At 67.1% G+C, this 55,233-nt stretch carries 54 protein-coding genes and 3 tRNA genes (2 of these 57 only partly in view); 41 read left to right on the top strand and 16 right to left on the bottom strand.

Going from position 1 to position 55,233, the window contains the following annotated elements:
- The 3 genes in view from cobT to AC07OX_RS19820 are tightly spaced (each overlapping or abutting the next) and all read left to right on the top strand, a layout consistent with a single transcriptional unit that may run on beyond the window.
- On the top strand, window positions 1-14 hold the 3' end of the coding sequence (gene cobT, locus AC07OX_RS19830) for a nicotinate-nucleotide--dimethylbenzimidazole phosphoribosyltransferase (protein WP_495261630.1). The gene continues 1,030 nt to the left of window position 1, outside the view; only the last 14 of its 1,044 coding nucleotides appear in the window; the start codon falls outside the window, past its left edge; the stop codon is at window positions 12-14.
- Window positions 11-805, top strand: coding sequence for an adenosylcobinamide-GDP ribazoletransferase (locus AC07OX_RS19825; RefSeq protein WP_492741170.1), 795 nt, complete (start codon window positions 11-13; stop codon window positions 803-805). Before cobT ends, AC07OX_RS19825 begins: the two co-directional genes overlap by 4 nt.
- The gene (locus tag AC07OX_RS19820; RefSeq protein ID WP_492741169.1) at window positions 802-1,371 is read left to right on the top strand and encodes a histidine phosphatase family protein; all 570 of its coding nucleotides are present in this window, start codon (window positions 802-804) and stop codon (window positions 1,369-1,371) included. Before AC07OX_RS19825 ends, AC07OX_RS19820 begins: the two co-directional genes overlap by 4 nt.
- Before the next feature lie 10 nt (window positions 1,372-1,381).
- On the opposite strand, the gene AC07OX_RS19815 is transcribed toward AC07OX_RS19820, so the two are convergent.
- Window positions 1,382-2,239: an Ivy family c-type lysozyme inhibitor gene (locus AC07OX_RS19815; protein ID WP_495261629.1), complete on the bottom strand. Its 858-nt coding sequence runs from the start codon at window positions 2,237-2,239 to the stop codon at window positions 1,382-1,384.
- 21 nt (window positions 2,240-2,260) lie between these two features.
- Complete coding sequence (gene nth / locus AC07OX_RS19810; RefSeq protein WP_495261628.1) at window positions 2,261-2,908, bottom strand: endonuclease III; 648 nt, start codon at window positions 2,906-2,908, stop codon at window positions 2,261-2,263.
- A gap of 175 nt (window positions 2,909-3,083) precedes the next feature.
- Here nth and AC07OX_RS19805 point away from each other — a divergent pair, with 175 nt between their 5' ends.
- Window positions 3,084-4,271, top strand: a complete 1,188-nt coding sequence (locus tag AC07OX_RS19805) for an aminotransferase-like domain-containing protein (protein ID WP_495261627.1) — start codon at window positions 3,084-3,086, stop codon at window positions 4,269-4,271.
- A 9-nt stretch (window positions 4,272-4,280) separates the two neighbouring features.
- On the opposite strand, the gene AC07OX_RS19800 is transcribed toward AC07OX_RS19805, so the two are convergent.
- Window positions 4,281-4,508, bottom strand: a complete 228-nt coding sequence (locus AC07OX_RS19800) for a hypothetical protein (protein ID WP_013541760.1) — start codon at window positions 4,506-4,508, stop codon at window positions 4,281-4,283.
- A 57-nt stretch (window positions 4,509-4,565) separates the two neighbouring features.
- On the opposite strand from AC07OX_RS19800, the gene AC07OX_RS19795 reads away from it, so the two are divergent.
- Window positions 4,566-4,892 (top strand): DUF6172 family protein, encoded by a 327-nt coding sequence (locus tag AC07OX_RS19795; protein WP_495261626.1) that lies wholly within the window; start codon window positions 4,566-4,568, stop codon window positions 4,890-4,892.
- Between the two features lie 6 nt (window positions 4,893-4,898).
- Here the strand turns inward: AC07OX_RS19795 and AC07OX_RS19790 are convergent, their stop codons facing one another.
- The 3 genes from AC07OX_RS19790 to mfd are packed head-to-tail and all read right to left on the bottom strand — an operon-like array spanning window position 4,899 to window position 10,152.
- Window positions 4,899-5,963, bottom strand: coding sequence for an Ldh family oxidoreductase (locus AC07OX_RS19790; protein ID WP_495261625.1), 1,065 nt, complete (start codon window positions 5,961-5,963; stop codon window positions 4,899-4,901).
- Entirely contained in the window at window positions 5,960-6,673 is a 714-nt protein-coding gene (serB, locus tag AC07OX_RS19785; RefSeq protein WP_495261624.1) for a phosphoserine phosphatase SerB, read from the bottom strand. The genes AC07OX_RS19790 and serB overlap by 4 nt, the downstream gene beginning before the upstream one ends.
- Entirely contained in the window at window positions 6,670-10,152 is a 3,483-nt protein-coding gene (gene mfd, locus AC07OX_RS19780; protein WP_139704648.1) for a transcription-repair coupling factor, read from the bottom strand. The genes serB and mfd overlap by 4 nt, the downstream gene beginning before the upstream one ends.
- A 118-nt stretch (window positions 10,153-10,270) precedes the next feature.
- On the opposite strand from mfd, the gene ispD reads away from it, so the two are divergent.
- Window positions 10,271-10,984 carry a 2-C-methyl-D-erythritol 4-phosphate cytidylyltransferase gene (gene ispD, locus AC07OX_RS19775; RefSeq protein WP_495261623.1) on the top strand — a complete coding sequence of 238 codons (714 nt, stop codon included), beginning with the start codon at window positions 10,271-10,273 and terminating at the stop codon, window positions 10,982-10,984.
- Window positions 10,981-11,472, top strand: a complete 492-nt coding sequence (gene ispF, locus AC07OX_RS19770; RefSeq protein WP_070060518.1) for a 2-C-methyl-D-erythritol 2,4-cyclodiphosphate synthase — start codon at window positions 10,981-10,983, stop codon at window positions 11,470-11,472. Before ispD ends, ispF begins: the two co-directional genes overlap by 4 nt.
- A gap of 9 nt (window positions 11,473-11,481) precedes the next feature.
- On the opposite strand, the gene AC07OX_RS19765 is transcribed toward ispF, so the two are convergent.
- Entirely contained in the window at window positions 11,482-12,903 is a 1,422-nt protein-coding gene (locus AC07OX_RS19765) for a sensor histidine kinase family protein (protein WP_062480711.1), read from the bottom strand.
- Window positions 12,904-12,980: 77 nt separating this feature from the next.
- Window positions 12,981-13,712 (bottom strand): osmolarity response regulator transcription factor OmpR, encoded by a 732-nt coding sequence (gene ompR / locus AC07OX_RS19760; protein WP_007837017.1) that lies wholly within the window; start codon window positions 13,710-13,712, stop codon window positions 12,981-12,983.
- Window positions 13,713-13,807: 95 nt separating this feature from the next.
- On the opposite strand from ompR, the gene AC07OX_RS19755 reads away from it, so the two are divergent.
- Window positions 13,808-14,245 (top strand): hypothetical protein, encoded by a 438-nt coding sequence (locus tag AC07OX_RS19755; RefSeq protein ID WP_223301309.1) that lies wholly within the window; start codon window positions 13,808-13,810, stop codon window positions 14,243-14,245.
- A 54-nt stretch (window positions 14,246-14,299) separates the two neighbouring features.
- The gene (locus tag AC07OX_RS19750; RefSeq protein ID WP_062480709.1) at window positions 14,300-15,007 is read left to right on the top strand and encodes an SIMPL domain-containing protein; all 708 of its coding nucleotides are present in this window, start codon (window positions 14,300-14,302) and stop codon (window positions 15,005-15,007) included.
- 65 nt (window positions 15,008-15,072) lie between these two features.
- Here the strand turns inward: AC07OX_RS19750 and AC07OX_RS19745 are convergent, their stop codons facing one another.
- Window positions 15,073-15,843 (bottom strand): 3-hydroxybutyrate dehydrogenase, encoded by a 771-nt coding sequence (locus AC07OX_RS19745; protein ID WP_095947875.1) that lies wholly within the window; start codon window positions 15,841-15,843, stop codon window positions 15,073-15,075.
- A gap of 68 nt (window positions 15,844-15,911) precedes the next feature.
- Between AC07OX_RS19745 and AC07OX_RS19740 the strand changes: the two genes are divergently transcribed.
- The 6 genes from AC07OX_RS19740 (at window position 15,912) to rimO (ending at window position 21,939) form a co-directional block, all read left to right on the top strand.
- The gene (locus AC07OX_RS19740; protein ID WP_495261622.1) at window positions 15,912-16,865 is read left to right on the top strand and encodes an alpha/beta fold hydrolase; all 954 of its coding nucleotides are present in this window, start codon (window positions 15,912-15,914) and stop codon (window positions 16,863-16,865) included.
- A gap of 58 nt (window positions 16,866-16,923) precedes the next feature.
- A complete protein-coding gene (locus AC07OX_RS19735; protein ID WP_495261621.1) occupies window positions 16,924-19,113 on the top strand; it encodes a RelA/SpoT family protein in 2,190 nt (729 codons plus the stop codon).
- Window positions 19,114-19,151: 38 nt separating this feature from the next.
- Window positions 19,152-19,228, top strand: a tRNA-Val gene (locus AC07OX_RS19730).
- 267 nt (window positions 19,229-19,495) lie between these two features.
- Window positions 19,496-19,819 (top strand): hypothetical protein, encoded by a 324-nt coding sequence (locus tag AC07OX_RS19725; RefSeq protein WP_223301311.1) that lies wholly within the window; start codon window positions 19,496-19,498, stop codon window positions 19,817-19,819.
- Window positions 19,820-19,888: 69 nt separating this feature from the next.
- The gene (gene phaR, locus AC07OX_RS19720) at window positions 19,889-20,449 is read left to right on the top strand and encodes a polyhydroxyalkanoate synthesis repressor PhaR (RefSeq protein ID WP_062480702.1); all 561 of its coding nucleotides are present in this window, start codon (window positions 19,889-19,891) and stop codon (window positions 20,447-20,449) included.
- Window positions 20,450-20,532: 83 nt separating this feature from the next.
- Window positions 20,533-21,939, top strand: a complete 1,407-nt coding sequence (rimO, locus tag AC07OX_RS19715; RefSeq protein WP_495261620.1) for a 30S ribosomal protein S12 methylthiotransferase RimO — start codon at window positions 20,533-20,535, stop codon at window positions 21,937-21,939.
- Window positions 21,940-22,023: 84 nt separating this feature from the next.
- Here rimO and AC07OX_RS19710 read toward each other — a convergent pair.
- A tRNA-Leu gene (locus AC07OX_RS19710) sits at window positions 22,024-22,108 on the bottom strand.
- Between the two features lie 271 nt (window positions 22,109-22,379).
- Window positions 22,380-22,464 (bottom strand) — tRNA-Leu (locus AC07OX_RS19705).
- Between the two features lie 81 nt (window positions 22,465-22,545).
- On the opposite strand from AC07OX_RS19705, the gene rnr reads away from it, so the two are divergent.
- Together rnr and AC07OX_RS19695 are read left to right on the top strand one after the other, a co-directional pair.
- Window positions 22,546-24,816, top strand: coding sequence for a ribonuclease R (gene rnr / locus AC07OX_RS19700; RefSeq protein ID WP_070060522.1), 2,271 nt, complete (start codon window positions 22,546-22,548; stop codon window positions 24,814-24,816).
- 67 nt (window positions 24,817-24,883) lie between these two features.
- Window positions 24,884-25,648 carry an SDR family oxidoreductase gene (locus tag AC07OX_RS19695; RefSeq protein WP_062471631.1) on the top strand — a complete coding sequence of 255 codons (765 nt, stop codon included), beginning with the start codon at window positions 24,884-24,886 and terminating at the stop codon, window positions 25,646-25,648.
- A 9-nt stretch (window positions 25,649-25,657) separates the two neighbouring features.
- Here AC07OX_RS19695 and AC07OX_RS19690 read toward each other — a convergent pair whose 3' ends face one another.
- Window positions 25,658-27,121 (bottom strand): NAD(P)H-hydrate dehydratase, encoded by a 1,464-nt coding sequence (locus tag AC07OX_RS19690; protein ID WP_495261619.1) that lies wholly within the window; start codon window positions 27,119-27,121, stop codon window positions 25,658-25,660.
- A 43-nt stretch (window positions 27,122-27,164) separates the two neighbouring features.
- Here AC07OX_RS19690 and AC07OX_RS19685 point away from each other — a divergent pair, with 43 nt between their 5' ends.
- Window positions 27,165-27,584 (top strand): hypothetical protein, encoded by a 420-nt coding sequence (locus AC07OX_RS19685; RefSeq protein ID WP_495261618.1) that lies wholly within the window; start codon window positions 27,165-27,167, stop codon window positions 27,582-27,584.
- Here the strand turns inward: AC07OX_RS19685 and AC07OX_RS19680 are convergent.
- Both AC07OX_RS19680 and AC07OX_RS19675 read right to left on the bottom strand, forming a co-directional pair.
- Window positions 27,574-28,827, bottom strand: a complete 1,254-nt coding sequence (locus AC07OX_RS19680) for a D-amino acid dehydrogenase (protein WP_495261617.1) — start codon at window positions 28,825-28,827, stop codon at window positions 27,574-27,576. The genes AC07OX_RS19685 and AC07OX_RS19680 overlap by 11 nt on opposite strands.
- A 57-nt stretch (window positions 28,828-28,884) precedes the next feature.
- Window positions 28,885-30,207, bottom strand: coding sequence for an amidase (locus tag AC07OX_RS19675; RefSeq protein WP_495261616.1), 1,323 nt, complete (start codon window positions 30,205-30,207; stop codon window positions 28,885-28,887).
- Between the two features lie 205 nt (window positions 30,208-30,412).
- Between AC07OX_RS19675 and rpsB the strand changes: the two genes are divergently transcribed.
- From rpsB to AC07OX_RS19570, 21 genes are all read left to right on the top strand, one after another.
- Window positions 30,413-31,168, top strand: coding sequence for a 30S ribosomal protein S2 (gene rpsB / locus AC07OX_RS19670; protein WP_062471618.1), 756 nt, complete (start codon window positions 30,413-30,415; stop codon window positions 31,166-31,168).
- Between the two features lie 81 nt (window positions 31,169-31,249).
- Window positions 31,250-32,173 carry a translation elongation factor Ts gene (gene tsf / locus AC07OX_RS19665; RefSeq protein WP_369632686.1) on the top strand — a complete coding sequence of 308 codons (924 nt, stop codon included), beginning with the start codon at window positions 31,250-31,252 and terminating at the stop codon, window positions 32,171-32,173.
- Window positions 32,174-32,272: 99 nt separating this feature from the next.
- On the top strand, window positions 32,273-32,995 hold the full coding sequence (gene pyrH / locus AC07OX_RS19660) for a UMP kinase (protein WP_095947731.1): 723 nt from the start codon (window positions 32,273-32,275) through the stop codon (window positions 32,993-32,995).
- 11 nt (window positions 32,996-33,006) lie between these two features.
- Window positions 33,007-33,567 (top strand): ribosome recycling factor, encoded by a 561-nt coding sequence (gene frr, locus AC07OX_RS19655; RefSeq protein WP_119551364.1) that lies wholly within the window; start codon window positions 33,007-33,009, stop codon window positions 33,565-33,567.
- 8 nt (window positions 33,568-33,575) lie between these two features.
- Window positions 33,576-34,301: a polyprenyl diphosphate synthase gene (gene uppS, locus AC07OX_RS19650; protein WP_062471606.1), complete on the top strand. Its 726-nt coding sequence runs from the start codon at window positions 33,576-33,578 to the stop codon at window positions 34,299-34,301.
- A gap of 24 nt (window positions 34,302-34,325) precedes the next feature.
- The gene (locus tag AC07OX_RS19645) at window positions 34,326-35,171 is read left to right on the top strand and encodes a phosphatidate cytidylyltransferase (protein ID WP_070060528.1); all 846 of its coding nucleotides are present in this window, start codon (window positions 34,326-34,328) and stop codon (window positions 35,169-35,171) included.
- Window positions 35,168-36,355, top strand: coding sequence for a 1-deoxy-D-xylulose-5-phosphate reductoisomerase (gene ispC / locus AC07OX_RS19640; RefSeq protein WP_495261615.1), 1,188 nt, complete (start codon window positions 35,168-35,170; stop codon window positions 36,353-36,355). The genes AC07OX_RS19645 and ispC overlap by 4 nt, the downstream gene beginning before the upstream one ends.
- A 24-nt stretch (window positions 36,356-36,379) precedes the next feature.
- A complete protein-coding gene (gene rseP, locus AC07OX_RS19635) occupies window positions 36,380-37,753 on the top strand; it encodes an RIP metalloprotease RseP (RefSeq protein ID WP_495261614.1) in 1,374 nt (457 codons plus the stop codon).
- 38 nt (window positions 37,754-37,791) lie between these two features.
- On the top strand, window positions 37,792-40,224 hold the full coding sequence (gene bamA / locus AC07OX_RS19630; RefSeq protein WP_062471595.1) for an outer membrane protein assembly factor BamA: 2,433 nt from the start codon (window positions 37,792-37,794) through the stop codon (window positions 40,222-40,224).
- Entirely contained in the window at window positions 40,225-40,770 is a 546-nt protein-coding gene (locus AC07OX_RS19625) for an OmpH/Skp family outer membrane protein (protein ID WP_070060531.1), read from the top strand.
- A 14-nt stretch (window positions 40,771-40,784) separates the two neighbouring features.
- Entirely contained in the window at window positions 40,785-41,762 is a 978-nt protein-coding gene (lpxD, locus tag AC07OX_RS19620) for a UDP-3-O-(3-hydroxymyristoyl)glucosamine N-acyltransferase (protein ID WP_095947726.1), read from the top strand.
- Window positions 41,763-41,785: 23 nt separating this feature from the next.
- The gene (gene fabZ / locus AC07OX_RS19615) at window positions 41,786-42,241 is read left to right on the top strand and encodes a 3-hydroxyacyl-ACP dehydratase FabZ (RefSeq protein WP_056582588.1); all 456 of its coding nucleotides are present in this window, start codon (window positions 41,786-41,788) and stop codon (window positions 42,239-42,241) included.
- A gap of 25 nt (window positions 42,242-42,266) precedes the next feature.
- Complete coding sequence (gene lpxA, locus AC07OX_RS19610) at window positions 42,267-43,055, top strand: acyl-ACP--UDP-N-acetylglucosamine O-acyltransferase (RefSeq protein WP_095745191.1); 789 nt, start codon at window positions 42,267-42,269, stop codon at window positions 43,053-43,055.
- A 10-nt stretch (window positions 43,056-43,065) separates the two neighbouring features.
- A complete protein-coding gene (gene lpxB, locus AC07OX_RS19605) occupies window positions 43,066-44,214 on the top strand; it encodes a lipid-A-disaccharide synthase (RefSeq protein ID WP_082817996.1) in 1,149 nt (382 codons plus the stop codon).
- Window positions 44,186-44,917, top strand: coding sequence for a ribonuclease HII (rnhB, locus tag AC07OX_RS19600; RefSeq protein ID WP_495261613.1), 732 nt, complete (start codon window positions 44,186-44,188; stop codon window positions 44,915-44,917). Before lpxB ends, rnhB begins: the two co-directional genes overlap by 29 nt.
- Before the next feature lie 7 nt (window positions 44,918-44,924).
- Complete coding sequence (locus tag AC07OX_RS19595) at window positions 44,925-45,710, top strand: TrmH family RNA methyltransferase (RefSeq protein WP_495261612.1); 786 nt, start codon at window positions 44,925-44,927, stop codon at window positions 45,708-45,710.
- A 142-nt stretch (window positions 45,711-45,852) separates the two neighbouring features.
- A complete protein-coding gene (carA, locus tag AC07OX_RS19590; RefSeq protein WP_139704612.1) occupies window positions 45,853-47,037 on the top strand; it encodes a glutamine-hydrolyzing carbamoyl-phosphate synthase small subunit in 1,185 nt (394 codons plus the stop codon).
- Complete coding sequence (gene carB / locus AC07OX_RS19585; RefSeq protein ID WP_095745193.1) at window positions 47,030-50,278, top strand: carbamoyl-phosphate synthase large subunit; 3,249 nt, start codon at window positions 47,030-47,032, stop codon at window positions 50,276-50,278. Before carA ends, carB begins: the two co-directional genes overlap by 8 nt.
- Window positions 50,279-50,290: 12 nt before the next feature.
- Window positions 50,291-51,160 carry a Kdo hydroxylase KdoO gene (gene kdoO / locus AC07OX_RS19580; RefSeq protein ID WP_495261611.1) on the top strand — a complete coding sequence of 290 codons (870 nt, stop codon included), beginning with the start codon at window positions 50,291-50,293 and terminating at the stop codon, window positions 51,158-51,160.
- Window positions 51,161-51,226: 66 nt separating this feature from the next.
- Window positions 51,227-51,703 (top strand): transcription elongation factor GreA, encoded by a 477-nt coding sequence (gene greA / locus AC07OX_RS19575; protein WP_056518766.1) that lies wholly within the window; start codon window positions 51,227-51,229, stop codon window positions 51,701-51,703.
- Between the two features lie 5 nt (window positions 51,704-51,708).
- On the top strand, window positions 51,709-52,131 hold the full coding sequence (locus AC07OX_RS19570; RefSeq protein ID WP_139704608.1) for a DUF4149 domain-containing protein: 423 nt from the start codon (window positions 51,709-51,711) through the stop codon (window positions 52,129-52,131).
- 37 nt (window positions 52,132-52,168) lie between these two features.
- Here AC07OX_RS19570 and AC07OX_RS19565 read toward each other — a convergent pair whose 3' ends face one another.
- Together AC07OX_RS19565 and AC07OX_RS19560 are read right to left on the bottom strand one after the other, a co-directional pair.
- Window positions 52,169-52,888, bottom strand: a complete 720-nt coding sequence (locus AC07OX_RS19565; RefSeq protein WP_167395020.1) for a glycosyltransferase — start codon at window positions 52,886-52,888, stop codon at window positions 52,169-52,171.
- A gap of 41 nt (window positions 52,889-52,929) precedes the next feature.
- Window positions 52,930-53,409, bottom strand: a complete 480-nt coding sequence (locus AC07OX_RS19560) for a YhbY family RNA-binding protein (RefSeq protein ID WP_062471564.1) — start codon at window positions 53,407-53,409, stop codon at window positions 52,930-52,932.
- A 33-nt stretch (window positions 53,410-53,442) separates the two neighbouring features.
- On the opposite strand from AC07OX_RS19560, the gene AC07OX_RS19555 reads away from it, so the two are divergent.
- Both AC07OX_RS19555 and ftsH read left to right on the top strand, forming a co-directional pair.
- The gene (locus tag AC07OX_RS19555; RefSeq protein ID WP_095947720.1) at window positions 53,443-54,111 is read left to right on the top strand and encodes an RlmE family RNA methyltransferase; all 669 of its coding nucleotides are present in this window, start codon (window positions 53,443-53,445) and stop codon (window positions 54,109-54,111) included.
- Window positions 54,112-54,277: 166 nt separating this feature from the next.
- Window positions 54,278-55,233, top strand: partial view of an ATP-dependent zinc metalloprotease FtsH gene (gene ftsH / locus AC07OX_RS19550; protein ID WP_062471558.1) — the 5' end (the start) only. Its footprint extends 961 nt past the window's final position; 956 of the gene's 1,917 nt are visible here — the first part of the coding sequence; its start codon is at window positions 54,278-54,280; the stop codon falls past the right edge of the window.

The raw sequence follows: 55,233 nt of genomic DNA, 5'->3' as shown, positions 1-55,233 counted from the left end.
CGCGCCAGCAATGAACGGCGTGCGCCACTTCCTGCTGGCCGTCCAGTTCTTCACCCGCGTGCCGGTGACGGGAAAACTCGCCGACTGGGTCGGCTTCAGCCCGCAGATGCTGCGCGCCGCCGCGGCGCACCTGCCGGCCATCGGCTGGATCGTGGGTGGGGTGGCGGCGGCGGTGTTCGTCGCTGTGGGGGCGGGCCTGCCGGGCGTGGCAGGGGCGCTGGTCGCGGCCGTGCTGAGCACCGTCGCCACCGTGATGCTCACGGGCGCTTTTCACGAAGACGGCCTGGCCGACGTGGCCGACGGCCTCGGCGGTTCGGCCAGCCGCGAGCGCGCGCTGGAGATCATGAAGGACTCGCGCATCGGCGCTTTCGGCGCGGTCGCGCTGGTGCTGGCGCTGAGCCTGAAGTTCGGCCTGCTCGCCGCACTCGCCGCGCGCGGGCTGGACGTGGCGGCGGTGTCCATCGTCGGGGCGCACGTGCTGTCGCGGCTGGCGCCGCTGTTCCTGATCCGCTGGCTGCCCTATGTGGGCGACAGCAGCGGCAGCAAGGCCAAGCCGCTGGCCGACGCCATCAGCGGCGGTGCGCTGCTCGTCGCCGTGCTCTGGGCCGCGCCCGCCGTGGCGCTGCTGCTGTGCGCGCACGACGCGGTGCACGTGGGCGCGGCGCTCTTGGCGCTGGTGTTTGCCGGTGGCTGGATGGCGCGGCTTTTCGTGCGTCGGCTGCAGGGCTTCACGGGCGACGGGCTTGGTGCCACGCAGCAGGTGTGCGAACTGGCGATCTACCTCGTGCTGGCGTGGAAGGCATGAGCACCGCGACCGCCCAGCTCTGGCTGCAGCGCCACGCGCCGGTGGTCGCGCCGGCGGGCTTGTGCTACGGCGCGACCGACCTCGACGCCCACGCGGACGGCACGCAGGCCGCCGCTGCGCGCATCGCCGCGGTGCTGCCGGTCGGCATCGCGCTGTGGAGTTCGCCACTGCGGCGTTGCGCCATGCTGGCGGACGCCATCGTCGCGCTGCGGCCCGATCTGTCGGTGCGCCGCGATGCGCGGCTGGCCGAGATGAGTTTCGGCGCTTGGGAAGGGCGCCTGTGGTCGGCCGTGGCCCGCGAAGAGTTCGAGGCCTGGACGAATCGCTTTGCGGATGCCCCCGCAGGAGGCAATGGCGAGAGCGTGCGCGTCTTCATGCATCGCGTGGCCTCGGCGCACGCCGACTGGCTGGCGACCGGCGCCGACGCGCTGTGGGTCACGCATGCCGGCGTGCTGCGCGCGGTGCAGTTGCTGTCGCAAGGCGTGTCGTGCCCGGAGCGGGCCGATCAATGGCCCAACGACGCGGCGGCTTTCGGCGACTGGCGCGTGGTCGCCGCGCCGACCTGAGGGGAACTCGTCAGTTCTTGGCGCGCCACTGCTCGCGCCAGAGCCGGTCGAGCTGCCCCGCGAACTGCGGCGACGGGCCACCCAGGAGCTGGTTCTGCCCGTTGCGCTGCACCAGGCCATAGAGGCGGCCCGAGCCCTGGTCGTAGAGCGCGATGGCATTGTGGTCGTAGCAGTCGTGCGGCTTGCAGAAGGCGTGCAGCAGGTAGCGCGTGCCGTCCACCGTCACCCATTGCGGCTCGGGCGACGGGCCTTCGCGGCGCACCAGCCAGCGTTCAGCTTCCCGTGTGCCCAGCGCGGCGCGCCAGGCCTTGTCCATCGCGGGGCCCCGGGCGAGGGCGGCCGGGCTGCCCGTGGCGGGTGCCGGCGGCTTGGGGGCGGCGGTCGCGGGTTCGGCGGGCGGCGCCGCGGCGCGCGCCGGACCGTCGCAGCGCCAGTAGCGCGGCTTCATCAGCTCCGGCCCCAGCTGGCCCACGACCGGCTTGTCGGCCTTCAGCGTGATCGACTGGCCGCGCGCATCGCGAAAGACCAGGAAATTCATCATCGCGTTGTCGCCCTTGCCTACGCGGCTCATCAGCGCCACGTCGAAGTTCGGCGGTGGCGGCTGGTTGCCGAAGAAGCTGTGGGCCGTGTCCGGCTGACGGCCGACCACGCGGCGCTTGCCGCGCTCGGCGATCAGCATGTCCTCGCGCACCTGCAGCGTCGGTGCCGCTGCGTCGGCGCAGTTGGCGGACCAGCGCCCGCCGTAGAGCGCCATCGTCTCCGGCGGCAGCACGCCGTCACGCGACCAGGCGGCGCCCGCGCTGCACAGCGCTGCGAGAAAGAGGAGGGCGGTGGAAGGCGTCTTCTTGAAAATCGTTGTCGTCGTCATGTGCGATGTGTGTGATGCCGCTCACGCGGTCTTGGGGGCCGGCGTCTTGGGCTTGAACGAGCAGAAGGTGGAGACCGCGCATTCCCAGCAGCGCGGCTTGCGCGCCACGCAGACATAGCGCCCATGCAGGATCAGCCAATGATGCGCGTGCAGGCGGAATTCGGGTGGGATGCGCTTTTCGAGCTTGAGTTCCACGTCCAGCGGCGTCTTGCCGGGCGCAAGCCCGGTGCGATTGCCGATGCGAAAGATGTGCGTGTCGACCGCGATCGTCTCTTCGCCGAAGGCCACGTTGAGCACCACGTTGGCCGTCTTGCGCCCCACGCCCGGCAGCGCCTCGAGCTCGGCGCGCGTGCGCGGCACCTCGCCGCCATGTAGCTCGACCAGCATGCGGCAAGCCTCCATCAGGTGCTTGGCCTTGCTGCGGTACAGCCCGATCGTCTTGATGTACGACTCCAGCCCTTCCACCCCGAGGTCGAGGATCGCCTGCGGCGTGTTCGCCACCGGATACAGCCGGCGCGTCACCTTGTTCACGCCCACGTCGGTGGCCTGCGCCGACAGCAGCACGGCGGCCAGCAGCTCGAAGGGCGTGGTGTATTCGAGCTCCGTGCGCGGCTCGGGGTTGGCGGCCTGCAGGGTGGCGAAGAAGAGGGGGATGTCGGATTTTTTCATGGGTCGTGGGGGCCGCCGTTCATTGCAAGGGGCTCGCGGGGCGCATGCCGTGGAAGGCAGGGCGAGCACCGGCGTTTGCGGCGATGGATGCAATATATCGTCGAAAAGCCATGGCCCTACGCAGCTTTCCTGCCCGGGCTTTCGCGACAATGACGCCCAGAAAGTGAGACTGACCATGCAATTCGCCTCCCGCCTCGACAACGTCGAAACCTCCGCCATCCGCGAACTCTTCAAGCTGCTGGGCAAGCCCGGCATCATCAGTTTTGCGGGCGGCTTTCCCGACAGCGCCATGTTCGACGTCGAGGGCCTGAAGGAGGCGAGCCAGAAGGCGCTCACCGAAGAAGCCGGCGGGGCCCTGCAGTACGGCGCCACCGAAGGCTACGAGCCGCTGCGCAACCAGCTCTCGGCGTTCATGAAGACCAAGGGCGTCGACGTGGACCCGAGCGGCCTGATCGTCACCACCGGCAGCCAGCAGGCGCTGGACCTGCTGGGCAAGACCATGATCTCGCCCGGCGACAAGGTGATCGTCGAAGGCCCGACCTTCCTGGCCACGATCCAGTGCTTCCGCCTGTACGGCGCGCAGCTCATCAGCGCGCCCATCGACGCCAACGGCGTGAAGACCGACGAGCTCGAAAAGCTCATCGCGGAGCACAAGCCCAAGTTCGTTTACCTGATCCCCACCTTCGGCAACCCCAGCGGCGCGATGCTGACGCTGGAGCGTCGCAAGAAGGTGCTCGAGCTGGCCGTGAAGTACCAGACGCTGATCGTCGAGGACGATCCCTACGGTGACCTGTACTTCGGCGAGGCGCCGCCGCCGTCGATCATGTCGCTGAGCAAGGACGTACCCGGCAGCCGTGAGCTGCTGGCGCATTGCGGCAGCCTGAGCAAGGTGCTCAGCCCCGGCCTGCGCATCGGCTGGATGATCGCGCCGCCCGAGCTGCTGGCCAAGGCCACGATGTGCAAGCAGTTCAGCGATGCCCACACCAGCACCTTCGCGCAGGCGACGGCCGCGCAGTACCTCAAGAGCGGCCGCATGCCCGGCACGCTGGCGCATGTGCGCGAGGTCTACGGCCAGCGCGCGCAGGCCATGGGCGCTGCGCTGACGCGCGAGCTGGGCGATGCGGTGAGCTTCACGCAGCCCAACGGCGGTTTGTTCTTCTGGGCACGCCTGACGGGCGCCAACGGCAAGCTGGCCGATGCCAACGAACTGGCCAAGCGTGCGATCGAGAAGCTGGTGGCCTTCGTGCCCGGCGCGCCGTTCTTCGCCGAGAAGCCCGATGTGGCGACGCTGCGCCTGAGCTTTGCGACGGCTGACATCGAGAAGATCGAAGAAGGCGTGAAGCGCCTCGGCCAGGCCCTGTAACGCCGACGTTCAGGGGGACCGGTGCAGGCGGGGCGCCGCCAGCAGGTCCAGGTTGTCTGAAATGGCCGCATCCACGTTCGGATAGCGGCCTTTCATTTTGGAGAGCGTCATGATGGTCTGCAGTGCCTTCAGGTCCTTGACCGACGGCGCGACCTTGATCTGCGCAATGGCCGCCGGGGCGTTGCCGCCGTTCACCAATGCCATCACCTTGCTTGCCCAGTCGTTTGCGCGTGCCATGTCTTCACCTGCTTTCCATTTGAACCGCCGACTTTACACAGCGGGTTACCATCACCCATGAGAAAAACCTTCCAGCTTCAGGTCGAGGGCAAGCACCCCGACCGTCTCCTCGAAGCCGTCAAGCACGAGATCCGCAAGTACATCAAGCGCGAGCGCCGCCGCGACCTGCCCGAAGGCGCCGACTTCTGGGACTTCGACTGCCGGTTCGGCGCCGCCCAGGAATCCGCCGAAACCATCCACCTCACGGCCATCACCGGCCTCATCGACGGTGTGGTGAAAGAGGGCGGCAAGCAGTTCTACATCGAGATCCTGGCCAAGCCCGGCAAGCGCCAGCCGCGGCCCGCGGGCGCACCCGAGCACACCGAGAACGACGACGAGGAATAAGCCCCGTCAGATCAGCGCCTGCGCCAGCCGCAGGCCATGCCGCTGCTCCGCTTCCTGCAGCGAGCGCGCAATCGACGGGTGCAGCCGCACCCCGTTCGCCGATTGCGCTTCCCGACGCTTCAACCCGCCTTCACCCGGCAGCCGCACAGGCCTGGCCGGGTCGATGGGCGCGTTGTCGCGGCATTTCTCGGCCACGTGGTCCATCTGGCGCAGGAAGGCCTCCTTGCCGCCGAAGGCGTGCAGGTCGTGCAGCGTGAGGTGCACGGTCGCGCCCCAGCCTTCGGGCGGGTCGGCGCGGCCGTGGCCCGCGAGGCCGGCCGTGAGCGTCTCGACCAGCAGCGCCATGCCGTAGCCCTTGTGGCCGTGGCTCAGGCCGCCCACGGGCAGCAGCGTGCCGGGCGGCTGGTCGAACAGCACCTGCGGGTTGTTCGACGGCTTGCCGGAGGCGTCGATGAGCCATTCCTCGGCGAAGGTCTCGCCGGCCGCGCGCTTGCGGTTGCTCATGCCGTTGGTGGTGATCGAGGCCGAGATGTCGACCATCACGCCGCCCTGCGACAGCGGAAAGCCCATGGCCAGCGGATTCGGCGTGAACACCGCCTGCGTGCCGCCGAAGGGCGCGACGCTGGCCGTGTTGGGGTCGGAGCAGGCCAGCAGCATCAGCATGTCTTCCTGCAGCGCGCGCAGCATGTAGACCGCGAGGCAGGCGATGTGGTGGCTGCGGCGGATCACGAGCGAGGCGGTGCCCAGCTCGCGCGCACGCGGCACCAGCAGGTCCATGCCCTGGTCCATGAGCCAGGGGCCGGGCAGGCGCTTGCCGTCCCAGAGCACGGCGGCAGGGCGGTCGGACAGCACCTCGGGCGCACCGTCGCGCGTCATGCCGCCCGATTCGATTTCTTTCACATAGCCGGCCAGCAGCGCGAGGCCGTGCGTGTCGTGGCCCAGCAGGTCGCCTTCGACCAGCGTGCGTGCCACGCTGTCGGCCATCGAGGCCGCGAGCCCCGCCTTCTGCAGCAGGGCGCTGGCGTAGTCGCGCAGCGCGTCGGCGCGGTACAGCGGGGCGGCGTCGGTCATTTCAGGATTTCCAGCACGCGGTCGAGCCCGCCTTCGTTGATCGCCACCATGGCCTGCTCGCGCACCTTCGGCTTGGCGTGATAGGCCACCGACAGCCCGGCCTCGCCCATCATCGGCAGGTCGTTGGCGCCGTCGCCCACGGCGATGGTCTCTTGCGGCGAGATGCCCATGAGCGAGGCCACTTCGAGCAGCGTGCGGCGCTTTTCGGCGCCGTCGCAGATGTCGCCCCAGCTCTGCGTCACGACCTGGCCGGTGAGCTGGCCGTCGGCTTCGTCGAGCAGGTTGGAGCGTGCGAAGTCGATGCCCAGGCGGTCCTTCACGCGGTTGGCGAAGAAGGTGAAGCCGCCCGACACCAGCAGCACCTTGAGGCCCGCCTTCTTGCACGCGGTGACCAGCTCGGTGGCGCCGGGGTTGAGCTTCAGGCGCTCGTCGTACACCTGCTGCAACGCGGCCACGGGCACGCCCTGCAGCAGCGCCACGCGGCGGCGCAGGCTTTCCTTGAAGTCCTTGATCTCGCCGCGCATCGTGGCTTCGGTGATCGCGGCCACCTCGGCCTTCTTGCCGACGGCATCGGCGATCTCGTCGATGCATTCGATGTTGATCAGCGTCGAGTCCATGTCGAACGCGATCAGCTTGAAGTCGGCGAGCTTCAGCGGCGGCTTCACGCGCTGGAGGACGAGGCCGGGAGAGATTTCTGTCGTAGCGCTCATGCGGGGGCGGTTTCCTTGACGAGGGGTTGTCCGAGGCTGCGCAGCACGTCGCGCACCATCTGGGCGCGGTCCTTCGGCTCCTTGAGTTCGCGCTCGATGCGCAGCTTCTCGTTGCCGGCGAGCTTGATGTGCTTGTTCTTCTGGATCAGCTGGATGATGGCCATGCCGTCCACCGGCGCGTCCTTGCGGAAGGTGATGTTGATGATGCCCGGCGCCGCATCGACCTTCACCACGCCGTAGGGCCGCGCGAGCACGCGCAGGCGGTGCGTGTCGATCAGCGTCTGGGCCTGCGGCGGTAGCTTGCCGAAGCGGTCGACGATTTCTTCGAGCAGCGTGTCGATCTGGTCGGGCGTCTTCGCGGTGGCGAGCTTCTTGTAGAACGACAGCCGCAGGTGCACGTCGCCGCAGTAGTCGTCGGGCAGCAGGGCGGGGGCGTGCAGGTTGATCTCGGTCGTGACCGACAGCGGCGAGAGCAGGTCGGGCTCCTGCCCGGCCTTGAGCGAGCGCACGGCTTCGCTGAGCATCTCGTTGTAGAGCTGGAAGCCGATCTCCATCATGTTGCCGCTCTGGTTCTCGCCGAGCACCTCGCCCGTGCCGCGAATTTCCAGGTCGTGCATCGCGAGGTAAAAGCCCGAGCCCAGCTCTTCCATCTGCTGGATCGCCTCGAGCCGCTGCGAGGCCTGCTTGGTCAGGCCTTCGGTGTCGGGCACCATGAGGTAGGCATAGGCTTGGTGGTGCGAGCGACCGACGCGACCACGCAGCTGGTGCAGCTGCGCCAGGCCGAACTTGTCGGCGCGGCTCATCACGATGGTGTTGGCGGTGGGCACGTCGATGCCGGTCTCGATGATGGTCGAGCACAGCAGCATGTTGTAGCGCTGGGCCACGAAGTCGCGCATCACGCGCTCCAGCTCGCGTTCGGGCATCTGGCCGTGGGCCACGGCGATGCGGGCCTCGGGCAGGATTTCTTCGAGCTTCTGGCGCCGGTTCTCGATGGTCTCGACCTCGTTGTGCAGGAAGTACACCTGCCCGCCGCGCTTCAGTTCGCGCAGCACGGCCTCGCGGATCACGCCCGTGCCCTCGTTGCGCACGAAGGTCTTGATGGCCAAGCGGCGCTGCGGCGCGGTGGCGATCACGCTCAGGTCGCGCAGGCCTTCGAGCGCCATGCCCAGCGTGCGCGGAATCGGCGTGGCGGTGAGCGTGAGCACATCGACCTCGGCGCGCATCGCCTTCATCGCCTCCTTGTGGCGCACGCCGAAACGATGCTCCTCGTCGATGATCAGCAGGCCCAGGTTCTTGAACTTGACCGACTGCGAGAGCAGCTTGTGCGTGCCGACCACGATGTCGACCTGGCCCTCGGCCAGGCCCTTGGCGGCGGCCGTGATTTCCTTGGCCGAGCGGAAGCGGCTCATCTCCGCCACCTTCACGGGCCACTTGGCGAAACGGTCGACCAGCGTCTGGTAATGCTGCTCGGCCAGCAGCGTGGTCGGCGCGAGAAAGGCGACCTGCTTGCCGCCGGTGACGGCGATGAAGGCAGCGCGCAGCGCGACCTCGGTCTTGCCGAAGCCCACGTCGCCGCACACGAGGCGGTCCATCGGCTGGGGCGAGATCATGTCCTGCACCACGGCGTGGATCGCGGCCTTCTGGTCGGCGGTTTCCTGGAAGCCGAAGTCGTTGGCGAACACCTCGTAGTCGGCCGGCGAGTAGCGGAAGGCATGGCCTTCGCGCGCGGCGCGGCGGGCGTAGATGTTGAGCAGCTCGGCGGCCGAGTCGCGCACCTGTTCGGCGGCCTTGCGCTTGGCCTTTTCCCACTGGCCGGAGCCCAGCTTGTGCAGCGGCGCCTCGTCGGCGCTCACGCCGGTGTAGCGGCTGATCTGGTGCAGCTGGCTCACGGGCACGTAGAGCGTGGCCTTGTCGGCGTACTCCAGGTGCAGCATTTCCTGCAGCAGCGGCTTGCCGTCGGCGCCCGTGCCCTGGCCCAGGTCCATGTGGATCAGGCCGCGGTAGCGGCCGATGCCGTGCGCGCTGTGGACCACGGGGTCGCCCACGTTGAGTTCGGACAGGTCCTTGATCAGCGCTTCGACGTCACTGACCTGTTCCTGCTTCTTGTTGCGCCGGCGCGTGGTGGGTGCGGTGGCGAACAGTTCGGTCTCGGTGACGAAGTCGATCGCCTGTTCGCGCCATGCGAAGCCCGAGGCCAGCGCGGCGGTGGCGATGCCGATCTTTTCGTCGCCCGAGGCTTCGAACTCGGCCAGCGAGTCGAAGGCCGGCGGGTTCACGCCGCTGGCGCGCAGGAAGTCGAGCAGGCTCTCGCGGCGGCCGTCGCTCTCGGCGATCAGCAGCACGCGGTGCGGCGTGGCGGCGATGTGGGCCTTCAGGCCGACCAGCGGGTCTTCCGCGCCGCGCACCACAGCGAAGGGCGGCAGCTTGTCGAACTCGGCGTAGGGCGCATCGGTGGCGATGTCGCCGCGAATCGCGAGCTGCGCGTGCGGCTTGGCGCGCTGGTAGAACTGCTCGGCGTTGAGGAACAGCGCGTCGGGCGGCAGCGCGGGGCGCTCGGGGTCGCCCTGCACCAGGCGGTAGCGCTCGTTGGTGTCCTGCCAGAAGTGCTGGAACGCGGGTTCCAGGTCGCCGTGCAGCACGACGGTGGCGTCGGGGCCGAGGTAGTCGAACACCGTGGCCGTCTCGTCGAAGAACAGCGGCAGGTAGTACTCGATGCCGGCGGTGGCCACGCCGTTGCCCATGTCCTTGTAGATGCGGCTCTTGGTCGGGTCGCCCTCGAGCAGTTCGCGCCAGCGGCTGCGAAAGCGCGCGCGGGCGTCGTCGTCCATCGGGAACTCGCGGCCCGGCAGCAGGCGCACCTCGGGCACGGGGTACAGGCTGCGCTGGGTGTCGGGGTCGAAGGTGCGGATGGAGTCGATCTCGTCGTCGAACAGATCGACGCGAAACGGCACCGGCGAGCCCATCGGGAACAGGTCGATCAGGCCGCCGCGCACCGCGTATTCGCCCGGGCTCACGACCTGCGTCACGTGGCTGTAGCCGGCCAGCGTGAGCTGCGCCTTGAGCTTGGACTCCTGCAGCTTCTGCTTGGCCTTGAACTGGAAGGTGTAGCCGGCCAGGAAGGCCGGCGGCGCCAGCCGGTACAGCGCGGTGGTGGCAGGCACCAGCACCACGTCGGCCTCTTTCTGGCTGATGCGCCACAGCGTGGCCAGGCGCTCGCTGATCAGGTCCTGGTGCGGCGAGAAGCTGTCGTAGGGCAGCGTTTCCCAGTCGGGGAAGAGGGCGCAGCGCAGCTCGGGCGCGAAGAAGGCGATTTCGTCGATGAGCCGCTGGGCGTCGTTCGCGTCGGCTGTGAACATCGCGGTGGCGCGACCCGCGGCCTTCTCGCGCATGCCGAGCTGGGCCAGCATCAGCGCATCGGCCGACAACGGGGGACGCGGCAGCGTGAAACGCTTGCCCGCCGGGAGAAGGGGGAGGTCCATGGAGCGGTTCGAAAAATGCACGACACCCCGCGCCGGACGGCGAGGGGTGTGCGAATGTCAATTCTAGAATGGCGGCCCCTTATCCGCTTGTCGGCCATCGGCCCGTGCCGCACCCTCCATGTCTTCTTCCCGTTTCTACGTGCTGATCCCCTGTGCCGGTTCCGGCCACCGCGCCGGCGGCGCGCAGCCCAAGCAGTACCGGCGCCTGGCGGGCCAGTCGATGGTGGCCCACACGGTGGACGCGTTCCGCGCGCTGGCCGGGCGTTTCGCGGGCGTGGCCGTGGTGGTGTCGCCCGACGACCGCGAGGTGCAGACGGCGCTGCCGCGCTTCCCGGTGACCGGCGAATACCTGCTGCGCGTGGGCGGCCTGACGCGCGCCGCCTCGGTGCGCAATGGCCTGGCGGCGCTGCGCCAGAAGGGCGCCGGGCCGCACGACTGGGTGCTGGTGCACGACGCGGCGCGCTGCCTGGTCACGTCCAGCCAGATCGAGGCGCTGATCGCCGCCTGCGAGCACGATGCCGTCGGCGGCCTGCTGGCGCAGCGGCTGGCCGACACGCTGAAGGTCTCGTCGACCGACAGCCGCGCGACCCAGACCCTGCCGCGCGCCGACAAGTGGCTGGCCCAGACGCCGCAGATGTTCCGCATCGGCATGCTGCTCGACGCGCTGGAGCGCGTGGGCGACGTGGTGACCGACGAGGCCAGCGCCATCGAGACCCTCGGTCTGGCGCCGCTGCTGGTGCCCGGCAGCGCGCAGAACTTCAAGGTCACCTTCCCCGAAGATTTCGCACTGGCCGAGGCGGTGCTGCTCGGCCGCAAGAAGGCCATGGCATGACGACGACACCGTTCAACATCCGCATTGGCGAAGGCTGGGACGTTCACCAGCTGGTGGCGGGGCGCAAGCTCATCCTGGGCGGCATCGAAGTGCCGCACACCACCGGCCTGCTCGGGCATTCGGACGCCGACGTGCTGCTGCACGCCATCACCGACGCGCTGCTCGGCGGTGCCGGGCTGGGCGACATCGGCCGGCATTTTCCCGACACCGACGCCCAGTTCCGCGGTGCCGATTCGGCCGTGCTGCTGGCCGAGGCGGCGCGCCGCGTGCGCGCGGCGGGCTGGGAGATCGGCAACGTCGACAGCACCGTGATCGCGCAGGCGCCCAAGCTGGCGCCGCACATCCCGGCCATGTGCCAGCGCATTGCCGACACGCTGGGTATTGCGCTCGATCAGGTCAATGTGAAAGCCAAGACGGCCGAGAAGCTCGGCCCGGTGGGCGAGGGGCGGGCGATGGAAGCCCGCGCCGCGGTGCTGCTGCACCGCTGACGCGCGTCCTCAGGCGACCTGCTTCTTGCCCGGCACCTCGCCGGGCTTGCTGCTGCCCGCCGGCATTGCGCGCGGCATCCGGATGTGGGCCGCGAGGCCCCGGCCCGGCGTGCTGGTGAGCGCGAAGGTGCCGCCCATGCGCTCGATGTTCTTCGCCACGATCGACAGCCCCAAGCCGGCACCGGCCGCCGAGGTGCGTGCCGCGTCGCCGCGGAAGAAGGGCTTGGTCAGCTGCACGAGCAGGGCGGGCTCGACGCCCGCGCCGTGGTCGCGCACCTTGATCAGCACCGCGTCGTTGTTGGCCTGCGCCTGGATCGTGACGTCGGCCACGCCGGTCGACGGCGTCTTGCCGTAGCGCCGCGCGTTCTCGACCAGGTTGGAGATCACGCGCGTGAGCTCCACCTCGTCGCCCATCACCTTCAGGTCGGCGGGCACGTCGACGTGGATGTTCATCTCTTCGTAGTCCTGCACGGCGTAGGTGCAGGCGTCGATCACGTCGCGCAGCAGCACGGGGCGCTGGTCGACGTGGTCGGGACGGGCGTAGTCGAGGAACTTGTCGATGATCGCGTCGAGCTGCGCGATGTCGGCGGCCATGTGGTCGCGCGCGTCTTCGTCGGCCACGCTCATCTCGGTCTCGAGCCGCAGCCGCGCCAGCGGCGTGCGCAGGTCGTGCGAGATGCCGGCCAGCATGATGGCGCGGTCCTGCTCGATCTTGGCGAGCTGGTCGGCCATGCGGTTGAAGCCGATGTTCACCGCGCGGATCTCGTTGGTGCGGGCGCGCTCGTCGAGCCGGTGCGCCTCGTACTCGCCCTCGCGCACCTGCAAGGTGGCGCGCGACAGCTGCTTGAGCGGCAGGTTGATGAGCCGCGTGATCAGCGCTGCGCCGGCGAGCGACAGCGCCATCGCCGTGCTGAGCCAGACCAGCCAGGTGCGCCCGCCCACGCGGCTGAAGCGCGTGGGGTCGAGCAGCAGCCAGTAGGTGTCGCTCTCGATGGTGAAGCCGATCCACAGGCCCGGCTCGTCGTTCACACGGCTGGCCACGGTGGTGCCTTCGCCGAGTTGGGCGATCAGCTCTTCGGTGACACGCTCGTCGAGCGCGCCGCTGGTGTAGGGCTGGAAGCGGTCGTTGGGTTCGCGCGGCAAGATGCGCACGCCTTCCTGGTCGGCCAGCGTCTTGATCAGCGAGACCCGCGTGATCGCGTCCGAGTACACCAGCGCCGCGCGTGTGAGGTTCACGAGCGAGGCGATCTGGTGTCCGGTCTGGATCGCGCGCGGCTCGTATTCGAGCGAGCGGAAGGTCTGCAGCCACGCGACCGTGCAGCCGATCAGCAGCAGTGCAAGCAGGAAGAAGGTGCGCCAGAAAAGGCTGAAACCCAGCTTGAGGCCGGGGCGGCGGTCACGTTGCGCGCTCGCTTCGAGCGGGCTCGGCATCGTGACCTGCGCACCGTCCTCCTGGGCCGGGTCAGGTCGGGCGGAATGGAGGCCGATGGCCACCTCTCAGCGGGTCGTCAGGCCGTGCCGTCCGGCACGAACACGTAGCCCACGCCCCAGACGGTCTGGATGTAGCGCGGTGCCGCGGCGTCGGACTCGACCAGCTTGCGCAGGCGCGAGATCTGCACGTCCAGGCTGCGGTCGAAGGGTTCGAATTCGCGGCCGCGGGCCAGCTGGGCCAGCTTTTCGCGCGACAGCGGCTGGCGCGGGTGGCGCACCAGCGCCTTCAGCATCGCGAACTCGCCGGTGGTCAGCGAGAGTTCTTCGCCGTCCTTCTTCAGGGTGCGCGAGCCGAGGTCGAAGGCGAACGGGCCGAAAGTGACGGTCTCGTTCTCGGTGGAGGGGGCGCCCGGCGCCTCGAGCGGCGGACGGCGGCGCAGCACGGCGTGCACGCGGGCCAGCAGTTCGCGCGGGTTGAAGGGCTTGCCCAGGTAGTCGTCGGCGCCGACTTCGAGACCGACGATGCGGTCCACGTCTTCACCCTTGGCGGTGAGCATGATGATCGGCGTGCGGTCGTTGGCGGCACGCAGGCGGCGGCACACGGAGAGGCCGTCTTCGCCGGGCATCATCAGGTCGAGCACGATCAGGTCGACCGTGTCGCGCAACAGGATGCGGTTGAGCGCCTTGCCGTCCTCGGCCACGATCACTTCGAATCCTTCCTGCGTCAGGTAGCGGCGCAGGAGGTCGCGGATGCGGGCGTCGTCGTCGACGATCACGATCTTGTCGGTGCGAGCGGGAACTTGAGTCATTTCTACAACGTTGAATTTGTAACAGCGCCGATTCTGAAGGCGTTAGCACCCCATTGCTGCCGAATTCCGTAGTGGTTGACACTAAGTTACACAACTTGCGGCCGCTCGCCGTCTGGTCATCCGGGCTTTGCCCGGCGGTGGCACAGTCCGTGCTGCCTTATGACGATTGCGCGATGAGACCTTCTTTTTCTGCCTTGCCTCTGCTTTTTTTCGCATGCGCCTGTGGTGCGACGTCCGTCGCTTCCGAAGGGTTTTTGCGGGTCAGTGAAGGGCGCCGCAGCGAAGTGCGCGATGCCGTGGCCGCGCACCGGGCGGCCCAGCGGGAAGAGCAGCGCCGCGGCGAAGCGCTGGCGGGGCGCCGTCTCACGGCGGGCGAACTCTTCGAGCTGAGGCAGCAGGTCCGGGGGCAGTGGGTGCCTGCGGGAACGGGTGTTCTCCTGAATTCGGCAGAATCACAGCCTGCCGAGCGCATCGTGCCGGTACCGCAGCCCGTCGCCAGTCCGCAAACCGCGCCGCGCAGCCTGCGCCACTGAAGAAGAAGGCGCGGGCGAGGGCTTTTCCTCGCATCCACCAGGGAGAAATCCGTCTTGAAGACTGTTCAATTGATCGCGGCCTGCGCCGCGCTGACCTTTGCCGGGGCCGCCTTGGCCCAGAATGCCGTCATGCCTGCTCCACAAAACGTGCTCCAGCTGTCGGCCTCCGGCACCGTCGAAGTTCAGCAAGACCTGCTGAGCATGACCCTCGTCACCACGCGCGACGCCGCCGAGGCGGGCACCGTGCAGACCCAGCTCAAGACGGCGCTGGACGCCGCGCTGGCCGAGGCCAAGAAGAATGCGCAGCCGGGCCAGCTCGACGTGCGCACCGGCAACTTCAGCCTTTCGCCGCGCTACACCAAGGACGGCAAGATCAACGGCTGGCAAGGTTCGACCGAGCTCGTGCTCGAAGGCCGCGATTTCGCGCGCATCACCCAGACGGCCGGGCGCATCAGCACGCTCAGCGTGGGCAACGTCGGTTTCGGCCTGAGCCGCGAGCAGCGCGCCAAGACCGAGACCGAGGCGCAGAACATCGCCATCGACAACTTCAAGCAGAAGGCCGGCGAGCTGGCCAAGGGCTTCGGCTTCGGCGGCTACACGCTGCGCGAGGTGTCGGTGAACGCGAACGACAGCGGCCCGATCCGCCCGCGCGTGATGGCCATGCAGGCCAAGTCGTTCTCGGCCGCCGATTCGGCGGTGCCGGTGGAAGCGGGCAAGACCAGCGTGGTCGTGAACGTCTCCGGCTCGGTGCAGCTCAAGTAAGAAGACAAAGAGCGCGGCGCCGGCGGTCGAGTGCCGCCGGCGTTTTTTTCGTTGTCTCTGTCTATTTACTGAGCCGTCCAGCCGCCATCCATGGCCCAGGCGACGCCCCGCACCTGATCGGCGGCGGGAGAGCTCAGGAAGACGGCCAGCCCGCCCAGCTGCTCGACCGTCGTGAATTGCAGCGAGGGCTGCTTTTCTCCCAGCAATTCGTTCTGCGCCTGGAGGGCCGAGATGCCTTCGCGGGCCGCGCGGTCGTCGATCTGCTTTTGCACCAGCGCCGTGAGCACCCAGCCCGGGCTGATCGCGTTGCAGGTGACGCCGGTGGTGGCGGTTTCGAGCGCCACCGACTTGGTCAGGCCGACGATGCCGTGCTTGGCCGCGACATAGGCCGACTTTTGCGCCGAGGCCACGAGCCCGTGCGCCGACGCCACGTTGATGATGCGGCCCCAGTTGGCCTCGCGCATCGCGGGGATCGCCAGGCGCGTCGTGTGGAAGGCGCTCGTGAGGTTGATGGCGAGGATCGCGTCCCAACGTTCGGTCGGGAAGTCCTCGACCTTGGCCACGTGCTGGATGCCGGCGTTGTTGACGAGGATGTCGACGCGGCCGAACTTCGACGCCGCGAACTTCATCATGTCCTCGATCTGGTCGGGCTTGCTCATGTCGGCCCCGTGGTACTCGGCGCGCACGCCGAGCGCCTCGATCTGGGCCTTGGGAGTGTCGGCGTCGCCGAAGCCGTTGAGCACGATGTGTGCGCCCTGTTGGGCCAACGCCTTGGCGATGGCGAAGCCAATGCCACTGGTGGACCCCGTGACAAGCGCGGTTTTGCCTTTGAGCATGAAGATCAATCTCCGGATGAATTAGGATGCAACGAGACCATTATCCGCACCCGAACCCCTCCGTTTCCATGACAGAACCGACCCTTCACGACGTGGCCTGCAACGACGCCCAGGGCGGTCACCGCATGGCCTATTGGCAATGGGGCGACGCGCACAGCGCACATGTCGTGATCTGCGTGCACGGGCTGACCCGGCAGGGGCGCGATTTCGACGTGCTCGCGCAGGCCATCGTGGCACGCGCGGGCGGCGATGTGCGCGTGGTCTGTCCCGACGTGGTCGGGCGCGGCCGCAGCGACTGGCTGCGCGACCCCGCTTTCTATCAAGTGCCTGTGTATGCCGCAGACATGGTGGCGCTGATCGCGCAGCTGCACGGCGAGCATCCCATCGACACGCTCGACTACGTCGGCACCAGCATGGGCGGGCTGATCGGCTTCGTGCTGGCCGGCCACAAGGAGCTGCCGCTGCCACGGCCCATTCGCCGTTTCGTCGCGAACGATGTCGGCCCCACGGTCGAGCCCGCTGCCATCCAGCGCATCGGCGCGTATGTGGGCAAGAGCGGCCAGTTTTCGAGCGTGCAGGCCGCGGCCGACGCGATGTGGGCCCTGTCGACCACGTTCGGGCCGCACACGCCCGAGCAGTGGCGCGCACTGTCGCAGCACATGGTGGTGCCGGCGTCCGAACGCAGCGCCGACGGTGCCGCCAAGACCGCCTGTGCCGGCCCGGTGGGCGAGGGCGCCTGGGTGCTGCACTACGACCCGGCCATCGGCGTGCCGCTGCGCGCCATCACGCCCGAGATCGCGGCGCAGGGCGGGGCGGTGATGTGGAGCCTGTACGACGCCATCGAGGCGCGCGCGCTGCTCACGCGCGGCGCGGTGTCCGACCTGCTGTCGCCCGAGACGGCGGCCGCGATGACGCAGCGCGGCCCGCGTGCCACGCTCGTCGAGTTCGAGGGCGTGGGGCACGCGCCGACTTTCGTCGATCCCGCACAGGTCGCCGTCGTCACGAATTTCCTGTTCGATTGAGGGCATCGTGAAGCGAGAGTCTGCGAACCTTCAGACGGCACCCCTGTCCGACGGCGTCATGGTCGATTACCCGCTGTCGGCCGCCACGGCCGACCGCTCGCCGGTCATGGAGAACATGCTGGCGCGCGCCCGCGCGTTCGCCGAGCCGCTGATCGCCGACGAAAAGCTCGACACCGGCGAGAACACGCTGGCGCACGCCGATGCGGTGGCCGCCATCGTTGCGAAGATGGGCGGCTCCGAGGCGATGCAGGCCGCGAGCTACCTCGTGTATTCCTGCCAGCACCTGAACCGCCCGCAGGAAGTGATCGCCAAGGTTTTTGGCGACAACTTCGCGGCGCTCGCGGTCGAGACCACCAAGCTCGTGCGCGTGCAGGAGCAGGCGCGCACGGCCTCGCAAGGGCACCACGCCGAAGGCGCCGGTGCGCAGACCGAGAACGTGCGCAAGATGCTGCTCGCGTTCTCGCGCGACTTGCGCGTGGTCATGCTGCGACTGGCCTCGCGCCTGCAGACGCTGCGTCACGCGGCGGCCAGCAAGCAGCCCGCGCCCGAGAGCGTGGCGCGCGAGTCGCTGCAGGTGTTTGCGCCGCTCGCGAACCGGCTGGGTATCTGGCAGGTGAAGTGGGAGATCGAAGACCTCTCGTTCCGCTTTCTCGAGCCCGAGACCTACAAGCTGATTGCCCGGCTGCTCGACGAGAAGCGCATCGAACGCGAAGGCCACGTCGAGCAGTTGCGCTCGCAGCTGGAGCACGAACTGCAGGCCGAGGGCGTCAAGGCCACGGTACAGGGGCGCCCGAAGAACATCTACAGCATCGTCAAGAAGATGCGTGGCAAGTCGCTCGACTTCGAGCAGGTCTTCGACATCCTCGCGCTGCGCGTGGTGGTGCAGGACGTGAAGGACTGCTATGCCGCGCTGGCCTGGGTGCACTCGCACTTCCAGCCCATCGACGAAGAGTTCGACGACTACATCGCGCGGCCCAAGCCCAATGGCTACCAGTCGCTGCACACGGTGGTGCGCGAGATCGTCGACGGCAAGGTGGGCAAGCCGATCGAGATCCAGATCCGCACCGAGGAAATGCACGACCACGCCGAACATGGCGTGGCGGCGCACTGGGCCTACAAGGAGGCGGGCCACAAGGGCTACGCCGGTGTCTGGGCGAGCGGCGAGTACGACGCCAAGATTGCCGTGCTGCGCCAGCTGTTGGCCTGGGAGCGCGACCTGTCGGGCGGGCTGCAGGGGCAGGGCCTGTTCGACGATCGCATCTATGTGCTCACGCCCGATGCCGCCATCGTCGAGTTGCCGCAGGGCGCGACGCCGGTCGACTTCGCCTACACGGTGCACACGACGCTGGGGCATCGTTGCCGCGGTGCGCGTGTCGATGGCGCGATGGTGCCGCTCAACACGCCGCTGTCGAACGGGCAGACGGTCGAGATCATGGCGGCCAAGGAAGGCGGGCCGTCGCGCGATTGGCTGAATGCGGAGCTGGGTTATCTCGCGAGCCACCGCGCACGCGCCAAGGTGCGCGCCTGGTTCAACGCACAGATCACGCACGAGACCGTGGCGCGTGGACGCGAAGCCGTCGAGAAGCTGCTGCAGCGCGAAGGCAAGACGGCCATGCGGCTCGAAGACCTGGCTTCGCAGCTTGGCTTCAAGTCGGCGGACCATCTGTTCGAGGTGGTCGGCAAGGACGAGTTCTCGCTGCGCAACATCGAGACGCTGCTGCGTCCGCCCGAGCCGGCGCTGAACCCTGACGACGGCGTGCAGATCAAGAAGGCGCGCGGCAGCGAGAAGTCGGGCAAGGGCGGCGTGCTCGTGGTGGGCGTGTCGTCGCTGATGACGCAGCTCGCCAAGTGCTGCAAGCCGGCGCCGCCGGATGCGATCCGCGGCTTCGTCACGCGCGGCCATGGCGTCAGCGTGCATCGCGCGGATTGCAGCAACTTCCGCACGATGGCCGCGAAGGACGGCGAACGCGTGATCGATGTCGAATGGGGCCTGCCGAAGAAGGGCGCCGATGCGCCGGTCTATGCAGTGGATGTGGCTGTGGAGGCAGCCGACCGCCAGGGCTTGCTGCGCGATATTTCCGATGTGTTCGCACGCGAGAAGATGAACGTGATCGGCGTGCAGACGCAGTCGATCAAGGGCACGGCGTGGATGACTTTCACTGTGGAAATCGCCGATGCCGCGCGTTTGACGCAGGTGTTGAGTGTGGTGACTGCAGTGACTGGTGTGCGATCTGCACGTCGGCGCTGAAAAGGGCCATTTCTCCTGCTATACTCGATGCTTCTCTTAGGCGCGTAGCTCAGTTGGTTAGAGCACCACCTTGACATGGTGGGGGTCGTTGGTTCGAATCCAATCGCGCCTACCAAATTCAAACACGGGTTGCAGCGATTTCGCTGCAACCCGTTCGTCGTTTGGACGACGTGTTTGTCTCTGGATCAGCCCGATCGTCCCGAGTGATCGGCACAAGCGAAAACCCCTTTCATGGGCGGCCCTTCGCGCGGTGCAGGCAAGGTGCCTGAGCCATGTGGTTGTGCTACCTTGAGCGGTCTGCCAACCTTCTCGAATTTCCTTGATAAGCGATCTGATGAATACGCGATCAACGTCTGTTGATCGGGCGCACGCCGACCACCGCGTGGCCGCATTGCTCAAGCAGGCCCCTCTTGAATTCGCGCGCGCGGTCTACGGCATCAATGACCTTGCCGCCGGCCGCGCCGACACCATGGCCGCACGCGAAGTGGCGCGTGCACAACGACAGGGCATGCCGGTGACCGAGGAGCGCGCCGAGCAGCGTGCACGTGCCTATCTTCCGACGGCGGGGCAGGAGCATTGCCCCCGGTGCTGGGTGGTCTACGGGCAGAAGATCCCGCTGCGATTCAGGTTGTCGACCCCGGAGCGTCCCGAAACTGCAGCGTGTCATGCGTGCGGTGCCGAGTACGCGACGGCGCCGGACGCCTGAAGAAGAATCACGGTCAGGGTAAACCTTGTCGCGATGCAGCAAAACCGCTCCCTAGAATCATCCGATGACATGGGCGTCCATGTGAAGGAGTCTGTAGTGCAGAGCAAGAAGTCCGGGGTGAAGCCGGTCCAGCGTGTGATCAAGAAGTACCCCAACCGACGGCTCTACGACACGGAGACATCCACGTACATCACGCTGACCGAGGTCAAGCAGCTGGTCATCAAGAACGCGCAGTTCGTGGTGCGCGATGCCAAGACCGGCGACGATCTCACGCGCAGCATCCTGCTGCAGATCATTCTGGAAGAAGAGGCCGGTGGCGCACCGATGTTCACCGAGCAGGTGCTGGCCAACATCATCCGTTTCTACGGCCAGGCCATGCAGGGCTACATGGGCCCGTACCTCGAGAAGAACATCCAGGCGATGACCGAGATGCAGGCCCAGCTCGCCGAAAAGGCCGAAGGCCTGACGCCCGAGATGTGGTCGCGTTTCATGACCATGCAGTCGCCGATGATCCAGGGGCTGATGGGCAACTACGTCGAGCAATCGAAGAACGTCTTCCTGCAGATGCAGGAGCAGATGCAGAAAAACACCGAGCAGGTGCTGGGCGCCTTTGGCATCAAGCGCCCCTGAGCGCCGCGCGGCGGCCCCGCCCGAATGGGGTGACTGCCCGATGAATGCCCCGCTGTCACCGATAGCTGGGACAATAGAGGCCTATGAGCGAAGTTGCCTCCCCTGAACGTACCGTCACGCCGACCGCCCCCAAGGTCGGCTTCGTCAGCCTTGGTTGTCCCAAGGCCTTGACCGATTCCGAATTGATCCTGACCCGGCTGAGTGCCGAGGGGTATCAAACCGCCAAGACTTTCGAGGGCGCCGACCTCGTGATCGTCAACACCTGCGGCTTCATCGACGATGCCGTGAAGGAAAGTCTGGACACCATCGGCGAAGCCCTCGCCGAGAACGGCCGCGTGATCGTCACCGGCTGCCTGGGCGCCAAGACCGGCGACCAGGGTGGCAACCTTGTGCGCCAGATGCACCCCAGCGTGCTGGCGGTCACCGGCCCGCATGCCACGCAGGAGGTGATGGATGCGGTGCACGCCAACCTGCCGAAGCCGCACGATCCGTTCATCGACCTCGTGCCGAACACCTTCGGGGTGGCCGGCCTCAAGCTGACGCCGCGGCACTATGCCTACCTGAAGATCAGCGAAGGCTGCAACCACCGTTGCACCTTCTGCATCATTCCCTCGATGCGCGGCGACCTGGTCTCGCGTCCGGTGGGCGATGTGCTCAGCGAAGCCAAGGCCCTGTTCGAGGGCGGCGTGAAGGAGCTGCTGGTGATCAGCCAGGACACCTCGGCCTACGGCGTCGACGTGAAGTACCGCACCGGCTTCTGGGATGGCAAGCCGGTCAAGACCCGCATGCTCGAACTCGTGCGCACGCTGGGCGAAATCGCCGAGCCGTATGGCGCCTGGGTGCGCCTGCACTACGTGTACCCCTATCCGAGCGTCGACGAAATCATTCCATTGATGGCGAGCGGCCTGGTGCTGCCGTACCTCGACGTGCCGCTGCAACACAGCCACCCCGACGTGCTCAAGCGCATGAAGCGGCCGGCCAGCGGCGAGAAGAACCTGGAGCGGATCGCGCGCTGGCGCGAGGTCTGCCCCGAACTCGTGATCCGCAGCACCTTCATCGCCGGTTTCCCGGGCGAGACGGAGCAGGAGTTCGAGCACCTGCTCGACTTCATCCGCGAAGCCGAGATCGATCGTGCCGGCTGCTTTGCCTACAGCCCGGTCGAAGGCGCTACCGCCAACGACATTCCGGGCATGCTGCCCGAGGCAGAGCGCGAGGCGCGCCGCGCCCGCTTCATGGAAGTGGCCGAGGCCGTGTCGATCGCCAAGCTGCAAAAGCGCATCGGCTCGACCATGCAGGTGCTGGTCGATTCAGCGCCGGCGCTGGGCCGCAAGGGTGGGGTGGGGCGTACGTACGCCGATGCACCGGAGATCGACGGCACCGTTCGCCTCCTGCCGCCCGAGAAGATCAGCAAGACGATGAAGGTCGGCGAGTTCACGCGTGCACGCATCGTGGGCGCCGAAGGTCACGACCTGATCGCGTTGCCCGTTTGATGCACCTGATTCAAACGGCCAAGAAAAAAGCCACCGGAGGCCGGTGGCTTTTGTCAGAAGACCTGGTAAGGGTCTGTTCAATCTTGGTGCCCAGAAGAGGACTCGAACCTCCACGATGTTACTCGCTAGTACCTGAAACTAGTGCGTCTACCAATTCCGCCATCTGGGCTAATTTTGCTTCTCAGCAAAGACTACGATTATATACACAAATTTGGCGCGCTCTTTTGAGCGTGTCGAAATTTCAACTTCTGCGCGACATCGCTCGTGCGGCGGATGTCCTGCCGAAGGCGGGTGGGTGCGATCGTGCGTGCATGGCCGGCATCAAGGGGCGTGATCTGACGATCGCGTCGCCCGTTTGATGCAGTTTCGAGCGGCCATGAAAAAAGCCACCGGAGACCGGTGGCTTCAATCGGATGACCTGGTAAAGGTCTGTTTAAACTTGGTGCCCAGAAGAGGACTCGAACCTCCACGATGTTACTCGCTAGTACCTGAAACTAGTGCGTCTACCAATTCCGCCATCTGGGCCCACATGACTGCAGAAGCAGCCACGTTTTGAATTTCAGGAAAGAAGGAGATCATATCAAAAATAATGTCACTTCCAGCAGCTTGTTGGATGAAATCGAAGGAACTGTTCAAGGACATCGCGACGGGCACGGCTTCGTGCAGCGCGACGACGGCGAGGCAGACATCTACCTGCCGCCGAACGAGATGCGCGCGGTGCTGCACAAGGATCGCGTCAAGGCGCGCATCGTGCGACAGGACCGCCGCGGCCGCCCCGAGGGGCGCGTGGTCGAGATCGTCGAGCGACCCGAGCAGCCGATCATCGGCCGCTTGCTGCACGAAGGCGGGATCTGGCTCGTTGCACCGGAAGACAAGCGCTACGGCCAGGACGTCCTGATCCCGAAGGGCGCCACCGGCCCCGCCAAGGTCGGCCAGGTCGTGGTCGTCCAGCTCACCGAGCCGCCGGCCTTGTTCGGTCAGCCCGTGGGCCGCGTGAGAGAAGTGCTGGGCGAGATCGACGACCCCGGCATGGAAATCGAGATCGCCGTGCGCAAGTACGGCGTGCCGCATGAGTTTTCCGCGGAGTGCCTGGCGCAGGCCAAGGCGCTGCCCGAGAAGGTGCGCCCTGCCGATAAGAAGGGCCGCATCGACCTCACCGACGTGCCGCTCGTCACCATCGACGGCGAAGACGCCCGCGACTTCGACGACGCCGTGTACTGCGAGCCCGCCAAGGTGGGCCGCGGCAAGGGCTGGCGCCTGCTGGTGGCCATCGCGGACGTCAGCGCCTATGTGCAGACCGGCTCCGCCATCGACATCGATGCGTACGACCGCGCCACCAGCGTCTACTTCCCGCGCCGCGTGATTCCGATGCTGCCCGAGAAGCTGTCGAACGGCCTGTGCTCGCTCAACCCCGAGGTCGAGCGCCTGTGCATGGTGTGCGACATGCTGGTTGCCGCCGACGGCGAGATCTACGCCTACCAGTTCTATCCGGCCGTGATGTTCAGTCACGCGCGCTTCACGTACACCGAAGTCGCCGCCATCCTCGGCAACACGCGCGGCCCCGAAGCCGCCAAGCGCAAGGACCGCGTCAAGGACCTGCTGAACCTCGCCGACGTCTACAAGGCCCTGCTCAAGCAGCGCGGCAAGCGCGGCGCGGTCGACTTCGAAACCACCGAGACGCAGATCATCTGCGACGACGCCGGCCGCATCGAGAAGATCGTGCCGCGCACACGCAACGAGGCGCACCGCCTGATCGAGGAGGCGATGCTCGCTGCCAACGTCTGCAGCGCCGATTTCATCGCTGAGGGCAAGCACCCGGGCCTGTTCCGCGTGCACGAAGGCCCGACGCCCGAGAAGAAGGAAATCCTGCGCGGCTACCTGAAGGCCATGGGCGTCGGCCTGAGCATCACCGACGAGCCGCGTCCCGGCGAGTTCCAGGCGATCGCCGAAGCCACCAAGGAGCGCCCCGACGCGCAGCAGATCCACACCATGCTGCTGCGCTCGATGCAGCAGGCGATCTACACGCCGATCAACAGCGGTCACTTCGGCCTGGCCTACGAGGCCTACACGCACTTCACGAGCCCGATCCGTCGCTATCCCGACCTGCTGGTGCACCGCGTGATCAAGGCGATCCTCGGCAAGACGCGCTACCAGTTGCCGATGCTGCCCACGCCCGGCGAGGCACATGCCAAGCTGGCCAAGCGGCTCGCTTCACGCGTCAAGGCGCCGACCAACAAGCCGCAGAAGGCGACCGTCGCGCCCAGCAAGGAAGTGCTGGCCTGGGAAGCCGCCGGCCTGCATTGCAGCGCCAACGAGCGCCGCGCCGACGAAGCCAGCCGCGACGTCGAGGCCTGGCTCAAGTGCAAATACATGCGCGAGCACCTCGGCGAGGAATACGGCGGCGTGGTCACGGCGGCCACCACCTTCGGCATCTTCGTCACGCTCGATGCGATGTATGTCGAGGGCCTGGTCCACATCACCGAGCTCGGCGGCGAGTACTTCAAGTTCGACGAGATGCGCCAGGAACTGCGCGGCGAGCGCACCGGCATCCGCTACGCCATCGGCACGCGGGTGCGGGTGCAGGTGAGCCGCGTCGACCTCGATGGCCGCAAGATCGACTTCCGCCTCGTGCGCGAAGGCGAAGACCTGACCTCGCGCGCCATGAAGGACAAGGGCGGCGCGCCGGTGAAGGCGTCGGCCAAGCGCAGTTCCCGCCACAAGGCGGAGGCCGGTGGCGAGTCGCGTTCGGAGCACGGTGGCGGCGGCGCTGCCGCGGTGCCCGCCGGCCCGCAATCGGCCATGCAGGCCTTCAAGTCGGCGGTGAAGAAAGCCGCCAACAAGATGCAGGGCAAGGGGCGCAAGCCCCGCCGCGGATGAGACGCGCCGTGCACACTACCGGTTTGCTTACCGTGTGTATGGATCAGTTGAAAAGGAGACTTGGAGCATGAGCGTGGAAAACAACAAGGGCCGCATCGCGATCGTCACGGGCGCGGGGTCGGGCATCGGCCGCGCGGCCGCGCTGGCCCTGCTGGCGGACGGTTGGAGCGTGGCCCTTGCGGGGCGCCGCCTCGAGCCGCTGGAGCAGGTGGCGGAAGAATCGGGCGCGGGTGCGCGTGCCTTCGCGGTGCCGACCGACGTGGCCAATGCCGACTCGGTGCAGGCGCTGTTCGGCGCCACGGTCGAACGCTTCGGGCGCGTCGACCTGCTGTTCAACAACGCCGGCGTGGGCAACCCGCCGGGACCGTTCGAGGACTGGACGCCCGAGCAGTGGAAGGGCGTGGTGGACATCAACCTCACCGGCATGTTCTTCTGCATCCAGCAGGCCTTCCGCACGATGAAGGCGCAGACGCCCCGGGGCGGCCGCATCATCAACAACGGGTCGATCTCGGCGACCACGCCGCGGCCGAATTCCGCGGCCTACACCTCGACCAAGCACGCGGTCGAAGGGCTGACCAAGACCGCCTCGCTCGACGGCCGCAAGTACGACATCGCGGTGGGGCAGGTGGACGTGGGCAATGCCATGACCGAGCTGGCCGCGCGCATGGCCACCGGCGTGCCGCAGGCCAACGGCGAGCTCGCGATCGAGCCGCTGATCGACGTCAAGATCGTCGGCCAGTCGGTGCTCTACATGGCGAACCTGCCGCTGGAAGCCAACGTGCTCTTCCACACCATCATGGCCACGAAGATGCCCTTCGTCGGGCGCGGCTGAGCCCTGCGCTCAGTCGGGCGCGCGGCGGGCCAGCGAGCCTGCCGTGAGCGGGGCCGCATCGGCCGGCCACAGGTCGGCGATGCGGCCGTGCTGCCAGACGGCTTCGCACGCCGCCTCGAATGCGGGGCGGCGCATCGCGAGCGCCGCGCCGATCATGCCGGCGAGCACGTCGCCGGTGCCTGCGGTGGCGAGGCGGGCATTGCCGGTCGGGTTGATGACCGGCGGCTCGTCGCTCGCGTTGGCAATCACTGTTCCAGACCCCTTGAGCACTGTCACCGCGCCGAAGCGCGAGGCCAACGCGCGGGCCGCGGCCAGGCGGTTGGCTTGCACGCCACCCGTCGTGTCGCAGAGCAGGCGCGCGGCTTCCAATGGATGCGGCGTGATCACGGTGGGAGCGCCGGCCTGGCCTCGCGCGATCAGTTGCGCCTGAAGTGACGGATCGGCGGCGATGGCGTTGAGCGCGTCGGCGTCGAGCACCAGCGCGGCGGCCGTCGACAGCACGCGCGGCAGCAGTTCGCGCACGGCATCTCCGCCCCCGCAGCCGCATACGACCGTCATGCCGGTGAGGTCCAGCGCGTGGGCGTCGCGCAGCATCAGCTCCGGCTGCGAGGTGTCGACGGGCGCTGCGCGGGGATCGAGCAATCCGACGAACACGCGTCCCGCGCCCGCATGCAGCGCGGCCGAGCCGGCCAGCAAGGCGGCGCCGGCCATGCCCGAGGCGCCGCCGATCACGGCGACATCGCCGTAGCTGCCCTTGTGCGAGGCGTGGGTGCGCGGTTGGATATCGGGCGCGCCTGCGAGGCGGGCTGTCGGTCGCTCCTGGATGAAAGGGCTGCAGCCCAGGTCGTCGAACCACACCGTGCCGGCCGCGTCGCGGCCTTGCGCCGTGAACAGGCCGGGTTTCAGCGTGAGGAAGGTGAGGGTGGTGCGGGCCGATGCCGATGCTTGATCTGCGCTGAAGGCCAGTGTGCCGGTGTCGGCATCGAGGCCCGAGGGCACGTCGAGGCTGAGCACCGGTGGTGCGCCCGTGTGCATCCGCGCAAGCCATTCGGCCATTGCGCCCGACGGCGGGCGGGTCGATCCGATGCCGAGCAACGCATCCATCGCCAGCTCGAAGCTCAATGGCGGCTCCGAAGCGAAGGTGACGCCCGCATCGCGCGCACGCTGCAGCGACGCCTTGGCATCCGCTGGCAGCCGGCCTTCATCGCCCACGAAGGTGACGACCGGAAAGAAGCCGCGATGCCGCAGTTGCGCCGCGGCTTCGAAGCCGTCGCCGCCGTTGTTCCCGGGGCCGCAGGCGATCCAGATCGTTCGCGCGCGCGGCGCGAGCGCCATCGCGAGCCGTGCCGCAGCGAGGCCGGCGCGCTGCATCAGCGTGTGGCGGGGCAGGGCGGAGGCGGCTGTCTGCTCGATGCGGCGCGTGGCGGCGATGTCGAACAGATCGGCGGCGCTGGCGGACGTGATGCGATGCATCGAGCCATTGTGCCGCCGACGCTGCGCCTCCTATCATCGACCGATGATGCTCAAGACCTTCGGCTGGTTGCTGGTTCTGCTGCTGGCGTGCCTGGCCGGGTTCGTTGGCACGGCCGCAGCGATGATCGCCGGCGCGGCCTGGGCGGTCGGCCTGCTGATCGTGGTGTGGGGGCTGTTCCTGCTGGCCGAGCTGTTGCGCCGGGTGCCGCTGCGCGACGTCGCCTGGGCCCTGGGCGTGGGCTATGGCATCGGCGTAATCCGGTGGCTCGACGTGCCGGTCGAGGCGGGGTCTGGCACGCAGTGGCTGATGATGGGCTTGGACCTGCTGGTGCTGGTGTTCTTCGGGCTGATCGCGCCGGCGATCCTGGGGTTGATCGCCCAACGCTGGGCGCCCCGGCCCGAACTGCCGATGGAAAAACCGGCTACCCCCGAGCAACTGCGCCGCTGGGGTCCTAAAGACTGAGCCGCTCGATCCCCAGGCCTTCGAGGTCGATGCCGGGGTCTTGCCCTGAGATCAGGTCGCCGAGCACGCGCGCGCTGCCGCACGACAGCGCCCAGCCGCTCGAGCCGTGGCCCAGGTTGAGCCACACGCCGGGAATGCCGCTGGCACCCAGCACCGGCGGGCCATCGGGCAGCATCGGCCGGGCGCCCTTCCATTGCTGGATGCCCGACTGCAGCGTGGCTGCGCCCGGAAACCAGTCGTGCAGCACCTTGTAGAGCGTCTGGATCGCGGCCGGGCTCATGGCGTCGGGCGAGCCGCCGATCTCGGCGCTGCCGGCCACGCGCACGCGCTGGCCCAGGCGGGAGATGGCGACCTTGTAGCGTTCGTCCATCACCGCGCTGCGCGGTGCGTTGAGCGGCTCGCGCACCGGGGCGCTGACCGAGTGACCGTAGACCGGCGCCAGCGGAATGCGCAGCCCCAGCGGACGCAGCAGCGCGGCGGACGACAGGCCGGCGCAGACCACGATGGCGTCGAACTGCAGCGCGTCCGAGCCGCTGGCCAGCGTCAGCGAGGTGGGCGCGGCGCGGCTCAGCGGCGCAATGTCGCAGTTGAAATGGAATTGCGCGCCCAAAGCCTCCGCTTCCCACTTGAGCAGCAGCGCGAACTGGCGGCAGTTCGCGACCTCGTCTTCCGGCAGGTGGATGGCGCCTGCCAGCGGGGTGTCGGGGTTGAGCGCGGGCTCGATCAGGCGGGCCTCGTCGGCATCGATCTCGCGGAATACGCTGCCGGCCGAGCGCAGCACCTCCAGCCCGGGCTGCACCAGTTTTTTCTCGCGCTTGGATCGCAGCAGCACCAGGTAGCCGTCGCTGCGTTCGTAGCTCAGCTCGCGCGCTTCGGTCACTGCGTGCAGCCGGGTGCGGCTGTAGAAAGCCAGCCGCTGCATGCGGGCGCGGTTGGCCAGGTAGGTCTCGAGCTTGCAGGCCTTCTGCCAGCGCGACATCCAGCCGAGGTCGCGCGAACTCAGCGGCCAGCGCAGCTTGATGGCGCCGTGCGAAGACAGCAGCGAGCGCAGCACCTTGCCGCGCATGCCCGGTGCGGCCCACGGCGTGACATAACCCGGCGCGACCACGCCGGCGTTGGCAAAGCTGGCCTCTTCGGCGGCGGCGCCGCGGCGCTCGAACACGCTCACTTCATGGCCGTCGGAAACCAGTTCCCAGGCGGTGGTGACGCCGACGATGCCGGCGCCCACGATCGCGATTTTCATTGAAATTTTCTAGATAAAAGAAGCGGCTGACGCCCGTGAGGTGGGCGGTGACAGCGGTTATTTCTGTAGCGTGCGTTCGGCCTGGAACGCCACCGCGAGCACGGCGTCGTCGTGCATCGCGCCGTGCCACAGCATCAGGCCGACCGGCAGTTCGCCGGCGACGTGGCAGGGCAGCGAAATGGCGCAGCCGTCGAGCATGTTGACGATCGACGGGTTGCGCAGCAGCAGCGCGTTGACGCGGAAGAATTCGTCGTCGCGCTCGGCGCCCGGTGCCACGCTGGCGAAGGACGGCGCCGTGATCGGCACGGTCGGCGACACCACGGCGTCGAACGGTGCCAGCGCTTTCTCGACACGGGCGATCCAGTCGCGGCGGGCGCGGACCAGGTCGATGTACTCGTGCGCCTTCATGCCCGCGCCGCGCAGGATGCGCTGCGCCACGCGCGGGTCGTAGCCGGCGCCGCTGCGTTCCAGCAGCAGCCGGTGCCAGGCGTACGACTCGGCCGCCGAGAAGCCGCCGGTGGCGTTGATGCTCTGCAGGTCGGCCAGCTCGGGCAATTCGATTTCCTGGATGCGGGCACCCGTGGCGCGCAGGGTGGCCAGGGTGCGCTCGAAAGCCGTGGCCACGGCGGGCTCGAGGTCGTCGAGGAAGACGTTCTTCACGACGGCCAGCCGGTAGGCCGACAACGGCGCCGAGCCGGGCGTCACCTGCCGCGCCGAGAGGATCTCGTGCGCGGTGACGGCGTCGCGCACCGAGCGGGTCATGGCGCAGACGGTGTCGAGCGTGGTCGACAGCGGCAGCGCGCCGTCGGCCGGCGTGAGGCGGGCGGTGTTCTTGAAGCCGACGATGCCATTCAGCGCCGCCGGGATGCGGATCGAGCCGCCGGTGTCGGAGCCCAGGCCGATGAAGGCTGCGCCGCTCGCCACCGAAATCGCCGCGCCGGACGACGAGCCGCCCGGAATGCGTGGCTTGGCGGTGTCGCTCACGTTGGCGGGTGTTCCGTGGTGCGGGTTGACGCCGACGCCGGAAAAGGCGAACTCCGTCATGTTGGTGCGCCCGGTCAGCACGCCGCCGGCGGCGCGCAGCCGGGCCACGGCGAGCGAATCGGCCGGGGCGGCCGGTGCGTGCGAGAGCACCGCCGAGCCGGCGGGTGTCGGCTGGCCGGCGACGTCGAACAGGTCCTTGCTGGTGAAGGCCAGTCCGGCCAGCCGGCTTTCGGGCGCCGATGCGGCGGCGGCCGCGCGGGCCTCGTCGAACATCGTGCGGGTGAAAACGTGGGCGCAGGCCGGGGATTCGGAGAGGGCGATGGCGCGCTCCATTTCGGTGCGCGCATCGGAACCGCCAGCCAGAAGGGTGAGACGGGTGGCGTGAAGGTCGTTCATGGCGTCGAGGGTACCTTGGAACGGCTCGGTTCGAGGGAGGAGGGGGTGGCCGCCGTGCTATACTCTTTGGGTTTCGCTGGTTATGCGACAGTTCTGTCGCCGCCAGTCAAGCACATCCGCAAACCGGCCCAATCAAGGTGTTGCGACCCCGTCGAAGGGGCGCAAAACGGGCTGGATTTTAGACCCAACCTTTGGAGTAAATTCAATGTCGACCACCATGCGCGAAATGCTGGAAGCCGGTGTCCACTTCGGTCACCAAACCCGCTTCTGGAACCCCAAGATGGCTCCGTTCATCTTCGGTCACCGCAACAAGATTCACATCATCAACCTGGAAAAGTCGCTCCCGATGTTCCAGGACGCGATGAAGTACGCCAAGCAACTCACGGCCAACCGCGGCACGATCCTGATGGTCGGCACGAAGCGCCAGGCCCGTGAAATCGTCGCTGCAGAAGCTCGCCGCGCCGGCGTGCCTTTCGTCGACACCCGCTGGCTCGGCGGCATGCTGACCAACTTCAAGACCGTCAAGACCTCGATCAAGCGTCTGAAGGACATGAAGGCCCAGCAAGAAGCCGGCCTCGACAGCCTGAGCAAGAAAGAGCAGCTCACGTTCTCGCGCGAAATCGCGAAGCTCGAGAAGGACATCGGCGGCATCCAGGACATGGCTGCGCTGCCCGACGCCATCTTCGTGATCGACGTGGGCTTCCACAAGATCGCCGTGGCCGAAGCCAAGAAGCTCGGCATCCCGCTGATCGGTGTGGTCGACTCCAACCACTCGCCCGAAGGCATCGACTACGTGATCCCCGGCAACGACGACTCGTCGAAGGCCGTCACGCTGTACGCCCGTGGCATCGCCGACGCCATCATCGAAGGCCGCAACAGCGCCGGTGGTGACGTGGTCAAGGCCGTTGCCGAAGGCAGCGGCGACGAATTCGTCGAAGTCGAAGAAGGCGCTTCGGCCTGATAGGCGCGTTCGCGAGCCTGAAGAAGGGGCTTTGGTGCCCCTTTTTTTTAACCTGATTTTTGGATTTACGGAGATACACAAATGGCTGCAATCACCGCAAGCATGGTCGGCGAACTGCGCGCGAAGACCGATGCGCCCATGATGGAATGCAAGAAGGCCCTGACGGAGGCCGACGGCAACATGGAAAAGGCCGAAGAGCTGCTGCGCATCAAGCTCGGCAACAAGGCTGGCAAGGCATCGGGCCGCATCACCGCTGAAGGCGTGGTCACGGCTTTCGTCGACGGCGCTGCCGGCGGCATGATCGAAATCAACTGCGAAACCGACTTCGTCACCAAGAACGACAGCTTCCTGGCCATGGCCAACGCTGCCGCGATGCTGGTCGCCAAGAACAACCCCGCCGACATCGCCGCACTGGGCGCGCTGGCTTACGAGCAGGACGGCTTCGGCCCCACGCTCGAAGACGTGCGCAAGGGCCTGATCGGCAAGATCGGCGAGAACATGAGCTTCCGCCGCTTCAAGCACTTCACGGGCAACGGCAAGCTGGCTTCGTACCTGCACGGCACGCGCATCGGCGTGATGGTCGAGTTCGAAGGTGACGACACCTCGGCCAAGGACGTCGCGATGCACATCGCCGCCATGAAGCCGGTCGCCATCCAGGCATCGGACGTGCCCGCCGACCTGATCGAAAAAGAACGCGCTGTGGCCGCCGGCAAGGCGGAAGAAGACCGCAAGACGGCCGAAGCCGAAGGCAAGAAGCCGCAGCCGGCCGACATCGTTGCCAAGCGCATCGAAGGCGGCGTGCAGAAGTACCTCAAGGAAGTCTCGCTGCACAACCAGCCGTTCGTGAAGAACGACAAGCAGACCGTCGAGCAGATGCTCAAGGCCGCCGACACCACGATCAAGGGCTTCACTCTGTACGTGGTCGGCGAAGGCATCGAGAAGAAGGTCGACGACTTCGCTGCCGAAGTCGCTGCCCAGGTCGCTGCTGCCAAGGCTGCCGCCTGATCCGGCAGGCCTCCAAGCGGCGGTGCGCGACAGCGTGCCGCCGCTTTTTCACCGCCACGTTTTACACTCGCCCCCGCCAACCCTCTAAGGAAAATGCCCATGTCTGATGCCCGCCCAGCCCACAAGCGAATCTTGTTGAAGCTGTCGGGTGAGGCATTGATGGGCGATGACGCCTTCGGCATCAACCGCGCCACCATCGTGCGCATGGTCGAAGAAGTGGCCGAGGTCGTGAACATGGGCGTCCAGGTGGCGGTCGTGATCGGCGGCGGCAACATCTTCCGCGGCGTCGCGGGAGGCTCCGTCGGCATGGACCGCGCCACGGCCGACTACATGGGCATGCTGGCCACCGTCATGAACTCGCTGGCCCTGGCCGACGCGATGAACAAGCAGGGCCTCGTGGCCCGCGTGATGTCCGCCATCGCCATCGAGCAGGTGGTCGAGCCCTATGTGCGCCCCAAGGCCCTGCAGTACCTCGAAGAGGGCAAGGTCGTGGTGTTCGCGGCCGGTACCGGCAACCCCTTCTTCACGACCGACACGGCCGCCGCGCTGCGCGGTGCCGAGATCGGCGCCGAGCTGGTGCTCAAGGCGACCAAGGTGGACGGCGTCTACACCGCCGATCCCAAGACCCACCCCGAAGCCACGCGCTACGCCTCGCTCACCTTCGACGAGGCGATTGCGCAGAATCTCGGCATCATGGACGCCACGGCCTTCGCGCTGTGCCGCGACCAGAAGCTGCCGATCAAGGTGTTCTCGATCTTCAAGAACGGCGCCCTCAAGCGCGTCGTGATGGGCGAGGACGAGGGCACGCTGGTGCATGCCTAGGAGTAATTGAGATGACCATTGCAGACATTCGCAGTGCGACCGACGCGAAGATGAACCAGTCGCTCGCCGCCTTCCAGAACAACCTCACCAAGATCCGCACGGGCCGCGCCAACTCGGCGCTGCTCGACTCGATCCATGTCGAGTACTACGGCTCGCAGGTGCCGCTGAGCCAGGTGGCGAACGTGTCGGTGCTCGACTCGCGCACCATCAGCGTCCAGCCCTGGGAAAAGGGCATGGGCGCCAAGATCGAGAAGGCCATCCGCGAAAGCGACCTGGGCCTGAACCCCGCGTCGATGGGCGACCTGATCCGCGTGCCGCTGCCCGCCATGAGCGAAGAGCGCCGCAAGGAAATGACCAAGCTGGTCCGCAACGAAGGCGAGAGCGCCAAGATCGCGACGCGCAACCTGCGCCGCGACGCGAACGAAGCGGTCAAGAAGCTCGTGAAGGACAAGCTGGCCTCGGAAGACGACCAGAAGCGCGCCGAGACCGAGATCCAGAAGGTCACCGACAAGCACATCGCGGAAATCGACCGTCTGGTCGCCGCGAAAGAAGCGGAGATCATGGCCGTTTGAGGCTCCGCATGGCCTCCTCGCCGCAGACGACGCCCCCTCCGCACCACGTTGCCATCGTCATGGATGGCAATGGCCGGTGGGCCACCAAGCGCTTCCTGCCTCGCGTGGCGGGGCACAAGCAGGGCGTGGAGTCGCTGCGGCGCTGCGTCAAGGCCTGCGCCGACCGTGGCGTGGGCGTGCTCACCGTGTTCGCGTTCTCCTCGGAGAACTGGAACCGTCCCCCTGAAGAAGTCTCCGGCCTGATGCAGCTGATGGTCGGGGCACTCGCACGCGAAGTGCCGCGGCTCAACGCCGATGGCGTGCGGCTGCATTTCGTGGGTGAACGCGCCGGCCTGTCCGACAAGATGGTGGCCGGCCTGGTATCGGCCGAGCAGACCACGGCCCACAACACGCGTCTGATTCTCAACATCTGCTTCAATTACGGCGGGCGCTGGGACATCGCTCGCGCCGCGGCCAAGCTCGCCGAGCAGGGCCTGCCCATGACCGAGATGAACCTTGATCGCGCCATGGCGCTGGCCCACGTGCCCGACCCCGACCTGTTCATCCGCACGGGCGGCGAGCAGCGGCTGTCGAATTTCCTGCTTTGGCAGAGTGCCTACGCCGAGCTGTTCTTCAGCGACAAGCTGTGGCCCGAGTTCGACGAGGCTGCGCTGGACGAGGCCATTGCCGCGTTCCAGGGCCGCGAGCGTCGCTTCGGCCAGACCTCGGCGCAGGTCTCGGCTTCCGCGGCCTGACAACGGCCCGACACCACCTTCCGCATGCTCAAACAACGCATCCTCACGGCGATCGTGCTGCTCGCGATCCTGCTGCCGGCGCTGTTCTACCGAAACCACATTCCCTTCGCCTGCGTGATGCTGGTGCTGATCGGCGCCGCCGCGTGGGAGTGGGGGCGCCTGAACGGCTATGGACAGGGCATGTCGCTGTTCCTGGGCGCCGAGATGGTGGCGCTGTGCGGGCTGTCGTGGTGGCTGGGGCTGTTGGAGCAGCGCCTGTTCCTCATGTGGTCCCTGGCCAGTGCGGCCTGGGTGCTCGGCGGCGCGGCGCTGCTGCGCGTCGCAGTGCCTGGCTGGCCCCGCATTCCGCGCGGGCTGCGGCTGGTGGGCGGCCTGCTGGCGCTGTGGGTCGCGTGGCTCGCGGCGGTGCAGGCGCGCATGGTCGGCATCAACTTCCTGCTGTCGATCCTGGTGCTGGTCTGGGTGGCGGACGTGTTCGCCTATTTCGCCGGCCGCGCCTTCGGCCTGAAGTTCACGCGTGCCAAGCTGGCGCCCGCCATCAGTCCCGGCAAGAGCTGGGAAGGTGTCTGGGGCGGCATGGCCGGCGTCATCGTGCTGGCGTTCGCCTGGGTCTGGGCCGACAAGAGCCTGGGCGCCACGGTGCCCAGTCTCTACACCCGCCTGCATGAGCGCGGCTGGTGGCTGCTGCTGATCGGGGCGGTGTTCCTAGCGGCGATGAGCGTCGTCGGCGACCTCGTCGAATCGCTGATCAAGCGCAGCGCCGGCGCCAAGGACAGCAGCCGGCTGCTGCCCGGCCACGGCGGCGTGCTCGACCGCGTGGATGCCCTCTTGCCGGCACTTCCCATTGCCATGATGCTGGCTTTCCTGTGAACACTCCCAAACAACGTGTCACGGTGCTCGGCTCGACCGGTTCGGTCGGAGTCAGCACGCTCGACGTCATTGCCCGTCACCCCGAGCGTTTCGAGGTGTTCGCGCTCTCGGCTGCCACCAAGGTCGACGAGTTGCTGGCCCAATGCGCGCGCTTCTCGCCGCGCTTCGCCGTCATGGCGAGCGCGCCGCATGCCGCGCTGCTGGCCGAAAAGCTCAAGCAAAACAACCTCTCGACCCGCGTCCTGATGGGCGACGATGCTCTCGAAAGAATAGCGTCGGACGACGAAGTTGATGCCGTGATGGCCGCCATCGTCGGCGCAGCCGGCCTGGCGCCATGCCTGGCCGCCGCGCGCGCCGGCAAGCGCCTGCTGCTGGCGAACAAGGAGGCCCTGGTCGTCGGCGGCGAGCTGTTCATGCGCACGGTGCAGGAGGGCGGCGCCACGCTGCTGCCCATCGACAGCGAGCATTCGGCCATTTTCCAGTCGCTGCCCGAAGACCCGTCCACCTGGGCGCGGCGCATCGACAAGATCATCCTGACCGCCTCGGGCGGCCCGTTCCGCACCCGCGCGCCCGACACGCTGGGCGCCGTGACGCCCGAGCAGGCCTGTGCGCACCCGAACTGGGTCATGGGCCGCAAGATCTCGGTCGACTCGGCCACGATGATGAACAAGGCGCTCGAGGTGATCGAGGCGCGACACCTGTTCGGCGTGTCGCCGGAGCAGATCGAGGTCGTCATCCACCCGCAGAGCGTGGTCCATTCGATGGTGCAGTTCACCGACGCCTCGGTCATCGCCCAACTCGGCACGCCCGACATGCGGGTGCCGATCGCGGTCGGGCTGGCCTGGCCGGAGCGCATCGAAAGCGGGGCGGCACGGCTCGATTTCCGCCAGATGGGCTCGCTGACCTTCGACGCGCCAGATCCTGCGCTGTTCCCCGGCCTGGGCCTGGCGTGGCAGGCCTTGCGCGCCGCGTCGGGCACCACTGCGGTGCTGAACGCGGCCAATGAGGTGGCGGTGGCCGCCTTTCTCGAACGGCGCCTGCGTTTCGATCGCATTCATGCGGTCAACCTGGAAACTTTGGAGGCGGTCATGCCCTCCAAGCCGGCATCGCTGGCCGACCTGCTGGCGCTCGACGCCAGCGCCCGCGAAGCGGCCAATGCCGCCGCGGCACGTTTCGCGGCCTGATTCCCCACTGCGCAGAGGACCCCGATGCTCACCGTCATAGCTTTTGTGGTCGCTCTCGGCGTCCTCATCGCGGTCCACGAATACGGCCACTACCGCGTGGCCGTGGCCTGCGGCGTCAAGGTGGAGCGTTTCTCGGTCGGCTTCGGCAAGGTCATCCTGCGCTGGCAGCCCAAGCGCCAGCATGCGGGGCAGCAGACCGAGTTCGTGATCGGCGCTTTCCCGTTCGGGGGCTACGTCAAGATGCTCGACGAGCGCGAAGGCCCCGTGGCGCCCGAGGAGCGGCACCGCGCCTTCAACACTCAGCCGCTGCGCTCACGTGCGGCCATCGTGGCCGCCGGCCCGATCGCCAACCTGTTGCTGGCGGTCGTGCTGTACACGGCGGTCAACTGGATCGGCGTCGACGAACCTGTGGCCAAGCTGGCCCGGCCGGTGGCGGCGTCGCTGGCCGAGGCGGCTGGCCTGCGCGGCGGCGAACACATCACCCAGGCCGGTTTCGACGGCGACCTGTCGCCGGTCCAGTCCTTCGAAGACCTGCGCTGGCGCATGACGCGCGGCGCACTCGACGGCCGCGACCTCACGCTCGAAGTGGCGGGCGAGGGTGGTCGGCCCGGCCGCCAGCTGGTCCTGCCGCTGAGCCGTATGGAGGCCAAGGACGCCGATCCGCAGATGTTCCGCAAGATCGGCGTGGTCGCACCGCTGACCCGTCCCGAGATCGGCGAGGTCATGGCGGGCAGCGCGGCCGAGCGTTCGGGCCTGCGCAACGGCGACCTGGTCCTGACCATCGGCGACACCCCCATCCTCGACGGGCAGCAGCTGCGCGAGGTCATCCGGGTCTCGGTCGATGCCTCCGGGCAGGCGCGCACGCAGACCTGGCAGCTCCAGCGTGGCGGCCAGCCGCTCTCGCTCGAAGTCAAGCCGGAAGTGCGCGAAGAGGGCGCCACCAAGGTCGCGCGCATCGGCGCCTACGTCGGCGCGCCGCCCGAGATGGTCACGGTGCGCCAGGGCGTCATCGACGGCGTCTGGCGCGGCGTGGTGCGCACCTGGGAGGTGTCCGCGCTCACGGTTCGCATGATGGGCAAGATGCTGATCGGCGAGGCCTCGATCAAGAACCTGAGCGGTCCCTTAACAATTGCTGATTACGCCGGCAAGTCCGCCAGCCTCGGTCTGACACAGTACCTGGTCTTTCTCGCGCTCATCAGCGTGAGCCTCGGGGTGCTCAACCTGATGCCGCTGCCGGTCCTCGATGGGGGGCACCTGATGTATTATCTTTGGGAGGGCCTGACCGGGAAAAGCGTCTCCGACGCCTGGATGGAACGGCTGCAGCGTGGCGGTGTCGCCTTGCTGCTGGTGATGATGTCGGTCGCACTCTTCAACGACGTCACGCGGCTCTTTGGTTAACTTTCTGCCGGCCCTTTCCGTGCCGGCCCAATTCACAGATGAACACAAACTTCAGTCGCTTTCGCCTGCGTAGCGTTGCCGCGGTGGTGGCCAGCACGCTGGCGGCCACGGCCGCTTGGGCCGTCGAGCCTTTCACGGTGCGCGATATCCGCGTCGAAGGCTTGCAACGCGTCGAGGCCGGCACGATCTTCGGGTCGCTGCCCCTGCGTGTGGGCGACACCTACAGCGACGAACGCGGCTCGGCCGCGATCCGCGCGCTGTTCGACCTGGGGTTGTTCAAGGACGTGCGCATCGACGTCAACGGCAACGTGCTGGTGGTGATCGTCGAAGAGCGGCCCACCATTGCCGACGTCGACTTCGTCGGCGCCAAGGAATTCGACAAGGCGGCGCTGCAGAAGGCGCTGCGTGAAATCGGACTGGCCGACGGCCGCCCGTATGACAAGGCCCTGGCTGACCGCGCCGAGCAGGAGCTCAAGCGCCAGTACGTGAGCCGGAGCCTCTACAACGCGAACGTCGTGACCACCGTCACGCCCATCGAGCGCAACCGCGTGAACCTGACGTTCACCGTGACCGAAGGCGAGTCCGCCCGCATCCGGGAAGTGCACGTGGTCGGCAACAAGGCCTTCAGCGAATCGACGCTGCTGAGCCTGTTCGACCAGGACAGCGGCGGCTTCATGAGCTGGTACACCAAGTCGAACCAGTACTCGCGCGCCAAGCTCAACGCCGACCTCGAGACGCTGAAGAGCTACTACATCACCCGCGGCTACCTCGAGTTCCGCATCGATTCGACCCAGGTCGCCATTTCGCCGGACCGCAAGGACCTGAGCGTCACGGTGAACATCACCGAAGGCGAGAAGTTCGTGGTGGCGGGCATCAAGCTCGACGGCAACTACCTGGGCCGCGACGACGAGTTCAAGTCGCTCATCACGATCAAGCCCGGCGAGCCCTACAACGGCGAACAGGTCACCGAGACCACCAAGGCCTTCAGCGACTACTTCGGCACCTTCGGCTACGCCTTCGCCCGCGTGCAGGCGCGTCCGGACATCGACCGCGTGAACAACCGTGTCACGCTCACGCTGCAGGCCGAGCCTTCGCGCCGCGTGTACGTGCGCCGTGTGTCGGTCGGCGGCAACAACAAGACGCGCGACGAAGTGATCCGCCGCGAGTTCCGCCAGTTCGAAGCATCCTGGTACGACGGCGACAAGATCAAGGTCTCGCGCGACCGCGTGGACCGCCTGGGCTTCTTCACCGAAGTGAACGTGGAGACCCAGGAAGTGCCGGGCTCGCCCGACCAGGTCGACCTGACCGTCAACGTGGCCGAAAAGCCCACCGGCACGCTGCAGCTGGGCGCCGGCTACTCGAGCGCGGAAAAGGTCGCGCTGACCTTCGGTATCTCGCAGGAGAACGTGTTCGGCTCGGGCAACTTCCTCGGCGTGCAGGTCAACACCAGCAAGTACAACCGCACGCTGTCGCTGACGACCACCGACCCGTACTTCACGAAGGACGGCATCTCGCGCACGATCAGCGTCTACCACACGACGACGCGTCCGTACTCCACGAACGAAGACGGCGACTACAAGCTGGTGAACCAGGGCGCCTCGATCCGTTTCGGCGTGCCGTTCAGCGAACTCGACACCGTCTTCTTCGGCGTCGGCCTGGAGCGCTACGCGTTTGACCCGAACCGCTCGGCGCTCGCCGGCCTCACCACGCCGCAGTCGTACCTGAACTACTTCCATTGCGGCAAGGACGCGACCGGCTGGTTCGTCACCAGCTGCGACCAGAAGAGTGTCTGGGGCATCCCGCTGACCGTGGGTTGGGGCCGCGACAGCCGCGACAGCGCGCTGGTCCCGACCACCGGCCGCCTGCAGCGCGCCAACCTCGAGCTGGGCGTGGGCGGGGACATGAAGTACCTGAAGACCAGCTACCAGTACCAGCAGTTCTTCGCGATCAACAAGCAGTACACCTTCGCCATCAACGGCGAAGTGGGTTATGCCAAGGCCTTCGGTGGCAAGGTCTACCCGATCTTCAAGAACTTCTACGCCGGTGGCCTGGGTTCGATCCGCGGTTTCGAGCAGAACTCGCTGGGTCCGCGCGACCAGCCGCTGCTGGGCCAGACCGAAGGCGCGGCGCTGGGTGGTACCAAGAAGGCCATCTTCAACGCCGAGCTGAGCACGCCATTCCCCGGCGCCGGCAACGACCGCACGCTGCGCTTGTACGGCTTCTTCGACGTCGGTAACGTGTTCGGTTCCCGTGCACCCAACGTGACGGACGAGCAATGGAAGGCCCAGAAGAAGCTGCGCGCCTCGGTCGGCCTGGGCATCAGCTGGATCTCGCCGCTGGGCCCGCTGCGCCTGGCCTACGCCTTCCCCGTCAAATCCCAGAAGGAAGTGACGGATCCGAGCACCGGGTTCGTCGTGATCCCGAAGGATAGAATTCAGCGCCTCCAATTCCAGATCGGAACGTCTTTCTAAATGAAGCATTTGATTCGCGCCGCCGCCGGCGCGTTCCTGATTCCCGCTTTTGCCCTCATGGCTGCGCCCGCGCAGGCCCAGGAAAGCTTTCGCATCGGTTTCGTGAACCCCGACCGCGTGCTGCGTGAAGCGCAGCCGGCCAAGACCGCGCAAGCCAAGCTCGAGGCTGAATTCCTCAAGCGCGAAAAGGACCTGACCGTGCAGGGCGATGCGCTGAAGACGGCCTCGGAGAAGTTCGAGCGCGAGGCGCCGACCCTGTCGGAAAGCCAGCGCGTCTCGCGCCAGCGTTCGCTGGTCGACCAGGACCGCGACTTCCAGCGCAAGCGCCGCGAGTTCCAGGAAGACCTGAACGCGCGCAAGAACGAAGAGCTCCAGCAGGTCTACGAGCGCGCCAACCGCGTGGTCAAGCAGGTCGCCGAAGCTGAAAAGTACGACGCCATCCTCCAGGAAGCGATCTACATCAACCCGAAGCACGACATCACCGACAAGGTGATCAAGGCGCTCAACGCGTCGGTCGGCTCCTCTGCGCCTGCGGCCGGCAAGTAACGCCGCGAACCGGCGTGTCGCTGCAGCTCGGAGCCATCGTTGACGCCCTCGGGGGCGAGCTTCATGGAGATGCCACGCTGTCCATCGAGCGGCTCGCGCCGCTGCAGAATGCACAGCCCGATGCGCTCAGCTTCCTGAGCCATCCCAAATACCAGCAGGAACTGGCCGCCTCCAAGGCGGCCTGTGTCATCGTGTCGCCCGCCATGCGCGAGGCTGCCGCGGCGCGTGGCGCCTACATCGTCACGCCCGATCCGTACTACTACTTTGCGCGCCTGACGCAGCTGTGGAAAGCGCACCATGCGCGCCCGGAAGCCGATCGCATCCATCCCTCCGCCGTGATCCATCCCGAAGCCCATGTCGACGCCACTGCGCGCATCGGTGCGCTGTGCGTGGTGGAGCGGGGCGCGCGCATCGGCGCGGGCACCGTGCTGAAGTCGCGCGTCACGGTCAGCGAAGACTGCACCATCGGCGAGCGCTGCCTGCTGCACCCCGGCGTGGTGATCGGAGCCGACGGCTTCGGCCTCGCGCCGCACCAGGGTGCCTGGGTCAAGATCGAGCAGCTGGGCGCGGTGCGCATCGGCAACGACGTCGAGATCGGCGCCAACACCTGCATCGACCGCGGCGCGCTCGACGACACCGTGATCGAAGACGGCGTGAAGCTCGACAACCTGATCCAGATCGGCCACAACGTGCGCGTCGGCAAGCACACCGCCATGGCGGGCTGCGTCGGCGTGGCCGGCAGCGCCACCATCGGCGCCCACTGCACCTTCGGCGGCGGCGCCATCGTGCTGGGTCACCTCACGGTGGCCGACGGCGTGCATGTGTCGGCGGCGACCGTGGTGACACGCTCCATCCGCAAGGCCGGCCAGTACACCGGCATGTTTCCGATCGATGACAATGCGAACTGGGAAAAGAATGCGGCAACACTCAAGCAGTTGCACAGCCTGCGCGAACGACTGAAGGCGCTGGAAAAAGCCCCCTCGAAACAATGACGACGATGCAGGAACAGAACACCATGACGGACACGACGCTCGATATCCACCAAATTCTCAAGTTGCTGCCGCATCGCTACCCGTTTCTCCTGGTGGACCGGGTGTTGAGCATGGAGAAGGGCAAGCGCATCACGGCCCTCAAGAACGTGACGATGAACGAGCCCTTCTTCAACGGCCACTTCCCGCACCGTCCGGTGATGCCGGGCGTGCTGATGCTCGAAGCCATGGCGCAGGCCGCGGCGCTGCTGTCGTTCCGTTCGCTCGACATCGTGCCCGACGACAACACCGTCTACTACTTTGCGGCCATCGACGGCGCGCGCTTCAAGCGCCCCGTGGAGCCGGGCGACCAGCTCACGCTGGAAGTCGAGATCGAGCGCATGAAGGCCGGCATCTCGAAGTTCAAGGGCCGTGCGCTTGTGGGCAGCGAACTGGCGTGCGAAGCCTCGCTGATGTGCGCCATGCGCCAGATCAACAGCTGATCCGGCTCATCGTCTCTAGCAAGGCATGACCCAGGTTCATTCGACCGCGATCGTCGACCCGAAGGCCCAGCTCGACGCCTCGGTGTCGGTCGGTCCCTACACCGTGATCGGCCCGCACGTGCGGATCGGCGCGGGCACCACCATCGGCGCGCACTGCGTGATCGAAGGGCGCACCACCATCGGGCGCGACAACAGGATCTTCCAGTTCTCGTCGCTCGGCGCAATCCCGCAAGACAAGAAATACGCGGGCGAGCCGACCGAGCTGACCATCGGCGACCGCAACGTGATCCGCGAGTTCTGCACCTTCAACCTCGGCGTGCCCGGGGCAGGGGGCATCACGCGTGTCGGCAACGACAACTGGATCATGGCGTACACGCACATCGCGCACGACTGCCGGGTCGACAACCACACGACGCTGTCCAACAACACCACGCTGGCCGGGCACGTGCATCTGGCCGACTGGGTCACGATCGGCGGGCTGACGGGCATCCATCAGTTCGTCTCGGTGGGCGCGCACGCCATGGTCGGCTTCGCGAGTGCGATCTCGCAGGACGTGCCACCCTTCATGCTGGTCGACGGCAATCCGCTGGCGGTTCGCGGGTTCAACATCGTGGGCCTGCGCCGGCGCGATTTCTCGGCGCAGCGGCTCGCGGCGGTCAAGCAGATGCACCGCCTGCTGTACCGCCAGGGCAAGACGCTCGAAGAGGCGCGCGCCGCCATCGCCGAGCTCGCGGCGGAAATGCCCGAGGCCGCCGGCGATGTCGCGCTGATGGAGGCCTTCCTCGCTCATTCAACGCGCGGCATCGCGCGCTGACATGGGCGCGATGAGCACGAACGAACAGCGCCGCTTCGCGCTGGTCGCAGGCGAAGCGTCCGGCGACCTGCTCGCGGGTTTGCTGCTCGACGGCCTCGAAGCCCGCTGGCCGGCCTTGCAGACCGTCGGCATCGGCGGTCCGCGCATGCTGGCCCACGGCTTCCAGAGCTGGTGGCCGCAGGAAAAGCTGGCCGTACGCGGCTACATCGAGGTGCTTCGGCACTACGCGGAGATCGCCGGCATTCGCCGCCAGCTCAAGGCCCGGCTGCTGCGCGAGCGCCCCGAGCTGTTCATCGGTGTCGATGCGCCCGATTTCAATCTCGACCTCGAAGCCGGCCTGCGCAGCGAGGGCATCAAGACCGTTCACTTCGTCTGCCCCTCGATCTGGGCCTGGCGTGCCAACCGCATCGACAAGATCCGCGCCGCCGCCGACCACGTGCTGTGCATCTTCCCGTTCGAGCCCGAACTGCTCGAAAAGCAGGGCGTGGCCGCGAGCTATGTGGGCCATCCGATTGCCAACGTGATCCCGATGACGCCCGACCGCGCCGCCGCCCGCGCCGCACTCGGGCTGGACCCCGAGGCGCAGGTCGTTGCGCTGCTGCCCGGCAGCCGGCGTTCGGAAATACGCTACTTGGCGGCCCGCTTCTTCGCGGCCGCGGCGCTGATGCAGAAGGCGAAGCCGAAGCTGCAGTTCATCGCGCCGATCCTGCCGGGGTTGCGCGCCGAGGTCGAAAGCCTGCTGCAGGCCGCCGGCATGGCAGGGCGGGTGAAGCTGCTCGACGGCCAGTCCCATGCCGCGCTCGCCGCCTGCGACGTCACGCTGATCGCCAGCGGCACGGCCACGCTCGAGGCGGCGCTGTTCAAGCGCCCGATGGTCATCGCCTACAACATGAACGGGCTCTCGTGGCGCCTCATGCAGCGCAAGCAGCTGCAGCCCTGGGTCGGGCTGCCGAACATCCTGTGCCGCGAGTTCGTGGTGCCCGAATTGCTGCAGGAAGCCGCCTCGCCCGAGGCGCTGGCACAGGCCACGCTCGAATGGCTCGACGCGCCCGCGAAGACGCAGGCGCTGCAACAAAGATTTTCAGCGCTGCATGTGCAATTGCAGCGCGACACGCCCACACTGTGCGCCGATGCGATCCAGAAAGTTCTTGAAGGCTGAGCAGGCCCCGCTGGTGTGGGACGCGCCCGGCCTGATGGCGGGCGTCGATGAAGCCGGGCGCGGGCCGCTGGCCGGGCCCGTGGTGGCCGCGGCCGTGATCCTCGACGACCTGCGCCCGATCCGTGGCCTGGCCGACTCCAAGACGCTCACGGCCCTGCAGCGCGAACGCCTGCACGACCAGATCCTGGCCAAGGCGCTGTGCTGCTCGATCGCCCAGGCCTCGGTCGAGGAGATCGACAGCCTCAACATCCTGCAGGCCACCATGCTCGCGATGCGTCGCGCGGTCGAAGGCCTGCGGCTGAAACCGGTCAAGGTGCTGGTGGATGGCAACCGGCTGCCCCGGCTCGACGTGCTGGCCGAGGCCATCGTCAAGGGCGACGCGCGGGTCAAGGCGATCTCGGCCGCGTCCATCCTGGCCAAGGTGCACCGCGACCGGCTCTGCACGCAATTGCACGACGAATTCCCGCACTACGGCTTCGCCGGCCACAAGGGCTACGGCACGCGCGAGCACCTCGAGGCGCTCCAGCGCCATGGCGCCTGCGTGCATCACCGCCGCTCGTTCAGCCCGGTGGCGGCGGCGCTGGCGCGCACGGCTGCTGCAACTTCAGCCGTCAATGTCATGGTCGGCGAGGTTTCGGTCGCCCACGTGATCGGCGCCGCCGAAAACCACAGCGCACGCCTCGATCCGCGCGCCGCCCCCTGAGCCCGCCATGACCACCGACACCGGCCCGAGCCACATCAGCTCGCGCGACAACCCCTTGCTCAAGGATTTGCGCAAGCTCGCGCAAGACCCGGGTGCCTATCGCAAGCTCGGCCGGCTCTGGCTCGAGGGCGATCACCTGTGTCGCGCGGCGCTGGCCCGCGGCGTGAGGCCGGCGGTGGCGGTGTTTTCGGAGGCGTTCTGGCCTTCGGCGCCCGCCGAATGGGTACAGAGTGCTATCAAAACGGTAGTGGTCGCCGACGACCTGCTGCGCGCAGTGAGCGGCCTGGAGTCGCCCGCGCCAATGGGCTTCGTGCTCGACCTGCCGCCGCGGCCCGAAGTTCTGCCCGACGCGCCGAGCGTGGTGCTTGACCGCCTGCAGGACGCCGGCAATGCCGGCTCCATCCTGCGCAGCGCGGCGGCTTTCGGCTTCACCCAGGTGATCGCGCTCAAGGGCACGGCCGCGCTGTGGGCGCCGAAGGTGCTACGCGCCGGCATGGGAGCTCACTTCGGCCTGCGGCTGGTCGAAGGCGTGGACATTGACGCGCTCGATGCGCTGCGGGTGCCGCTGGTGGCCACCAGCTCGCACCGGGGCGAATGGCTGCACAAGGCCGATCTGCCGCACCCTTGCGCCTGGCTGATGGGCCACGAAGGGCAGGGCGTTTCGGCCGCGCTGGAGGCTCGGGCCGCCCACCACATCCGCATTGCGCAGCCGGGCGGCGAGGAGTCGCTCAACGTGGCGGCGGCGGCGGCCATCTGCCTGCACGCAAGCGGAGCAGCCCTGCAGGCCAAATAACACACCCAGTCCGGGCTACAATCGGGGGCTTACTCGCAAATCAGCGTCGCCCGGCCGCCTTCAACGCCAAAATCCCCTTAAGCAGCAGTCCGCAGGCAACGCGCCTGGGGCTCCGGGCGACCGTAACCATCCGGAGAACCCAGTGCTTTTGTCTCTCAAGGGAAGTTTCCCGCCCGCCATCCTGGCGCTCGCAGACGGCACGGTCTTTCTCGGCAACTCGATCGGAGCCGCCGGCTCCACGACCGGTGAAGTGGTGTTCAACACCGCGATGACCGGTTACCAGGAAATCCTCACCGACCCCAGCTACTGCCAGCAGATCGTCACCCTGACGTATCCGCACATCGGCAACTATGGTGTCAACGGCGAGGACATCGAGGCCGACAAGATCCATGCCGCGGGCCTGATCATCAAGGACCTGCCCCTCGTCGCGTCCAACTTCCGCAAGACCGCCACGCTGACCGAGTACCTCGTGTCCGGCAACACGGTGGCCATTGCGAACATCGACACCCGCAAGCTCACGCGCCACCTGCGCACCCACGGCGCGCAGAACGGCTGCATCCTGGGCCTGGCCGCGGGCGAGACCGTGACGCAGGCGCTGATCGACAAGGCCATCGCCGCCGCCAAGGCCGCGCCCAGCATGGCCGGCCTCGACCTGGCCAAGGTGGTGTCGGTCAAGCAGACCTACGAATGGACCGAGACCGAGTGGAAGCTTGGCGCGGGCTACGGCGTGCAGATCACGCCGCAGTTCCACGTGGTCGCGTTTGACTACGGCGTCAAGAAGAACATCCTGCGCATGATCGCGCAGCGTGGCGCGCGCATCACCGTGGTGCCGGCGCAGACGCCCGCGGCCGACGTGCTCAAGCTCAAGCCCGATGGCATCTTCCTGGCCAACGGCCCCGGCGACCCGGAACCTTGCGACTACGCCATCAGCGCGGTCAAGGAACTGATCGAAACCGGCATTCCCACCTTCGGCATCTGCCTGGGCCACCAGATCATGGCGCTCGCCTCGGGCGCCAAGACCTTCAAGATGAAGTTCGGCCACCACGGCGCGAACCATCCGGTGAAGGACCTGGACAACGGCCGCGTGAGCATCACCAGCCAGAACCACGGCTTCGCGGTCGACGAGAAGTCGCTGCCGGCCAACCTGCGTCCCACCCACATCAGCCTGTTCGACAACACGCTGCAGGGCCTGGCGCGCACCGACAAGCCCGCGTTCTGCTTCCAGGGCCACCCCGAAGCCTCGCCGGGCCCGCACGACATCGGCTACCTGTTCGATCGCTTCACGGCACTCATGGAAAAGCACAAGACGGAGAACAAGAATGCCTAAGCGCACCGACCTCAAATCGATCCTCATCATCGGCGCCGGCCCGATCATCATCGGCCAGGCTTGCGAGTTCGACTACTCCGGCGTTCAAGCCTGCAAGGCGCTGCGCGAAGAGGGCTACAAGGTCATCCTGATCAACAGCAACCCCGCGACGATCATGACCGACCCGGCCACGGCCGACGTCACCTACATCGAGCCCATCACCTGGCAGACGGTTGAAAAAATCATCGCCAAGGAACGCCCTGACGCGATCCTGCCGACCATGGGCGGCCAGACCGCGCTGAACTGCGCGCTCGACCTGTGGCGCAACGGCGTGCTCGACAAGTACACCGGCACGGCCACGAACCGCCCGATCGAGCTGATCGGCGCCACGCCCGAAGCCATCGACAAGGCCGAGGACCGCCTGAAGTTCAAGGACGCGATGACCAAGATCGGCCTGGGCTCGGCGCGTTCGGGCATCGCCCACACGCTCGACGAGGCGTGGGCCGTGCAGAAGACGGTCGGCTTCCCGGTCGTCATCCGCCCCAGCTTCACGCTGGGCGGCACCGGCGGCGGCATCGCCTACAACCCGGAAGAGTTCGAGACCATCTGCAAGCGCGGCATCGAAGCCTCGCCGACCAACGAGCTGCTGATCGAAGAGTCGCTGCTCGGCTGGAAAGAGTACGAGATGGAAGTCGTGCGCGACAAGGCCGACAACTGCATCATCGTCTGCTCGATCGAAAACCTCGACCCCATGGGCGTGCACACCGGCGACTCGATCACCGTGGCACCCGCGCAGACGCTGAGCGACAAGGAATACCAGATCCTGCGCAACGCCTCGCTGGCCGTGCTGCGCGAGATCGGCGTGGACACCGGCGGCTCGAACGTGCAGTTCTCCATCAACCCGAAGGACGGCCGCATGGTCGTCATCGAGATGAACCCGCGCGTCTCGCGTTCCTCGGCGCTGGCCTCCAAGGCCACGGGCTTCCCGATCGCCAAGGTCGCGGCCAAGCTGGCCGTGGGCTACACGCTCGACGAGCTGCGCAACGAGATCACCGGCGGTGCCACGCCCGCGTCGTTCGAACCGTCGATCGACTACGTGGTCACCAAGATTCCGCGTTTCGCCTTCGAGAAGTTCCCGCAGGCCGACTCGCGCCTCACGACGCAGATGAAGTCGGTGGGCGAGGTGATGGCCATGGGCCGCACCTTCCAGGAGTCGTTCCAGAAGGCGCTGCGCGGCCTCGAAGTGGGCGTCGACGGCCTCAACGAAAAGACACAGGACCGCGAAGTGCTCGAGAAGGAGCTGGGCGAGCCCGGTCCCGAGCGCATCTGGTACGTGGGCGATGCCTTCGCCATGGGCCTGAGCGTCGATGAGGTGTTCGCGCTGACCAAGATCGATCCGTGGTTCCTGGTGCAGATCGAAGAAATCGTGAAGATCGAACTCGAGCTGGAAACCAAGTCGCTCGACGACATCGACAAGGACACGCTGCTCGCGCTCAAGAAGAAGGGCTTCTCCGACCGTCGCCTGGCCAAGCAACTCAAGACCACCGACACGGCCATCCGCGAGAAGCGCCGCGCCCTGGGCGTGCGCCCGGTCTACAAGCGCGTGGACACCTGCGCAGCCGAGTTCGCGACCAACACCGCCTACATGTACTCGACCTACGAGGACGAGTGCGAGGCCGACCCGACGGACAAGAAGAAGATCATGGTGCTCGGCGGCGGTCCCAACCGCATCGGCCAGGGCATCGAGTTCGACTACTGCTGCGTGCACGCCGCGCTCGCCATGCGCGAAGACGGCTACGAGACCATCATGGTCAACTGCAACCCCGAGACCGTGTCGACCGACTACGACACCTCCGACCGCCTGTACTTCGAGCCGCTCACGCTCGAAGACGTGCTCGAGATCGTCGACAAGGAAAAGCCGCTCGGCGTGATCGTGCAGTACGGCGGCCAGACGCCGTTGAAGCTCGCGCTCGACCTCGAAGCCAACGGCGTGCCGATCATCGGCACCTCGCCCGACATGATCGACGCGGCCGAAGACCGTGAGCGCTTCCAGAAGCTGCTGCACGAGCTGGGCCTGCGCCAGCCGCCGAACGCCACCGCGCGCACCGAACCCGAAGCGCTCGAAAAGGCTGCGGCCCTGGGCTACCCGCTGGTGGTGCGCCCGAGCTACGTGCTCGGCGGCCGCGCGATGGAAATCGTGCACGAGCAGCGCGACCTCGAGCGCTACATGCGCGAGGCCGTGAAGGTCAGCAATGACTCGCCGGTGCTGCTCGACCGCTTCCTGAACGACGCCGTCGAATGCGACGTCGACTGCATCCGCGACGCCGAAGGCGGCACGCTGATCGGCGGCGTGATGGAGCACATCGAACAGGCCGGCGTGCACTCAGGCGACTCCGCCTGCTCGCTGCCGCCCTACAGCCTGAACGCCGACACGGTGGCCGAGCTGAAGCGCCAGAGCGCCGCCATGGCCAAGGCGCTGAACGTGGTCGGCCTGATGAACGTGCAGTTCGCCATCCAGCAGAAGGACGGCAAGGACGTCATCTACGTGCTCGAAGTGAACCCGCGTGCGTCGCGCACCGTGCCTTACGTGAGCAAGGCCACGGGCATCCAACTGGCCAAGGTGGCGGCACGCTGCATGGCCGGCCAGTCGCTCGCGTCGCAGGGCGTGACCAAGGAAGTGACGCCGCCGTACTTCAGCGTGAAGGAAGCCGTGTTCCCGTTCGTCAAGTTCCCGGGCGTGGACACCATCCTCGGCCCCGAGATGAAGTCGACCGGCGAAGTCATGGGCGTGGGCAAGACCTTCGGCGAAGCCTTCGTGAAGTCGCAGCTGGGCGCGGGCACGCTGTTGCCCAAGTCGGGCAAGGCCTTCATCTCGGTGAAGAACAACGACAAGGCACGCGCCGTCGAAGTGGCGCGCGGCCTGGCCAAGCTGGGCTTCGAGCTGGTCGCCACCAAGGGCACCGCCGCGGCCATCAGCGCCGCCGGCATCGCCTGCGAGACGGTCAACAAGGTGACCGAAGGCCGCCCGCACATCGTGGACATGATCAAGAACAACGAGATTGCCTTGGTCATCAACACGGTGGAAGAGCGCCGCAACGCGATCACCGACTCGCGCCAGATCCGCACCTCGGCACTGCTGGCACGCGTGACGACCTTCACCACGATCTTCGGCGCCGAAGCCGCGGTCGAAGGCATGGGCTTCATGGACGAGCTGGGCGTGATCTCGGTGCAGGAGATGCACGCGCAGCTGGCCGCTGCCTGACCGGGCACCGCCATGGAAACGCAGCTGGTCGAACTGGACCTCGCGGACTGGAACGCGGCCACGCCCAACGAGGCGTGGATTGCGGAACTGGAAACCGGCAAGGTGCTGTACTTCCCGCGGCTGGGCTTCGAGCTGCTGCCTGAAGAGCGCAGCCTGCTGACGCCCAGCCTGCTGTCGCCCGACGTGCGCAACATCAGCCTCGACGCCCACGGCAAGCTCAAGGGCGCCGTCGGTGACGAGGCGGTGCAGCGCGCTGCGGCGGCGATGGTGAAGCGTTTTCGCACGCAGGCTCAGCAGCTCATCCATGGGCTGCTGCCGCACTACACGCCGGCCCTGCGCCTGGCGCCGACCAGCTACCGGCCGGCCCAGGTCGAGACACGCGTGCAGTCGTGGCGCGCCGACGACCGGCGCCTGCACGTCGATGCATTCCCGTCGCGTCCCAACTACGGCGAGCGCATCCTGCGCGTGTTCACCAACGTCAATCCCGACGGCGCACCGCGCGTGTGGCGCGTGGGCGAGCCTTTCGAGGACATCGCCAAGCGCTTCCTGCCGCGGGCCAAGCCCTATGCGCGCTGGCAAGCTAAGTTGCTGCAGGCGCTGCACGTCACCAAGTCGTTCCGCAGCGAGTACGACCACCTGATGCTGCAGCTGCACGACGGCATGAAGTCGGACATGGCGTACCAGGAAAACTCGCCGCAGGAAACGGCCAAGTTCCCGCCGGGTTCGGTGTGGGTGTGCTTCTCGGACCAGACCTCGCACGCCGTGATGGCGGGCCAGTACATGCTCGAGCAGACCCTTCATCTGGCCGCATCGAAGCAATACAATCCCGAATCGAGCCCGCTCGCCATCCTGAGCCGGCTGACCGGACGCACACTCGTCTGATCAATTCCCTCAATCGACCGCCGAACGGCAGCGTTCGGCGGTTTCGCTTTATGGAGAACCAACAACATGGCCACCATTCCGATCACTAAGCGCGGCGCTGAAAAACTGCGTGCCGAACTGCACCAGCTCAAGACGGTCGACCGTCCCTGGGTCATCAACGCAATTTCCGAGGCACGCGCCCAGGGCGACCTGAGCGAAAACGCCGAATACGAAGTCGCCAAGGACCGCCAGGGCTTCATCGAAGGCCGCATCCAGGAAGTCGAAGGCAAGCTCTCGGCCGCGCAGATCATCGACCCGAGCGAGCTCGATGCCGGCGGCAAGGTGGTGTTCGGCTCGACCGTCGAACTCGAAGAAGAAGAGTCGGGCGATGCCGTCAAGTACCAGATCGTGGGCGAAGACGAAGCCGACCTGAAGCTCGGCCTGATCAACATCTCCAGCCCGATCGCACGCGCGCTGATCGGCAAGGAAGAGGGCGACACGGCCGAAGTGCAGGCGCCGGGCGGCCTCAAGCGCTACGAGATCGTGGCGGTCCGCTACCTCTGAGCCGGATGAAAGACCGCGTCGCGCTGATGCTGGCGGCCCTTTGGTGGGGCAGCCTCAGCACCATCGGTTTCCTGGTGGTGCCGATGCTGTTCGCCAGGCTCGGCAACCCGGCGGTGGCCGGCAATTTCGCCGCCCAGCTGTTCGAGGCGCAAAGCTGGATCGCCATCGGCTGCGGACTGATCCTGCTGATCCATTTCCGCCAGAAGGCCGACGATGGCATGACCGGGCCGGTGTTGACTGCGATTTTCCTGGTGCTGGCGGCGTTGCTGCTGGCGCTGTTGCAGCAGTACGCCGTGGCGCCGCGCATCGTGGCGCGCGACAACCTCAAGCTGTGGCACGCCGTGGGCACCGGCATGTACTTCGTTCAGTGGGCCTGCGCCGGCACGTTGCTGTGGCGCATGGGCGGCGCCGCTCGGGCGCCACGCTGAACCGGGGCGGCGACACGCATCGCCGCCGCCTCCGGCTTTACTCTTTCCAGTGCTTGGCGACCCAGCTCGCCGGCCGGATGTAGCGGAAGGCGCGGTTGCGCCGTCCCGCCAGCGCATCGGGCGGGTTGCACTCGCCGTGGAACACCATCACACGGGCGCCTTCGGGCACGAAGGGCTCTTCCCAGTAGTTGGTCGGCCAGGTCGGGATGCCGTGGTACTTGAAGCTCGGGCACCAGGCCGCCGGCCAGTAGGCCAGCTTGCCCTGCTTGTGCAGCACGTCCGACAGGTAGGCCTGTTCGTTGCGGTATTCGGCCTGCACCTTGTCCATGTTGGCGCGGAAGTACGCCAGCACGTCGGCATGGGCGCCCAGCTCGAAGCGGTAGACCGATGAATTGCCCGTGATCCGCTCGCGCCGCCAGGGGCGGGCGTAGTCGTGAATGATCAGGAATTCGCCGGGTTGCTCGAAGAAGGCGTCCAGGCTGCCGACGATCACCACGTCGACGTCCAGGAAGAGGGCGGTGCCGCGCAGGCCGTGCAGGTCCTGCTCGAAGGTCGTGAGCTTCTTCCAGGCGCCGTCGCGCTGGCCCGGGGCCAGCTGGAGGTTGAGCGGCGGAATGGGCAGGCACGTCACTTCGGGGCGGATGCCGTTGCCGTCGTCGGTCAGGCAGACGAACTTGAAGTCGCCGCTGAGGTGGCGGCGCACCATGGCGTAGAGCCGGTTGACGTACTCGGGGCCGTACTTGGTACCCCACTTCATGCAGAGGATATGGCGCTGGGCGCCTTGCGCTGCCACCAAGTTCAGTCCGCCTGGTTGCGTTTCTTGGCCGACAGCGGGCGCTTGGCCTTGGCGCGCTTGATGGTGCCGCCAGGGGTCAGGCGCTGGTTGCCGAGCACGCGCAGGGTCTTGATTTCGGGGCGTTGGCCGCCGCGCTTGCTGTACTTGACGATCTTCACGTCGCGCGGGCCGGGCATGCGGTCTTCGTCGATCACACGCTCTTTTTCGGGCTTCGGGCGCCACAGCACGAGCAGCTTGCCGATGTGCTGGATCGGGGCGGCGTCGAGCTCGTCGGCGAGCTCCTGGAGCATGGCGTCACGGGCGAGGCGGTCGTCGGAGAAGACGCGCACCTTGATCAGGCCATGGGCCTTCAGGGCCGCGTCGGCCTCCTTTTTTACGGCAGGGGTGAGCCCGTCTCCACCGACCATGACGATCGGATCCAGGTGGTGAGCTTCGGCGCGGTGCACCTTGCGCTCGGCAGGGGTAAGTTGAATGGCGGGCATCCCCGTATTATCGACGCGTACACGAACACCCTCATGAGCACCAAAGCCAAAAGCAAAAAAGTCAACAAGGCGTGGCTTCACGACCACATCAACGACCCCTACGTGAAGCTCGCGACCAGAGAGGGCTACCGCGCCCGCGCGGCTTACAAGCTCAAGGAAATCGACGAGTCGCTCGGGCTGGTCAAGCCCGGCCAGCTGGTGGTCGACCTGGGTTCGACCCCGGGCGCCTGGAGCCAGTACCTGCGGCGGCGCATGTCGCCCGGCGGGGCGGCGGTCGGCGATCTCAACGGCACCATCATCTCGCTCGACCTGCTGCCTATGGAGCCCATCGAGGGCGTGACCTTCCTGCAGGGCGACTTCCGCGAGGACGCGCTGCTGGCGCAGCTGCTGGCGGTGCTGGACGGCCGCAAGGCCGACCTGGTGGTGTCCGATATGGCGCCCAACCTGTCGGGCATCCATTCGGCCGACGCTGCCCGGGTGGCGCACCTGATCGAGCTGGCCATCGACTTCGCCCAGCACCACATGAAGCCCGAAGGGGCATTGGTGGCGAAGGTGTTCCACGGCAGCGGGTACGACGAATTGGTCAAGATGTTCAAGGCCAATTTCCGCGTCGTGAAGCCGCTCAAGCCCAAGGCATCGCGCGACAAATCGGCCGAGACCTTCCTCATCGGCAGGGGATTGAAGGCGCTCGATACGCATTGATACCTTGCCGTGGGGTGCCCTCCAGGGGCGCAAACCCTTGTCAGCCTATGGCTGCTATAGGGAAATGTCCGCTTTTCGCAGCTTGAAAAGCCTAAAATGGGGCGCAATTGCGTACCCTCAGCGCGTATTTCATATTCCCGTCACGCGCTTTCGACTGGAGCTTCGTTTGAACAATCAGTGGTTTTCCAAAGTTGCCGTATGGCTCGTCATTGCCATGGTGTTGTTCACTGTGTTCAAGCAGTTCGACACCCGCGGTGGCGTCGGCTCGGGAACGGTGAGCTATTCCGAGTTCCTGGACCAGGTCCGCAACAACCAGATCAAGAGCGCCATCATTCCTGAAGGCGCCGGCGGCGGCGAGATCGTCGCCGTCACCAACGACGATCGCAAGATCCGCACGACCGCCACGGTCCTCGACCGCGGCCTCGTGGGCGACCTGATCGACCACAACGTCAAGTTCGACGTCAAGCCGCGCGAAGAGGGCTCGCTCCTCATGACCCTGCTGGTCAGCTGGGGCCCGATGCTGCTGCTGATCGGCGTGTGGATCTACTTCATGCGCCAGATGCAGGGCGGCGGCAAGGGCGGGGCGTTCAGCTTCGGCAAGAGCAAGGCCCGCATGATGGACGAGAACAACAACACGGTCACTTTCGCCGACGTCGCAGGCTGCGACGAGGCCAAGGAAGAAGTCCGTGAAGTCGTCGACTTCCTCAAAGACCCGCAGCGCTTCCAGAAGCTCGGCGGCCGCATTCCGCGCGGCCTGCTGCTGGTCGGCCCTCCGGGCACCGGCAAGACGCTGCTGGCCAAGTCGATCGCCGGCGAAGCCAAGGTGCCGTTCTTCTCGATCTCGGGTTCCGACTTCGTAGAAATGTTCGTCGGTGTGGGCGCGGCCCGCGTGCGCGACATGTTCGAGAACGCCAAGAAGAACGCGCCTTGCATCATCTTCATCGACGAAATCGATGCGGTGGGTCGTCAGCGCGGCGCCGGCCTCGGCGGCGGCAACGACGAGCGCGAACAAACCTTGAACCAGATGCTGGTCGAGATGGACGGCTTCGAAACCAACCTCGGCGTGATCGTCGTGGCTGCCACCAACCGTCCCGACATCCTTGACGCCGCTCTGCTGCGCCC

Source organism: Variovorax sp. GW821-FHT09D07 (assembly GCF_059416345.1).
The sequence above is the reverse complement of the archived record's forward strand: the minus strand, read 5'-3'. Positions and strand labels throughout refer to the sequence as shown.

Bases quoted from the DNA above. Each gene is read 5' to 3' on its own strand.
- AC07OX_RS19825 (WP_492741170.1), top strand. From the start codon at position 11: ATGAACGGCGTGCGCCACTTCCTGCTGGCCGTCCAGTTCTTCACCCGC.
- AC07OX_RS19820 (WP_492741169.1), top strand. From the start codon at position 802: ATGAGCACCGCGACCGCCCAGCTCTGGCTGCAGCGCCACGCGCCGGTG.
- AC07OX_RS19815 (WP_495261629.1), bottom strand. From the start codon at position 2,239: ATGACGACGACAACGATTTTCAAGAAGACGCCTTCCACCGCCCTCCTC.
- nth (WP_495261628.1), bottom strand. From the start codon at position 2,908: ATGAAAAAATCCGACATCCCCCTCTTCTTCGCCACCCTGCAGGCCGCC.
- AC07OX_RS19805 (WP_495261627.1), top strand. From the start codon at position 3,084: ATGCAATTCGCCTCCCGCCTCGACAACGTCGAAACCTCCGCCATCCGC.
- AC07OX_RS19800 (WP_013541760.1), bottom strand. From the start codon at position 4,508: ATGGCACGCGCAAACGACTGGGCAAGCAAGGTGATGGCATTGGTGAAC.
- AC07OX_RS19795 (WP_495261626.1), top strand. From the start codon at position 4,566: ATGAGAAAAACCTTCCAGCTTCAGGTCGAGGGCAAGCACCCCGACCGT.
- AC07OX_RS19790 (WP_495261625.1), bottom strand. From the start codon at position 5,963: ATGACCGACGCCGCCCCGCTGTACCGCGCCGACGCGCTGCGCGACTAC.
- serB (WP_495261624.1), bottom strand. From the start codon at position 6,673: ATGAGCGCTACGACAGAAATCTCTCCCGGCCTCGTCCTCCAGCGCGTG.
- mfd (WP_139704648.1), bottom strand. From the start codon at position 10,152: ATGGACCTCCCCCTTCTCCCGGCGGGCAAGCGTTTCACGCTGCCGCGT.
- ispD (WP_495261623.1), top strand. From the start codon at position 10,271: ATGTCTTCTTCCCGTTTCTACGTGCTGATCCCCTGTGCCGGTTCCGGC.
- ispF (WP_070060518.1), top strand. From the start codon at position 10,981: ATGACGACGACACCGTTCAACATCCGCATTGGCGAAGGCTGGGACGTT.
- AC07OX_RS19765 (WP_062480711.1), bottom strand. From the start codon at position 12,903: ATGCCGAGCCCGCTCGAAGCGAGCGCGCAACGTGACCGCCGCCCCGGC.
- ompR (WP_007837017.1), bottom strand. From the start codon at position 13,712: ATGACTCAAGTTCCCGCTCGCACCGACAAGATCGTGATCGTCGACGAC.
- AC07OX_RS19745 (WP_095947875.1), bottom strand. From the start codon at position 15,843: ATGCTCAAAGGCAAAACCGCGCTTGTCACGGGGTCCACCAGTGGCATT.
- AC07OX_RS19740 (WP_495261622.1), top strand. From the start codon at position 15,912: ATGACAGAACCGACCCTTCACGACGTGGCCTGCAACGACGCCCAGGGC.
- AC07OX_RS19735 (WP_495261621.1), top strand. From the start codon at position 16,924: ATGGTCGATTACCCGCTGTCGGCCGCCACGGCCGACCGCTCGCCGGTC.
- phaR (WP_062480702.1), top strand. From the start codon at position 19,889: ATGGGCGTCCATGTGAAGGAGTCTGTAGTGCAGAGCAAGAAGTCCGGG.
- rimO (WP_495261620.1), top strand. From the start codon at position 20,533: ATGAGCGAAGTTGCCTCCCCTGAACGTACCGTCACGCCGACCGCCCCC.
- AC07OX_RS19695 (WP_062471631.1), top strand. From the start codon at position 24,884: ATGAGCGTGGAAAACAACAAGGGCCGCATCGCGATCGTCACGGGCGCG.
- AC07OX_RS19690 (WP_495261619.1), bottom strand. From the start codon at position 27,121: ATGCATCGCATCACGTCCGCCAGCGCCGCCGATCTGTTCGACATCGCC.
- AC07OX_RS19685 (WP_495261618.1), top strand. From the start codon at position 27,165: ATGATGCTCAAGACCTTCGGCTGGTTGCTGGTTCTGCTGCTGGCGTGC.
- AC07OX_RS19680 (WP_495261617.1), bottom strand. From the start codon at position 28,827: ATGAAAATCGCGATCGTGGGCGCCGGCATCGTCGGCGTCACCACCGCC.
- AC07OX_RS19675 (WP_495261616.1), bottom strand. From the start codon at position 30,207: ATGAACGACCTTCACGCCACCCGTCTCACCCTTCTGGCTGGCGGTTCC.
- rpsB (WP_062471618.1), top strand. From the start codon at position 30,413: ATGTCGACCACCATGCGCGAAATGCTGGAAGCCGGTGTCCACTTCGGT.
- tsf (WP_369632686.1), top strand. From the start codon at position 31,250: ATGGCTGCAATCACCGCAAGCATGGTCGGCGAACTGCGCGCGAAGACC.
- pyrH (WP_095947731.1), top strand. From the start codon at position 32,273: ATGTCTGATGCCCGCCCAGCCCACAAGCGAATCTTGTTGAAGCTGTCG.
- frr (WP_119551364.1), top strand. From the start codon at position 33,007: ATGACCATTGCAGACATTCGCAGTGCGACCGACGCGAAGATGAACCAG.
- uppS (WP_062471606.1), top strand. From the start codon at position 33,576: ATGGCCTCCTCGCCGCAGACGACGCCCCCTCCGCACCACGTTGCCATC.
- AC07OX_RS19645 (WP_070060528.1), top strand. From the start codon at position 34,326: ATGCTCAAACAACGCATCCTCACGGCGATCGTGCTGCTCGCGATCCTG.
- rseP (WP_495261614.1), top strand. From the start codon at position 36,380: ATGCTCACCGTCATAGCTTTTGTGGTCGCTCTCGGCGTCCTCATCGCG.
- bamA (WP_062471595.1), top strand. From the start codon at position 37,792: ATGAACACAAACTTCAGTCGCTTTCGCCTGCGTAGCGTTGCCGCGGTG.
- AC07OX_RS19625 (WP_070060531.1), top strand. From the start codon at position 40,225: ATGAAGCATTTGATTCGCGCCGCCGCCGGCGCGTTCCTGATTCCCGCT.
- fabZ (WP_056582588.1), top strand. From the start codon at position 41,786: ATGACGGACACGACGCTCGATATCCACCAAATTCTCAAGTTGCTGCCG.
- lpxA (WP_095745191.1), top strand. From the start codon at position 42,267: ATGACCCAGGTTCATTCGACCGCGATCGTCGACCCGAAGGCCCAGCTC.
- lpxB (WP_082817996.1), top strand. From the start codon at position 43,066: ATGAGCACGAACGAACAGCGCCGCTTCGCGCTGGTCGCAGGCGAAGCG.
- rnhB (WP_495261613.1), top strand. From the start codon at position 44,186: ATGCGATCCAGAAAGTTCTTGAAGGCTGAGCAGGCCCCGCTGGTGTGG.
- AC07OX_RS19595 (WP_495261612.1), top strand. From the start codon at position 44,925: ATGACCACCGACACCGGCCCGAGCCACATCAGCTCGCGCGACAACCCC.
- carB (WP_095745193.1), top strand. From the start codon at position 47,030: ATGCCTAAGCGCACCGACCTCAAATCGATCCTCATCATCGGCGCCGGC.
- kdoO (WP_495261611.1), top strand. From the start codon at position 50,291: ATGGAAACGCAGCTGGTCGAACTGGACCTCGCGGACTGGAACGCGGCC.
- greA (WP_056518766.1), top strand. From the start codon at position 51,227: ATGGCCACCATTCCGATCACTAAGCGCGGCGCTGAAAAACTGCGTGCC.
- AC07OX_RS19570 (WP_139704608.1), top strand. From the start codon at position 51,709: ATGAAAGACCGCGTCGCGCTGATGCTGGCGGCCCTTTGGTGGGGCAGC.
- AC07OX_RS19565 (WP_167395020.1), bottom strand. From the start codon at position 52,888: ATGAAGTGGGGTACCAAGTACGGCCCCGAGTACGTCAACCGGCTCTAC.
- AC07OX_RS19560 (WP_062471564.1), bottom strand. From the start codon at position 53,409: ATGCCCGCCATTCAACTTACCCCTGCCGAGCGCAAGGTGCACCGCGCC.
- AC07OX_RS19555 (WP_095947720.1), top strand. From the start codon at position 53,443: ATGAGCACCAAAGCCAAAAGCAAAAAAGTCAACAAGGCGTGGCTTCAC.